The sequence below is a fragment of the Streptomyces sp. NPDC015144 genome (assembly GCF_043079735.1).
In the GTDB taxonomy this organism is placed as follows: Bacteria; Actinomycetota; Actinomycetes; order Streptomycetales; family Streptomycetaceae; genus Streptomyces.
On sequence record NZ_JBIBUU010000007.1, the window covers coordinates 227,244 to 283,657 of the forward strand.

Sequence of the window (56,414 nt, forward strand, 5' to 3'; positions counted from 1 at the left end):
AGTCCACCACGATGCCGCGCTCCCTCCCGCCCAGGGTGTCGGCGAGGATCGCCTCCGTCGCCCGCGCGGCCCGGGTCCCCGGGTCGAGAACGTCCGTCACAGCAGGTCCTCCGTGGTCACCGGGTCGGGAAGCTCGCTCTGCCCGGGGGCGCCCGGCGGGCCGCCGTGCGTCCAGGGCGTGTCCTCCGGGTCGGGCAGCTTCGGGCCGCCGCGCTGCTCGTGCTCGAAGAGCGTCCAGGCGATCCGGTCACCCGGCCCCGGCACCGAACCGGGGGCCGGCTCCTTGCCCCGGCCCATCCGGTCCAGCACCCGCAGCACCAGGCCGCCGTCGTCGTCGTACGCCACGAACTCGGCGGTCTGCGCCCGGCCGTCCAGCGAGCGGTACACCCGGGTGCGCTCACCCAGATGCGGCTGCTCGTCCGTACGGACCGTGAGCAGCGGGCGCGGGGCGGGGCGCTTGGACTCGCTGTACGCCATCACCACCTCCGTCACCTCCGCCACGAACGCCTCACCGGCCAGCCGCCGCCCGGCCAGCACCAGCGGATCGTCCAGCGCCTCCTGGGCCTCCAACTGGGCCTGCGCCGTCTCCCGCGCGGCCAGCTTCTGCGCCGCCGTCACCGCGTCGTCCCGGCGGGGCTGCGGCGGCTCACCCGAGCGCACCCGGTCCCGGTGCCCGGTGAACGACCAGCGGTCCCGCGTCCACCGCTCCTCGGCCCGGGGCCCCTCGGGCAGCTCCCGCAGCACGTCCAGCGCCCGCCACACCGCGTCCCAGGTCGGCCGCGTCACGTGGTCGAGCAGCGCCCGGATCTCCCGCTCGGCGGTGGTCAGCCCGCCCAGCAGGGCATCGGCCGCCAGGCCGTCCTCGGCCGCGGCGAGCGACGTACGCGCCCGGTCGTACCGCTCGATGGCGGGCGCCAGCAGCCGGTTGTCGAACGCCGGGTCCGTGGCCGGACCGGCCGGCGGGCACAACAACTGCCCCTCGCCGTCCCGCCCCAGCTCCGCCCGGTACGCCGCCGCCGCGCCCGACTCGCCCGCCGGCGGGTCGATCCAGGCCAGCAGCGCGCCCAGGTGCTGGTCCTCCAGGCTGCTCTGCCCGGTCGCCCAGTGCCGGTTCAGCAGATCCGTCGCGGCCAGCAGCAACGAGGAGCCGGGCACCCGGGCCCGCTCCCCGTAGTGCGTCAGCCAGCGGCCCAGCAACGGCACCCGGGCGGGCGCCGGGTACGGGGCGTCCGGATCGTCCTCCGCGGTACGCCGGAACCGCATCGAACGGCCCAGCAGCCGGACGTACTCGATGCCCGCCCGGCTCGGCACGATGAGCTGCGGCGCGTCCACGCACAGCTCGACCTCGACCTTGGCCCGCTTCCCCGTCTCCGGATCGGTCTCGTTCCGCTCGGCGGGCTCGACCACGTCCTCGTACGAGCCGATGTGCGGCAGCACCGCCTCGGCCAGCTCGGCGAGGAAGGCGAACCGCAGATCACGGTCGCGCGGCTGCGCCACCGTGAGCAGCCGGGGCGCCTCCCGGTCCGTGCCGACGAGGGCACCCAACGGGGCGCCCGCCTCGCCCGCCGTGGTCAACGGGACCAGGACCAGCGGCCGGTCGGTGAGATGGCGGTGGCAGACCGTGGCCAGCGGCCGCGCCCGGCCGCTCTCCACCGCCTCCAGCCGGGCCAGGGTGCCGATCAGCGACATGCCGCACCGCCCGCCAGCGCCTCGGCCCGCAACGCCGCCGCCCGGCGCAGCGCGGCGACCGTCGGGTCCGCCGGATCGCCCTCCTTGCCGGAGGCGGCCGCCAGCACCTCGCCCACCGTGGTCAGCCCGCCCAGCTCCCCGCGCACGCTCCGCCCCAGCGCCTCCACCGCACCGGCCGCCCGCGCCTTCGCCCGGCAGTGGAAGGCCAGCTCGCAGGCGGCCAGGCACTCCGGGGCGTACGCCGCGTCGACCGATTCCACCGCGGCGTCCAACCGCTCCCGGGGGCACGCCGGATCGAAGGTGGTGCCCTCGGGCAGGGCCGCCGCGATGTCCTCGATCCGGGCCAGCCGGCCGAGCTGGCGGCGGGTGACCGCGCGCTGCTTGCGCACGTCCACCACCGAGGCGGTCGGCAGGTTGGAGAAGTCCTTCGGGCAGACCAGCAGCACCCGGTGGTCCACCTCGGCGCCCTCGATCCGCTCCGCGACCCGCTCCAGCGCCAGCACGTAGACGGCGGACTGCCGGGCCGCCGCACCGACCTTCGCCGCGTCGGCCGAGCCGTCGATCATCGGGAACGACTTGATCTCGACGACCGTCCACGTCCCGTCCGGGCGCACCGCCACCGCGTCCGGCTCCAGATAGGCGGGGGAGCCCGCCACCTCCAGCGCCAGCATCGGATGGTCCAGCAGCGCCCAGCCGCCCGCCTCCGTCGCCTCCCGCAGCGCCAGCGCGGTACGGGCCGCGCGGCCCTCGGGGCCCGCCGCCGACAGGTCCGGCACCGCGACCTCGCGCGGCGGCTCGCCGCCGGGGCCGAGCCGCTCGTGCAGCAGCCGGATCAGCTCCGCGCCGCCGTCTGCCTTGACCTTGGCCTCGAAGGCGTTGCCCCGGACGAAGGCGAACTGCGACTGGCCGAACGGCGCCGGTGAGCCGAGCGCCGCCGCCAGCGCGGCCTTGTCGACCCCGGCCCCGTCCAGCAGGGCGCGGCGGCGGCAGCCGGGGTTGGCGGCGAGGGCGGCCAGCGCGCGGGCGTCCAGCGGACGCGGCGGGACGGCCGGTCCGCGCAGCTCAGCGAGTTGCCGCCGGAGCGCCGTCGCCGGACGCTCCTGTCCCCGCTGGGGTGGTGGAACCGGGCCGGGAGGTGCCGCCGGTCGCGGCGACGACGGCGTCTGCGGAGGTGGTTCGCTGGCCAGGGATGCGCTCACCCGCCGAAGTCTCGCACCCGGCACTGACATTCGCGGATTCCGCACCGGCGGCCGGGGCCTCCGTCTTCGGGGCGAGCCCCGGGAACCGTACGGAGAACCGCTCCGCGATCCGGTCCGCGAGCCGCATCAGCGGCCGGGCCAGCAGCGCCCCGACCCCCATCACGGCGGCGCCCGCCACCGCGTCGAGGAAGTAGTGGTTGGCCGTGCCCATCACCACGAGCACGGTGATCACGGGGTAGGCGACGCCCGCGGCCCGGACATAGGGGTTCCTGCTGTGGCGCCAGAGCAGGATGCCGCACCAGATCGCCCAGCCGACGTGCAGGCTCGGCATCGCCGCGTACTGGTTGGTCATGCCGCCCATGCCGCGCGGGGCGCTGGCCTCGTTGCCCCACCAGCCGTACGAGCTGTACTGGGCCATGGTGTCGACGAAGCCGTGCCGGGCCTCCAGCAGCCGGGGCGGGCAGGTCGGCAGCAGCGTGAAGCCGATCAGGCCGAGCATCGTGGAGGTCATCAGCCAGGCGCGGGCCCTGCGGTAGATCTCCTGGCGGCGGCGGAAGAGCCAGACCAGCACGACGGGCGTGACGAGGTAGTGCAGGGACGCGTACGCGAAGTCGGCGGGTATGCCTATGGAGGGGCGGGCGGTGAACAGCCGGTTCAGCGGATGCTCGAAGTTGATGTGGAGCGTCTGCTCCAGCCGCAGGATCGCCAGGCCGTGGTCGACGGCGGTCGACACGTCCCCACGCGCCACCAGACGGCCCGCCGAGTAGGCTCCGTACACCAGGGCCAGCAGCGGCAGCTCGGTCCACCAACGGGGCCGCGGGCGCGGCGCGGGCGCGGTGCTGGCATCCTGCATCCGGTAGCTCTCCATCATGATTTCATGCGACCGACGACGGGCGTTCAACCGTACGGTGCGGTGCGTCAGCGGTTCCCCCGGGGTCCGTATGGGCCCGGTGCGTGCGGATTCCTCCGCGCAGTGGGACGTCGCACCGGCCCGTGAGGTTGCCTCCCGATCATGTGCGGGATGATGGTACGACCGGATGATCCGTGTCGTCCCGGTTCCGGACCGCCGGCTTTCCGGTCCGGCCGGTTCCAGCGGGTCGGGCCAGCTCCGGCCGGAGCCTGCCCTCGGCGCGGTCGGCACGGATCCCGGGACAGACCTCATCAGTACAGACTTCGGCACAGTCAGCACAGGGAGAGCCGTCATGGCACCGCGTATCCTGCTCGCCCGGCACGGCCAGACGGAATGGTCCGTCAACGGCAACCACACCGGCAGGACGGACATCCCGCTGCTCGACTCCGGCCGGGCGGGCGCGAAGCTCCTCGGCGAGCGGCTGCGGCGGGCGCCGTGGAACGGGCTGCCCGACGTGGAGGTGCGCACCAGCCCGCTGCTGCGGGCCAGCGAGACCTGCGAGATCGCCGGCTTCGGCGACCGGGCCGAGCCGTGGGACGCGCTCCTGGAGTGGGACTACGGCGCCTACGAGGGGATGACCCCGGCCGAGATCAAGGCGATCCGGCCGGACTGGTTCATCTGGCGCGACGGGGTGCCGGACGGGGAGACCACGGCCGAGCTCTCCGCCCGCGCCGACGAGATCGTGGCGTGGGCCCGCTCGGCCGACAGCGACGTACTGGTCTTCGCCCACGGCCACATCCTGCGGGCCCTGGGCGCGCGCTGGCTCGGCGAGGACCTGTCGTTCGGGGCGCGCGTCCGGCTCGACCCGACCTCACTCTCCGTACTGGGCTGGGCCTACGGCGCCCCCGCGATCCACCGCTGGAACGACACCGGACACCTGGAGGGCTGAACGCCACCCGCGAGGCGGTCCCGGCCGCGAAGGGCCCGGGGCCGCCTGCCGGGAATCCGGGCCGGACGCCGCTCCCCGGGGGCCCCTACGCCGGGGCCACCGCCTCGTACCGGTCCAGGAACTCCCGCACCTCGGCCGTGGCCCGCTGCGGCCGGAGCGCCTCCACCGCCGCCGCGAGCATCCCCCGGATCCGGGTGGACCGGACGTTCTCCAGCAGGTCGAGCACCTGGTGGCCGGTGGCCGCCGCCTCCTCGGCCCGGCCCGCGCGGGCCAGGTCCCAGGTCAGTTCGGTGCGGTACAGGGCCAGGTTCCGGGTGAAGTGCGGGTCCTGGAGCCGGGTGGCGCGCCGGGCGTGCCGGGCCGCCCGCGACCAGTCGCCCAGCGCCGACCAGCACTGCGCCTCCAGCATCTCCAGCTCCGCCTCCCGGAAGAAGCTCATCCACTCCGGGTCGGAGTCGCCCGGCCCCCGGCCGAAGGCGGTCAGTGCCCGGCCGATGGCCCGCTCGCACCCCGTACGGTCACCGAGCCCGGCCCGGCCGCCCGCCTCCCGCAGCGCCAGCAGCGCCTGGAGTCGGTGCGAGCCCAGCGGCTGCGCCACCCGCTGCCCGGCCTCCGCCGCGCGCACCGCCTCGCGGTGCCGCCCGATGTCCCGGGCCAGGAAGGACGTGTTGCAGAACGCGTGCGCCTCCAGCGCCGGATCACCGGAGACCCGCGCCGTGGCCAGCGCCTCCGCGTAGTGCGAGCGGGCGTCCTCCCACCGGCCGGAGTCGTGGGCCAGCCAGCCCACCGAGATGGCCAGCTCGCCCGCTCCGGCGTGCAGCCGGTCGGCGGTGGAGCGCCGGGCGCTGGGCCCGGCGTCCAGCAGGGCGTACGCCATCCGCAGGGGGCGGGAGGCCTTGCGGTACAGGCCGTCGGCGCCGTGCCGGTCGTCGAGCAGCCGGATCTGCCGCACCGCCTTCTCGACGGCGCTCACCTCTCTCTCGCCGACCCGGCGGGGGTGGGGGAGAGAGGCCTCGGCGGCGGACGCGCCGTTGAGACTCAGGCCCAGGGTTGCGGCCAAGGTGGTGCCGCTCGTCATGAATACGCGACGCAGCACGTCGCTCTCCTCGTCGGGGTTGCTGGGGGGAGTGGGGGGTGGTGGGGAGGGGGCGGTGGACCGCGCCGCCCGGCCGCGCACGGATTCGCGCGGTGAGAAGCCCAGGTCCACCAGGGTCGTGCCGGGGAACATGTGCAGGAAGACCCGTTCGTACGCGTAGTTGGGGCAGCGGATCTCGCCGGACTCCACGCGACCGATGTACCGGGCGTCGCACGCGACCTGCTCGCCGATCTCACGAGCCGATCTGCGTACGGCGGCAGCGAACTCCCCGGCGGAACGCTGTCCGCGCAGCCGCCGGAAGGCGAGGTTGGGCACTGCCCCTGACGACACCATGCGCGGGACCTCTCTTCTGCAGCACCTCTGCAGCCGGGCCCAAAGCGTCCGGTGTCCCGGCGGATGACCCGACGGAGCTAAAACGTACCGGGAGTTGTGGATCTCCACACACGACGTTTCTTGACAAAGAGGGCATTACGGGCGGGATCCGCCATGAACTGCCACCCTTTGCGGCGGCGTGCCACCGTAGCCCTTGACGCGGTCGGCGCGTTGGTCCATGTGACCACGGAATCCGGCTCCGCCCGGCGATGAGAGGAGAGGTCCCTTGTTGCATCTCGGCACGGAGACCGAACCACCGACCACTGCGACGACCCCGGCCGCCGCCGACCCCCCGGCGTCCGCCGCGCTCCCCGAGGAGTACGGCGCCACGCCCGACGAGTACGGCGCGGTCCCCTGCGATCTGGTGACAGTCCCGGCCCGGCAGGGGCTGGAGGCCGTGGACATCCTGCGCCGCGAGGCCGAGCAGCGGGTCGGCCCCGTCCTGCACGACGGCGCCTGCGACACCCTCGGGTTCCTGGTGCCGCCGGGCACCGCCGACGCGTGGGACGTACCCGGCAGCGCCTGCACCCGGACCGCCGGACGGGGGCTGCGGATCCCCGCCGAGCCGCCCGTCCTCGGCAGCGGCTGGCTGCTGCCCGAGGCCGACGCCCCGGTCACCGACCCGGCGGACCTGCGGGTCGCGCTCGACCGGGCGGCCCGGCTCATCGAGGCCGCCGACAGCTGTCGCTGACCGCCCGCCCCGCCCATGCGCCCATAATTGAGCGGGTGGGCGGGTCCTTCCGCCACGGCCGGTCCCGTACCGGCCCGGAACGAAGAGCAGTGAGCGGGCACGAGCAGCGGTGGCACGTCGAGGTACGTCGTCGGACGGGGGCGCGGGCGCCCGCAAGCGGTCCGACCGGAAGACCGGGAAGGCCGGCGGCACGGCCGGTGGCCGGGGCGGGCGCGGGACGGAGCCCGTCGCCGAACCGGTGGACGGCGGTCTCGCCGAACTCGTACCCGACCGGGAGCGGCCCCGGGCCTGGACGCTGACGCTGGACGGGGCCCCGCAGTCCCATGTGGACCTCGACGACCCGACGTTCCTGTCCTTCGAGTACCAGCGCAGGATCGGCCATGTCGTCGACCTCCTCGCCCCGCCCGGACAGCCGCTGCACGTCGTCCACCTGGGCGGCGGGGCCTTCACGCTCGCCCGCTACATCGCCGCGACCCGGCCCCGCTCCACCCAGCAGATCGTCGAGGTGGACGCCGCCCTCGTCCAGTTGGTGCGCCGGGAACTCCCGCTGGACCCGCAGGCAAGGATCCGGGTCCGGGCCACCGACGCCCGCGCCGGCCTCGGGAAGATCCAGGACGGCTGGGCGGACCTGGTCATCGCCGACGTCTTCAGCGGGGCCCGCACCCCCGCCCATCTCACCAGCACCGAATTCCTCGCCGAGGTCCGCCGCGTCCTGAAGACCGGCGGGAGCTACGTCGCCAACCTCGCCGACGGGCCCCCGCTGACCCATCTGCGCGGCCAGATCGCCACCGCCGCCACGGTCTTCCCGGAACTCGCGCTCGCCGCCGACCCGGCCGTGTGGCGCGGCAAGCGCTTCGGCAACGCCGTACTGCTCGCCTCCGACCTGCCGCCGAGGCTCGCGGAGCTGACCCGCAAGGTGGCCACCGACCCGCACCCCGGCCGCGTCGAACACGGGCGGGCCCTGGCCGATTTCACCGGCGGCGCCGCACCCGTCCACGACGCCGCCGCCCGCCCCTCCCCGGCGCCGCCGCCCACCGCCTTCGGCTGAGCGCGGAGCCGGAGCCGGGGGTCGGGGGCCGGGGGCTGGGCCCGGGGCGGCTGCGCCCTACGCCGGGTCACGCCCTACGCCGGGCGGTCGTACGCCCCCTCCGCCCGGTTCACCGCCGACAGCACCGCCAGGATCGAGGCGGTGAGGACCGAGGTGTCCCGTCCCGCACCCCAGCACCGCCGGCCGCCCACCCGGCACTCCGCGTACGCCATCGCCGGGCTGCCCCGGCCGGCGCCCGTCGCGTGCTCCGTGAAGTCGAGGACGTCCACCTCGATGCCGGCGGCGGCCAGCGCGCGGGTGAACGCGGAGACCGGGCCGTTGCCCGTGCCCTCGTAGTCGCCCTCCCGGTCGTCCACCCGCAGGGTGCAGACGAACCGGTGCTCGCCCGCCGGATTCCGGTCCGTCGACCAGGAGGTCAGCGCCACCTGCCCGTCCCGCCCCGGCCGCAGGTACGCCGCCTCGAACAGCTCCCACAGATCCTTCGCGGTGGCCTCCCGGCCGCTGTCGTCGGTCGCGGTCTGCACCGTACGGGAGAAGTCCGCGCGCAGCCGGGGCGGCAGGTCCACCCCGTGGACGCTGCGCAGCAGATGGGCGATGCCGCCCTTCCCCGACTGGCTGTTGACCCGGATGACCGCCTCGTACGTGCGCCCCACGTCCGCCGGGTCGATCGGCAGGTACGGCACCGACCACGGCTCGTCGGACCCGTCCGCCAGCCGGGCGAGCCCCTTGCTGATGGCGTCCTGGTGGGTGCCGGAGAAGGCGGTGTACACCAGGTCGCCGCCGTAGGGGTGGCGCGGCGGCACCGGCAGCCGGTTGCAGTACTCCACCGTGCGGCGGATCTCGTCGATGTCGGAGAAGTCGATCATCGGATCGACGCCCTGGGCGTGCAGGTTGAGCGCCAGGTTGACCAGGTCCACGTTGCCGGTGCGCTCCCCGTTGCCGAACAGACAGCCCTCCACCCGCTGCGCCCCCGCCAGAACGGCGAGTTCGGCGCACGCGGTGCCGGTGCCCCGGTCGTTGTGCGGGTGGACGGAGAGGATCACCGAGTCCCGCCGGTCCAGATGGCGGTGCATGTACTCGATCTGGTCGGCGTACACGTTCGGCGTCGCGATCTCCACCGTGGCGGGCAGGTTGTGGATCACCGGCCGGTCCGGTGAGGCGTCCCACAGCGAGGTGAGGCCGTTGCAGATCTCCAGGACGAAGTCCGGCTCGGTGAGTACGAAGACCTCGGGGGAGAACTCGAACCGGATGTCCGTGCCGGGCCGCGCCCGCGCCAGCCGTTCCATCAGCCGGGCGGACTCCATGACCACGGAGAGCAGTTCGGCCCGGTCGCGGCCGAGCACCACCTCGCGCCAGACCGGCGCGGTCGGGATGTACAGATGGACGACCGCCCGCGCCAGCCCCGCGACGGACTCGAAGGTCCGCTCGATCAGCTCCGCCCTGGCCGGGGTGAAGACGACCACGGTCACGTCGTCCGGTACCGCGCCGGTGTCGGCCAGGTGGCGGACGAAGTCGAAGTCGGTGCGGCTCGCGGACGGGTAGCCGACCTCGATCTCCTTGAACCCCATCGCCACCAGCAGGTCGAACATCAGGCGCTTGCGCGGGGTGTCCATCGGCTCGGCCAGTGCCTGGTTGCCGTCGCGCAGGTCCACCGGCACCCAGAGCGGGGCGCGTTCGATGCGGGCCTGCGGCCAGGTGCGGCCGGTCAGCGGGACCGCCACCCGCTCGAAGGCGGAGCGGTAGCGGTGGGAGGGCATGGAGCCGGCGCGCTGCGGGTTCCAGCGCGGGGCGTCGGCGGGCACGGGCCCGCGCGGGGTGCAGATCGTGGGGAAGCCGTGCATCGGTGACGGCCGGTCGGACGCGGTGCCGGGTACGGGGCCGGGCGTGGTGTCGGACGCGGAGCCGGGCATGGGGTCGGACATGAGGACGGTCTCTTCTCGCATCGCCGGAGGCGACCGGCACAGCACGGCGACCCGCGGCGGGGTGCCGGTCGCTTCAGGCCCCGCCGCGGCAGCCGAGAAGAAGGAGACCGCTGAGCGTCATGCCGGTACAGTAGCCACGGATCAAGTCCTCAGACAACCTGACAGGTGAACCCCGGTGTCCTCCCTCGGTCCGCTCCGCCCCAGCCCCCTGGTCGAACAGGCCACGCACCATCTGCGCGAGCAGATCACCGAGGGGCACTGGCCGGTCGGCACCCGCATCCCCGGGGAGACCACCCTGGCCAGGACGCTCGGTGTGGGCCGCTCCACGGTCCGCGAGGCGGTGCGGACCCTGGCCACGCTCGGGCTGCTCCAGTCCCGGCAGGGCGCGGGCGTCTTCGTCATCGCCGACCGGCCGACGGAGGACTGGCCGACCCGGCTGCGCCGCGCCGCGGTCACGGACGTCTACGAGGTCCGCATGCTGATCGAGGTCCAGGCGGCCCGGCTCGCCGCCCGCCGCCGCACGGACGAGGACCTGACCGCCCTGGACGAGGCGCTGGCCGCGCGCCGGGCGGCGGGGGCCGCGGGGGACGCGGAGTTCGTCGACGCGGACATCGCGCTGCACCGGGCGGTGGTGGCCGCCGCGCACAACCCCGTACTGACCGACGTCTTCGGCGAGTTCGCACCCGCGCTGCGCCAGGGGCTGATCGACCTCGTGGAGCTCTTCGGCCTCCGCCGCGAGGACCCGGGCCACGGCGACGCCACCCACGACGCGCTGGTACGGGCGGTCGTTGCCGGGGACGCGGAGGCGGCGGGCCGCGCCGCGCAGACCGAACTCGAATCCACCCTGGCCCGGCTGCGGGAGGCGTAGGCGGAGGGCGGAGGGCGGACGGCTTCGAGGCGTCCCGGGCGCGCGACTCCGGGGCTTCCCAGGTCCGCGTGACTTCGGGGCCCGCGAACCCCTCCGGGCCGACTCCCCGCGTCGGAGCCGCCGGCTCCACACCGCCTTCGAAGCCTCGAACGGGGAAGGCGGGCGAGCCGCCCCCGCCCGCCCCGCCAGGCCGTACCCCGTTCACCTTCCGGCGGGCGCCCCGTCCGGGCGGGCCGGCCGGCGCCCGCTCCGGCCCGGACGCGCCCCGTCGCGGCGCCCATCCCCGTACCGCCCCCGCCAACCCGTCCTGACCAGCGCGTTCCCGCCGAGGGGGTGAAGTCGCCCGGCCCGTATACGGATCGCGGCAAGACCCGGGCGGGACACGGTCCCATGACTTACCGGACACACTCGGGCAACGGAAGCGTCTTCAACTCTTGACACCCACCCCTTCAAGGCAGGAACCTTCCGACATCGACGCGTGGGAGCGCTCCCACGTCGGACGGGTCCCCCACCGCCCGCTCCCGTTCCCGCCGCCGGCCGTGCCGCGCGACCGGAACACCGAGCCCCACCCCCGGCACGTCCCACCCGGAACAAGGAGTAGTGGAATGCGCATCACCCGCACCGTCGCCGGTCCGAGCCGCAGAGCCGCGGTTCTGGCCACCACGGGCCTGACGGTCTCGGCCCTGCTGCTGACGGGCTGCAGCAGCGACTCGGACACGTCGGGCAGCAAGGGGCCCGACAAGGACGGGAACGTCACGCTGACGATCGCCGACTTCGGACAGTTCGGCTACAAGGAGGCCGGGCTCTTCGCCAAGTACCACGAACTCCACCCGAACGTCACGATCAAGGAAGACGTCACCGCCGACGAGAAGGTCTACTACCCCAAGCTGCTCCAGCAGCTGAACTCGGGCAGCGGGCTCGCCGACATCCAGGGCATCGAGGTCGGCCGGATCAAGGAGATCGTCGACACCAAGGCGGACTCCTTCGCCGACCTGAGCAAGGTCATCGACGTCAACGAGTGGGTCTCGTGGAAGGCGAAGCAGGCCACCGCCGCCAACGGCGCGGTGATCGGCGCCGGGACCGACATCGGCCCGATGTCGCTCTGCTACAACGCCGACCTGTTCAAGAAGGCCGGGCTGCCGACCGACCGCGAGGAGGTCGCCAAGCGGATCGCGGGCGGCTGGGAGGACTACCTCAAGCTCGGCGAGGAGTACAAGAAGAAGGCGCCCGCGGGCACGTACTTCATGGACTCCGCCAGCGCCATGTTCAACGCGGTGGTCAGCTCCAACGCCGAGCAGTACTACGACAAGAGCGGCAAGCCGGTCTACAAGGAGAGCCCCAGCGTCCAGCAGGGCTGGAAGCTCGCCTCCGAGGTCGCCGCGAAGAAGCTCTCCCAGGGGCTCGCCCAGTTCGACACCAACACCTGGGTCCCCGCCCTGCGCAAGGGCACCGTCGCCACCGTGACCTGCCCCGCGTGGATGGCCGGACAGATCTCCGTCAACGCCGGTGAGGGCAACAAGGGCAAGTGGGACATCACCACCGCGCCCGGCGCCACCGCCGCCAACTGGGGCGGCTCCTTCCTCGCCGTGCCCAAGTCGGGCAAGAACGTCGAGGAGGCCGGCAAGCTCGTGAAGTGGCTGACCGCCCCCGAGCAGCAGGCCGCCGTCTTCAAGGCGATCGGGGTCTTCCCGTCCAACAAGGGCGCCTACGAACTGCCCGACGTGAAGAACGCGAAGCTCCCGTACTTCAACGACGCCCCGATCGGGCAGATCTACGCCGACGAGGCCAAGACCATCCCCGAGGCGGTGCTCGGCCCGAAGGACGCCACCATCAAGGACACCATCTCCACCCAGATCACCAACATGGAGCAGCGGGGCACCGACCCCGACAAGGCGTGGAAGGCCGCGACCGACGCGATCGACAAGGCGATCGGCTGACCGTCACCGGTGCGGGCGCCGCCCCTTCCGGGCGAGCCCGCACCGGCCCGTGCTCCCTCACCCCACAGCCCGTCCGTCGCCCGCGCACCGGTACGCCCGTCCGCCGGTACGCACCCGCATCCCAGGGAAGGACTCCCGCCCGTGGCCCCCTCGACTCCCACCCGGGACGCACACGTCCCGCCACCCGGCGGATCTCCGCACGCCCCGGCAGCCGCCTCCCGGCGGGCCTGGCGGAGCCGGCTGTGGCGCTTCGACGACAAGGCATCGCCGTACGCCTACATCGCCCCGTTCTTCCTGGTCTTCGGCGCGTTCGGGCTCTACCCGCTGATCTACACCGGCTGGATAGCCCTGCACCGGGTGGAGATGACCGGGCTCGACCAGATGGAGTGGGTCGGCTGGGGCAACTTCGACGCGATCCTGCACGACTCCGAGTTCTGGACGGCCGTCGCCAACACCTTCCTGATCGGCGTCATGTCGACGGTCCCGCAGCTGCTGGTCGCCCTGGGCCTGGCCCATCTGCTCAACTACCGGCTCCGCGCCAGCACCTTCTGGCGGACCGTCGTCCTCACCCCGTACGCCACCTCGGTGGCCTCCGCCGCGCTCGTCTTCGCCCTGGTCTTCCGGGCCGACGGCGGCCTGCTCAACTGGGTGCTGCAATTCGTCGGCCTCGGCGACACCAACTGGGCCAACGGGCACTGGACTTCGAAGATCGCCATCTCCGTCATCGTGATCTGGCGCTGGACCGGCTACAACGCCCTGATCTACCTGGCCGCCATGCAGGCCGTACCGACCGACCTGTACGAGGCGGCCTCGCTGGACGGCGCCTCGCGCTGGCAGCAGTTCCGCAAGGTGACCATCCCCTCGCTGCGGCCCACGATCCTCTTCACGATCGTCATCTCCACCATCGGTTCCATGCAGCTCTTCGGTGAACCGCTGCTGCTGGAGGGCGGCCGCCTCGGCGCCATCGGCGGCAACGAGAATCAGTACGAGACGCTCAGCGTCTACCTCTACAACTACGGCTGGAACCTCGGGCACCTCGGCCCGGCCGCCGCCGTCGCCTGGGCGATGCTCGCCCTGCTGCTGATCATCGCCGCGGCCAACTGGCTCGTCGGCCGCTTCGTACGCACATCCGCGGTCTGACCGGGAGCGACTCTCATGACCACGACCAGCCCCACGAAGACCCCGGACCCCACCGCCGGGGCCGCCGCCCCGACCGCCCCGGCCGCCCGCCGGGAGGCCCGGCGCCCGATCCGCTTCCGGCCCGGCGCGGGACAGCAGCTGAAGGGCGGCCCGTTCGCGTACATCGCCCTGGCCGTCGTCGGCATCGGCTCGCTGCTGCCGCTCTACTGGACGCTGGTGGCCGCGTCCCACACCCAGGACGAAGTCCTCGCCACCACCCCGCCGTTCCTGCCCGGCGGGCGGCTCCTGCACAACCTCGACGCGGCCTGGAACGACGCCAACCTCGGCAAGGCCATCGTCAACAGCGTCATCGTCTCCAGCTGCATCACCGCCGCGACGCTCTTCTTCTGCACCCTGGCCGGCTACGCCTTCGCCAAGATGCGCTTCCGGGGCCGGGGCGCGCTGATGACCGGCGTCATCGCCACGCTCACCATCCCGCCGCAGCTCAGCGTCGTACCGCTGTTCATGATGATGTCCGACATCGGCTGGGGCGGCCGGCTGGAGTCGGTGATCTTCCCGACCCTGGTCAGCGCGTTCGGCGTGTTCTTCATGCGGCAGTACCTGAGCGAGGCGCTGCCCTACGAACTCGTCGAGGCCGCCAAGATCGACGGCGCGAACAACTTCCGCATCGTGCTCAGCGTCGTCCTGCCGGTCGCCCGCCCCGCGATGATGGTGCTCGGCATGCTCACCTTCGTCCAGGCGTGGAACGACTTCTTCTGGCCCTACCTCGCGCTCAACCAGCAGAACCCCACGCTCCAGGTGGCCCTCGGCCAGCTGAGCGCCTCCTACACCCCCGATCAGAGCATCGTCATGGCCGGTGCCCTGATCAGCACGCTGCCGCTGCTCGTGGTGTTCGTGATCTTCGGCAAGCGGATCGTCGGCGGCATCATGTCCGGCGCCGTCAAGGGGTGACACCGGGCCCGCCCCGGCCACCCCGCCGTCATCAGGGGTGACCCCGGGCCCGCCCCGGCCCGCTTCTCCGCCAGAGGTGACACCGGCCCGTCCGGCCACCCCGCCGTCAAGGGGTGGCCGGGCCCCTCCCCGGCCGGCCGCCCCTCCGCCTGCCCGTCCTGCCCCCCATCCCCTCCGCACACCCTGGGAGCGCTCCCGCATGACTGCCGTACGACCCGAAACCGCCCCGAAGTCCGCCACCGCCCCGCAGCCCGCCGCCGGCCAGGCGGCGCAGTTCCCGCCCGGCTTCGTCTGGGGGGCGGCCACCGCCGCCTACCAGATCGAGGGCGCCGCCGCCGAGGACGGCCGCACCCCCTCCATCTGGGACACCTTCAGCCGCACCCCGGGCAAGGTCCGCAACGGCGACACCGGGGACATCGCCGCCGACCACTACCACCGCTACCGCGACGACGTGGCCCTGATGAAGCGGCTCGGCCTCACCGCCTACCGCTTCTCGATCTCCTGGCCCCGGGTGCAGCCCACCGGCCGCGGCCCGGCCGTCGAACGCGGCCTGGACTTCTACCGTCGGCTCGTCGACGAGCTCCTCGAAGCGGGCATCGCCCCCGTCGCCACCCTCTACCACTGGGACCTGCCCCAGGACCTGGAGGACGCGGGCGGCTGGCCCCAGCGGATCACCGCCGACCGCTTCGCCGACTACGCCGACATCATGGGCCGCGCGCTCGGCGACCGCGTCACCACCTGGACCACCCTGAACGAGCCCTGGTGCTCGGCCTTCCTCGGATACGGCTCCGGCGTGCACGCCCCGGGCCGCACCGAGCCCGCCGCCGCCCTGAGCGCCGCCCACCACCTCAACCTCGCCCACGGCCGGGCGACCGGGATCCTGCGCGACCACCTCCCCGCTGCCGCGCAGATCTCGGTCACCCTCAACCTCCACCACGTCCGCCCGCTGACCGGCAGCGCCGCCGACGCGGACGCCGCCCGCCGGATCGACGCGGTCGGCAACCGGATCTTCACCGGCCCGATGCTGCGCGGCGCGTACCCGGAGGACCTGCTCGCCGACACCGGCCACCTGGTCGACTGGCCGGAGCTGATCCGGGACGGCGACCTGGCCGCCATCTCCACCCCGGTCGACATCCTGGGCGTCAACTACTACACCCCCACCGTGGTCTCCACCCCCGCCGACGGCGCAGGCGACTCCCGCGACGACGGGCACGGCAACAGCGACCACTCCCCGTGGCCCGGCTCCGAGCATGTCGCCTTCCACCTCGCCGAGGGCCGCGAGCGCACCGCGATGAACTGGGCGATCGACCCGGACGGCCTGCACGACCTGCTGCTCGACGTGGCCCGCGAGAACCCCGAACTGCCTCTGATGGTCACCGAGAACGGCGCCGCCTTCGACGACTACATCGCACCCGAGGGCCATGTCGCCGACCCCGAACGCATCGCCTACCTCCACGGCCACCTCGACGCCGTCCGCCGCGCGATCGCCGACGGAGCCGACGTCCGCGGCTACTTCCTCTGGTCCCTGATGGACAACTTCGAGTGGGCGTACGGCTACTCCAAGCGCTTCGGCACGGTGTACGTCGACTACTCCACCCAGCGCCGCATCCCCAAGGCGAGCGCCCACTGGTACTCCGACGTCATCCGCCGCAACGCCCTCCCGCCCACGACCCCCTGACCCCGACCCCTCGCCTCCAGGAGACCCGGCCACCCCGGTCCGGGTCTCCGCCACTCTCCCGCGCCTAGAATTGGGAGCGCTCCCAGAAAGGCGGTGCGGAGCTGCCGCCCGACCCGTACGGGTGCTGCGGGGCCCGATGCCCGGACTTTGGTCCGGGCGTCCGGCTATGAGAAATTGACCGCGAACGGGAGGCAGCCATGGCGGCAGCGCGAGTACGGAGCGGTGGCCGGCCCACGCTCGAAGAGGTCGCGGCACGGGCGGGGGTGGGACGCGGCACGGCCTCGCGCGTCATCAACGGCTCGCCCCGGGTCAGCGCACGGACCCGCGAGGCGGTGGAGGCGGCCGTCGCCGAACTGGGCTACGTACCCAACCGCGCGGCCCGCGCCCTCGCCGGGAACCGCACGGACGCCATCGCCCTGGTGGTGCCCGAGCCGGAGACCCGCTTCTTCGCCGAGCCGTTCTTCTCCGACATCGTCCGAGGGGTCGGCGCGGCCCTCGCCGACACCGACATGCAGCTGCTGCTCACCCTCGTCGGCAACGACCGCGAGCGCCGCCGCCTGGTCCAGTACCTGACCGCACACCGCGTGGACGGAGTGCTGCTGGTCTCCGTACACGCCGACGACCCCCTGCCCGACCTGCTGGAACAGCTCGGCATGCCGGCCGTGATGAGCGGCCGCAGGTCGGCCTCCGAGAAGCTCGCCTCCGTAGACTCCGACAACTTCGCCGGCGCCCGCGCCGCCGTGGACCACCTGCACGTCCGAGGCCGCCGCGCCATCGCCACGATCACCGGCCCCCTGGACGTGTACGGCGCCCGCCGCCGCCTCGACGGCTACCGGGACGCGATCACGGCCACCGGCCTCGCCCCCGACGAACAACTGATCGCCCCCGCCGACTTCACCGAGGAGGGCGGCGCCCACGCCATGCGGGAACTCCTCGCCCGCCGCCCCGACGTCGACGCGGTCTTCGCCGCCTCCGACGTCATGGCCGCGGGCGCCCGCCAGGTCCTCCGCGAGTCCGGCCGCCGCGTCCCGGACGACGTGGCCCTCATCGGCTTCGACGACTCGGCAGTGGCCCGCCACATGGACCCACCCCTCACCAGCGTCCGCCAGCCGATCGAGGAAATGGGCCGCACCATGGCCCGGGTCCTCCTCGAAGAAATCGACCGCGACCCCCAGCAACGCCCCCAGATCGTCCTCCCCACCGAACTGATGATCCGCGACTCGTCCTGAGCCCCTCGTCGTTTCTGAGCCGCCAGGGTGTCCGGCCTCCGAGGCGTCGCCTTGGAAGTGGGACCTCCGTTTTTCACGAGTCCTTCACGTTGTTGTGAATCGTCGCTTAGAGTTTCCGCGAACGATGGATGCGTGACGCACCACACAACGTCACACGATGGGCCGCTGGGTGCGTTCCGACGCGGCTGTGCATATGGGGGGCCTCATGCACGAGATGGTCAAGGGTTCCAATGTCGGCCTGGCGGCCTTGAGCGAGGACATTGGCTCGGTGATGGTGAGCCTGGCCTGGAGCAGTGACACGGGCGAGGGCGACGCCGATGTCTCCGTGCTGCTGCTCGATTCGAACGGCAAGGTCGGAAGCGACGCGGACTTCTGCTTCTACAACAACCCGGTTGCCGGCGGAGGAAGCGTGCAGCTTCTGGGCAAGACGCCCACGGCCGACGGTAGCGAGGACCGGATCGGCTTCGATCTCGATGCGGTGCCGCCGGAGGTTGATCGAATCGTCGTAGCGGCAAGCCGTTACGACGACTCCAGGTTCGGAGACCTCAACGATCTGTGCCTCACGTTGGCGGACAGCTCGGGCGAACGCCTGATCAGGTTTGCCATCGAGGACCCGGGAGCGGTCAGCGCGCTCATCTTCGGTGAGCTGTACCGCCGGTCCGGCGTATGGAAGTTCCGGGCGATCGGGGAGGGATACGCATCCGGACTGGCCGGACTGGCCACGGACTTCGGCGTCGACATCGACGACGCGGAGGACGAAGCGGAGACGGACACGGTCGAGGAATCCGTCCCCTCGGAAGACCCCGGACAGGAGCGACGGCTCGCCGGGGCTCCGTCGACCGGGGAAGCATCCGAGGAGCGTCCGACCGTACCCGCCCAGGGACAGCCCCCAGCACTGCCGACGGCCGGAGAGGCGGCAGCGGCATCCCCGGCGCGGGAGAAGGGCCGTGCCCGTCCCCGTACGGCCAGGAAGAAGGTGACGCTTCCCAGGACCGCGAAGAAGTCCCTCGCCGAGAACGACTCATGGAGGTCGGCTCGGCTCTTCCCCGCATCGGCACTCAAGAGCGACCGGGAGCGCGAAACACGCGCCACGTCGGTCGTGCTGTCCGTGATGGCCCAGGTGCCGGAGTTCGGCCGCCGCCTCACCGTGGGGTTCGGGGCTCCCGCTGGACGCATGGAGACGTTCACCGAGGTTTCGCTCCCGCACGGCGAATCCCCGCGACGGCCGGATGGCGTCATCAGGGTCGAGCGGGCGGGCAAGCTGTGGACCGCCCTTGTCGAAACGAAGACCAACGGCAGCGCCCTCAAGTCGGACCAGGTACAGGCGTACATGGACATCGCAGCTCGACGTGGGTACGAGGCGGTGATCACCCTGTCCAACGACGTCGCCGTGGAGGGAAGTTCGCTCGTCGACGTCAAGATCGACGGCCGGCGCAAGAACAAGGTCGCCCTCAGGCACTTGTCCTGGGCAGAGGTCGCGCACCAGGCACAGATGCTGATCAGCCACGAGGGCGTGAGCAATGCCGCGCATGCCTGGCTGCTCCAAGAGCTCCTTCACTATCTGCAGCACGAGAATTCCGGCTGCCACGGGTTCCAGAACATGGGCGCGGCGTGGGTGCCGGTACGTAAGGGCATCGACGACGAGACCCTCTGCCAGGGCGATCCCCGCGCCCTGGAAGTGATCGAGAACTGGGAAAGGCTGATCCGACAGGTATGCCTGAGGCTGGGTGGAGAGTTGGGGCAGAAGGTGTTGCCCGTACAGCGGGTCAGGCGCGGAGCCGACCCCCACGTCCGCCGCACGGAGCAGGCTGATCAGCTCTGCGAGGAGGGTCGTCTCCACGCAGCCATCCGGATCGAGGGCACACCGGGCGTTCTCGCCATCACCGCCGACCTGCGTACCGGAAAGCTGCGTACGTCCATCGAGGTGGCGGCTTCCGAATCGGGCTACCCGTTGAGCAGGGCCAAGCGGCTGATCCGCCAGCTCGCGGCGGCCCCGGCGGACCTGCACATCGAAACCCTCGTCGAGGGCGGCGCACCGGGGCCACGCGGCACCCTGGAACGGCTGAGGCCCGAGCCCGCCGATCTGCTGCCCAAGGACAGTGCGCAGGTCACCGGCTTCCGGCTCTCGCTCTTCAAGGGCATGGGTAGCGGCAGGGGCAACGCGGAGTCCGGCTTCATCCGCAGCGTCGACGCGGCGGTGGACCGCTTCTACTCGGGCGTCGTCGCCCTGCTGGACGCCGAGCGCCCTCGCCGCTCCCGGGCGGAGGTGTCGCAGCCCTCGAACTGACTCGGGTCGGCTCCGCTCGGGCACTTCCTGACGGAGCGGACATCGAAACCGGCCCCGTGGCGTGCTCGGCCGACGGACGCGGGTAAGCGTCGGATCCGGGGCGCTTCGGGGGCCAGTGCCGCGAGCAGCGGGGACCAGCCTCCACGACCTGCGGCGCTGGGCGCGGAGACTCAGGCTTCGAGCAGTCTTGCCGATGTCGACGACCCTATGGGCAGGGCGGCCTCCCAGGGAGGCGAAGCCGGAGTGGCGGCAGCCCGGCGCGTGGTTGTCGAGTCCCGGTGTCCCGCGACGGTGACGGGACCGCCCCTCCCCGTGCCGTGGCGCGGGAAGGGGCGGAGGTGTTTCCGGGCACGCGATCGAGGAGGCCGGGAAAGTGAGTTGCCGGGTCGGGCGGTGCCGATCTCGGTCACTGCTCGACGGGGTTGCCCATGATCCTCATGAAGGTGTCCGGCTCCTCGTCGTACCCGCGGATCCCGGGGTTGAAGTTCCACCGCCCGGAGTCCTCGCGCACGAACTCGCCGACCGTCGCCGCCGTCGCCTCCAGGACGCCGCCGAAGTCGTCCTCGGCCAGGACGGTGTAGCCCTCGCGCAGGCGCAGGCCGCGGTCGAGTACGCCGTCGAACGTCCTGCGGCGGGCCTTCTGATGGATGACGACGCCGACGACCACACGCCCGTACCGGGCGTCGAGGCGGTCGAGTTCCAGCGTCATGACCTCGTCCCAGCCGAAACCCTTGCCGTCCTTGCTGTCCCGGTTGAGGTAGATGGTGCCGTCCGGGGAGCGGCTGTCCCAGTGCACTATGTACGAGGGGTCTCCGTGCGGGGCAGCCGTCAGGTAGGTCGCAGCGACGATGTCCAGGTGGCTGGCAGGCTCACCGGCGGGGCTCGGTTGCCATTTCAGCGACACCTCTATCTTGCGAACGTCCTTTCTGGTGCCGTTCACCAACCCTCCTCCTCTTTTGTGCGGTTAATGAGCCAACATCGCTGATAGCAAAGGGCGTTCGCTCATCATGGCACGTCAGAGGGGTTCCCACACCAGTGCCGCCGGTCAAGGGGAGGTGAAGAGGAGGCCAGGGGAATCAGCGATACCGCCGCGCGTTTTTCGGTGCCCGCAGATAGTCGCGGTACTCCGTAACGCATTCGAAGAATGTCTTCTCGGGAAGCCCGTTCGGGACGCCGAGGGCGATGGCGACCCGGTCTCGAATGTGCCGCGCCGCACCTCCTGCTCCTGCTGTACGCCGGACGGTGTCGCGCTCGCGCGGCAGGGGCAGCTCCACGCCTCCACGTCCAGGACATGCAAGCTCGTCCGGTGGCCCGGTCCCAGGTCAGCTCCTCCGGGGTGGGGAGCGTGCGACCGGTCAGGGCTGTTCGTCCGCCGGCCTGAGTCCGCGCATCTGCCTGCACGGCGCGCACGCGTACGCCGGCGGTACGCGGGGATGTGCGCGCACGCGCGCCCGGGGCGAGGGCTTTGTGGATGTGATGCGGACGACACCGGTCGATCGGCCGGTGGGGGCGTCCCTGGGGCGCAGGCGCACCAGGGGAAACGCGAAGGGCCCCGGTCCGAAGACCGGGGCCCTTCCCTCAGGGTGAGTAACGGGACTCGAACCCGCGACATCCTGGACCACAACCAGGTGCTCTACCAGCTGAGCTATACCCACCGTGTCCGGTCTTTCCGACCGGCCGAGAAAAAGTGTACAGGGTCCGAGAGGGTGCTCGCTCCCAAGTTGTTCGGCCGCTGGGCCATGTCCTCGAAATGCTCGCGGAAAGGCCATGACCAGCGGCTTCGCAGAGGGCTACGACACGCGCCCGCGACACGGGCCCGCCGCACGGGCCCACGGCGCGAACGCCACAGAACTAAGGCTGGCGGGAGCGCTACGACGCGGGGCGCGAGACGTGGGCCGCGACGGCCTTCGCGCGCTCCGAGTCCGGGCCCGGCTGCGGCACGAAGACCGCCTCGCGGTAGTAGCGCAGCTCCGTGATGGAGTCGCGGATGTCCGCGAGCGCCCGGTGGTTGCCGTTCTTCTCCGGACTGTTGAAGTACGCCCTCGGGTACCAGCGCCGGGCCAGTTCCTTGATCGAGGAGACGTCGACGATCCGGTAGTGGAGGTAGCCCTCCAGGGCGGACATGTCCCGGGCCAGGAATCCGCGGTCGGTGGCGACCGAGTTCCCGCAGAGGGGAGCCTTGCCGGGCTCCTTCACATGCTCGCGGACATAGTTCAGTACCTGGGCCTCGGCGTCGGCCAGGGTGGTACCCCCGGCCAGCTCGTCGAGGAGGCCCGAGGCGGTATGCATCTGCCGTACCACCTCGGGCATCGTCTCCAGGGCCGCGTCCGGCGGGCGGATCACGATGTCCACCCCTTCGCCGAGCACGTTCAGCTCCGAGTCGGTGACCAGTGCGGCCACCTCGATGAGTGCGTCGTCCGTCAGCGAGAGCCCGGTCATCTCGCAGTCGATCCACACCATGCGATCGTTCATGGCCCCACCCTACGGGGCGCTGCGCTGCCCCGGCAGGGTCGGGCGTCCGGTCGTGTACGCGTCGGGTCCGGGCTTCCCCGGCTCGGGCGGGACCGGGCCGGGCGGTGGCGGCGTGATCACCTGCGGGCCCGTGGCCCGCCGGAGCATCGCGCCGCCCTGGACGGGCACCACCGTCTCCGGCGCCGAGGGCACCGGATCCCCGCCCTGCGGGCGACGGGCCCGGTAGGCGGCCCGGTACGCCGCGGGGGAGGAGCCCAGCTGGCGCCGGAAATGCCCGCGCAGCGCGACCGGCGAGCGGAAGCCGCAGCGGCCCGCCACCTCGTCGACCGAGTACTCGGACGTCTCCAGCAGCCGCTGCGCCTGCAGCACCCGCTGGGTGATCAGCCACTGGAGCGGTGCGCTGCCGGTGAGCGAACGGAACCTCCGGTCGAAGGTCCGCCTGCTCATGTAGGCGCGCGCCGCCAGCGTCTCCACGTCGAACTGCTCGTGCAGATGCTCCAGGGCCCAGGCCACGACCTCGGCGAGCGGGTCGGAGCCGATCTCTTCAGGTAAAGACCTGTCGAGGTAGCGCTCCTGACCGCCACTGCGCCGGGGCGGCACGACGAGCCGACGGGCCAGTGCCCCGGCGGCCTCCGTGCCGTGGTCCGTACGGACGATGTGCAGACAGAGGTCGATCCCGGCCGCCGTTCCGGCGGAGGTGAGCACGTCGCCGTCGTCGACGAAGAGCTCGCGCGGGTCGACGTGCACCGACGGGTAGCGCTTGGCCAGCGTCGGTGCGTACATCCAGTGGGTGGTCGCGGGGCGGCCGTCGAGCAGGCCCGCGGCGGCGAGCACGAACGCGCCCGTGCACAGCCCGACGATGCGGGCGCCTTCCTCATGGGCGCGGCGGAGCGCGTCCAGTGCCTCTGCGGGCGGCGGCGAAGTGATCGAGCGCCAGGCGGGCACCACGACGGTGCCGGCCCTGCTGATCGCCTCCAGCCCGTACGGCGCGGTCAGTTCGAGCCCGCCGGTGGTACGAAGCGGTCCTTCCTCGCCACCGCACACGAGCAGGCGGTAGCGCGGAACTCCCGCGTCCTGACGGTCGATTCCGAACACGGAGAGCGGGATCGAGCTCTCGAAGATGGGGCCGCCGCTGAACAGCAGCACGGCGACGACTTCACGTCGCCGACGGCCGCTGAGCTTCCGTACAGCCTCCGTTGCGGTGGCGGAGTCCTGGCTCATGACGCTAAGCCCCCCTCGGTGTTCGCGTCTCCCTGGTCCTTACGGGCCTGTCGCTGCTGCACTTTTCCCCTCGGTCCTGCGCGGGTTCCCCAGACTTCGAAACCCAAGATCGAATCTACTGCGTCCCGTGGTGCCGAGGTGACAAGTTCGCCCACCGGCGTTATGTCGACAAGGTCACTTGGCGGGAAGCGTTCGATCACGAAGCGTTGCATCTGGAGGACGCAGAGGGAAGTGCGCTGCGCATTGATGGCCCGTCCCCGTTGGGCAGAAGCGTACCGCGCGGTCTCTTCCTGCCTGGTGCAAGGGGGTTCGTCGGCCATTTCGGCAAGGAACGGGCAGGGAGGTGAAGTTGGCTTGAAATAGATGGTTGTGCATACGTGATTCGGTCAATGAACCGGCGCACAACCCGGCTGAACAACCGCTTCTGCGCGCCCCCGGAGCAGGCAGGACGGTCGATTACGGGCGAGACGGCACCGGCGACACGCGGCGACTGGTTTCCGCCCACGCGCCAGGTGTGTGTCTTTGGCCATGTGGCTGCCGGAACGGGGTGCGCCGGGGGCCGGAGCGGGGCGGGCGGGCCGCGGCGGGCGCGGTGGGGCCTCTGGGGTGATCCACCGTCCCGGGAGGGCCGGCGGCCGGTGCCGCGGGGCGCTTCGGGGCGTACGGGGGCCGGTGGCCGAACTCCGCGTGGGCGGGGTGACGCATTCGGCTGCGCGCGATCACCGAGAGGGACCGCCGGGGGGCTCGCGGCGTCGGTGTACGACACAGGCGCCATTGCCATCCGGGACCGCCTCGGGCATGCTCCGTGACACGTCGAGCGCGCTTTGCGCGGATCTGGGCGGTGGAGGAGTGGCGCCGTACCCTTGGGGGTAAGGGGTTGGGAAGATGATTCCCGGACACCGCAACACCGCCTGCTGGCGCACCTTCCCCAGTCGCTCTCCTCACGAGGACTCTCTTCGCCGAGACACCGATGGCCGGTCACGAAATCCCTGAACCCGCCGACCGCAAGCAGGTAGCCGACCACCTGTCGGACCCGCTGGCGGTCGAAGAAGCACGTCATTCCTGCGATCCGGCCTTCCGCCACGGAGTGGTGGTCGGTTTCGACGGCTCGACCTCCAGTGAGCGGGCCCTCGCCTATGCCATCGGTATGGCCCGAAGATCGGGTTCCGGCCTGATCATCGTCCACGTCGCCAACCGGTTGCCCACCACGGTCTGGGCGGGCTGCGAACCGCCCGTCTTCGTCGATGTGCCCGATCACCGCACCGAGGTCCTCGGGCTGGAGCTCGCCTGCGCGGACTACCTCTCCGAGGTGCCCTGGGTGCTGGTCGAGCGCGGCGGGGACATCTGCCACGAGCTGGAGGAGGTCGGGCGGGAGTACTCGGCGGACGCCATCGTCGTGGGCTCCACGCACGGCGTCGTCGGCCGCATCTTCGGCTCGGTGGCCGGCCGCCTCGCACGGCGCGCGCAGCGCCCGGTCGTCGTCATCCCCTGACCGGTTTCCCGATCTGTTTTCCCGACCCGTTTCCCCGATCTGTTTCCCAAGCCGTTCCCCGAACGGGCGTCGCCCCGCCGGTCATGAGTCAACTCGTCCGTGGAAGCACGGTGTTGACGGACCGGCGGGGCGACGGTGTACGGGACGTACGGGCGCGGGGCGGGTGGACCTACTCGACCGTGACGGACTTCGCCAGGTTGCGCGGCTTGTCGATGTCCCGGCCCATGGCCAGCGCCGTGTGGTACGCGAAGAGCTGGAGCGGGATGCCCATGAGGATCGGGTCCAGCTCGTTCTCGTTCTTCGGGACGACGATGGTGTGGTCGGCCTTCTCCTGCACCTGGTGGGCGACGGCGAGGATGCGGCCGTCCCGGGCCTTGATCTCCTCCAGCGCGGCCCGGTTCTTCTCCAGCAGGTCGTCGTCCGGCACGATCGCGACCGTCGGCATCGCGGGCTCGATCAGGGCCAGCGGCCCGTGCTTCAGCTCGGAGGCCGGGTACGCCTCGGCGTGGATGTACGAGACCTCCTTGAGCTTCAGCGACGCCTCGCGGGCGACCGGGTAACCGCGCACCCGGCCGATGAACATCATCGACTTGGCGTCCGCGTACTCGGCGGCCATCCTCTTGATCTCGTCCTCGTTGGCGAGGATCTCGCTGATCTGGGCGGGGAGCTTGCGCAGCCCCTCGATGATCCGCTTGCCGTCGGCGACCGACAGGTCACGGATGCGGCCCAGGTGCAGGGCGAGCAGCGCGAAGGCGACCACCGTGTTGGTGAAGCACTTGGTGGAGACCACGCAGACCTCGGGGCCGGCGTGGACGTAGGTACCGCCGTCGGCCTCGCGGGCGATGGCCGAGCCCACCACGTTGACGACGCCGAGCACCCGGGCGCCCTTGCGCTTGAGCTCCTGGACGGCGGCCAGCACGTCGTAGGTCTCGCCGGACTGGGAGACCGCGACGTACAGCGTGTCCGGGTCGACGACCGGGTTGCGGTAGCGGAACTCGGAGGCCGGCTCGGCGTCCGCGGGGATGCGGGCCAGCTCCTCGATCAACTGGGCGCCGATCTGGCCCGCGTGGTACGAGGTGCCGCAGCCCAGGATCTTGATCCGGCGGACCCCGCGCGCCTCGCGGGCGTCCAGGTTGAGGCCGCCCAGGTGCACGGTGGCGAACCGGTCGTCGATCCGGCCGCGCAGCACCCGGTCCACGGCGTCGGCCTGCTCGGAGATCTCCTTGTGCATGTACGTGTCGTGGCCGCCCATGTCGTACGACTCGGCCTCCCACTCCACGGTGGTCGGCGTGGCCGTCGTGGACGAGCCCTCCGTGGTGTACGTACGGAAGTCGTCGGCCTTGAGGGTGGCCATCTCGCCGTCGTCCAGGGTCACGACCTGGCGGGTGTGGGCGACCAGCGCGGCGACGTCCGAGGCGACGAACATCTCCTTCTCGCCGATGCCGAGGACGACCGGGGAGCCGTTGCGGGCGACCACGATGCGGTCGTTGAAGTCGGCGTGCATGACGGCGATGCCGTACGTGCCCTCGACCGAGCGCAGCGCCTCGCGGACCTTCTCCTCCAGGGTGTCCGCCGGGGAGCGGGCGATCAGGTGGACCAGCACCTCGGTGTCGGTCTCGGAGAGGAAGACGACGCCGTCGGCGACGAGCCGGGTGCGCAGCTCGGAGGCGTTGTCGATGATCCCGTTGTGGACGACGGCGACCTTGTTGTCGGCGTCCAGGTGCGGGTGCGCGTTCTCGTCGCTCGGGGCGCCGTGGGTGGCCCAGCGGGTGTGGGCGATACCGGTGGTGCCGGTGAAGCGCTTGGGGACGCGGGCCTCCAGCTCGCGGACCCGGCCCTTCGCCTTCACCATCCGCAGCGCGGCGGGCTTGCCGGCCGTCGCCTTGCCGGTGATGACGATGCCCGCGGAGTCGTAACCCCGGTACTCCAGCCGCTGCAGCCCCTCCAGCAGCAGGGGAGCCACGTCGCGCTTCCCGATGTATCCGACGATTCCGCACATAGAGTCTCTGCCCCTCCGACGATGTGTTCCTGGTGCTCGTGCGCCTGCCCGTCCGCCCGCCCGTGGGCGGTGCGGCCGCTTCAGCCGTAGACGATGCGGCGCAGCTGGCGGAGCGAGAGCTCCGGCGGCGCCACCGCGCGGTGCGGCAGCTCGGCCGCGATCCGTTCGAAGATCTCCGCGTTGACCAGGCCGCCGGACTGCAGTTCGCGGTGGCGGCGGCGGACGAAGTCCTCGGTGGTCTCGTCGAAGTACGCCAGCACGTCGAGGACAACCCGGGCGGCCTCACCGCGCTGGAGCGCGGTGCTGCGCACCAGGTGGTCGATGAGGTCGTCGTGCGACGGTCGGCGTTCGAGCACTCGTTGATACTGCGGTCGATGAGACGCTTATGCAACAATCCTGCCCGATATCGGGCAGGGATCGGTGTGATTGCGGTCTCGGGGTGGGGTCGGTCGCCCGGTCACGCCCTACAGGCGCTTGAGCACGGCCTGCTTGGCGGCGGTGAACTCGTCGTCCGTGAGAACCCCGGCGCGGTGCAGGTCGCCGAGCTCGCGGAGCCTGCGCAGAAGAACGTCGTGGTCGTCGCTCCCGGCCGGGGGCGCGATCGCCGCGGGCTCGGCACCGGTGCCGGCACCGGGTCCGGCCTTGGGCAGGGCGTCCGGGCCGGTACCGGCACCGGTGCCGGCCGGGGTGCCGGGCAGCCGCACCAGGACCGCCGCCGCGACCAGCGCGGCCGTGTGCTCCTTCTTCGACAGCCCCCACAGGTCCAGCGAGTACGGGTCCTTCTCGGGCGGGAGCGGCGACGCCGGAACCCCGGCCCGGAAGAAGCGGAGGTGTCCGTTCTCCAGGCCGATGGCGGGCATCCAGCGCACGTCCGTCACTTCCGCCACGGGGAACGCCACCGGGCCGTGCGCGGACTTGGCCTCGGCGGCCTTCCAGTTCCAGGTGAGCCGCACCGTCTCCCCGTCGAAGGAGGCCGTGCCGTCCCCGCCGCCACCGGCGACCGGCAGCGAGGGCCCCGGCAGCAGGAAGCCGTCGACCGGGCCGGTGGGCACCTGCTCGACCAGCAGGGCGTTGCGCACCGCGTCGACGAAGTACTCCGCCACCCCGTCGCGGTCCTTCTCCACGGCCAGTTGGTACGGGTCCGCCGCGCCGGTCAGCCGGCCGTCGGCGGCGCGCAGCACCGGGCACGCCCCGTCGCGCAGCCGCAACCGCAGCCGGCCGCCCTTGCGGTCCGGCTCGAAGGAGATGCCCGCCAGGGCGTCCAGCGGGACGACCCGTTCCCCGAGCGCCTCCCGGATCGGATGGATGCCCTTGCCCCGGCCGGGCACGATCCGTACCGCCTCGCCGTCGAAGGTCCAGGTCCCGTCGCGCTGGATGATGTCCGCCATGCCGTCGATTCTGTCAGCCCGCGCGGAAGGGGCTCAGGGGGCGGCCGCCCGCTCGCGCCCCCAGGCGGCCAGCGGGCGGAGCGCTTCGTTGAGGCGGGTGCCGTCCTCGGTCAGCGAGTACTCGACGCGGGGCGGGACCTCCTCGTAGGAGACGCGGCGCACCACACCGTCCGCCTCCATCTCCCGCAGGTGGGAGGCGAGCACCTTCTCGGTGACCCCGGGCAGCTTCCGGCGCAGCTCGCCGAAGCGGAGGCGGGGGTGCTCGTGGAGCGCCCACAGGACGAGCACCTTCCACTTGCCGCCGATCACTTCCATCGCGGTGTCGATCCCGCAGACATGCCCTTCCGGCGTGCCCGGCCGGTTCAGCGTCGCCATGCCCCCACCCCTTCGACGTGCTTGCTCACCCGAGGGTAACCACCCACTCCGAAGTGCGTACTTGATCGTTTCCGCGGCGGCCAGCAGCCTCGACCCCATGACACAGCACCTGGTCGGAACGACCGAGAAGAAGACCGTGGGGACCTCCGGCGCGAAGGCTCCTCTGACCCTGCTGGGCCTCGGCGCCATGGGGACGGCCCTGGCCCGGGCCTGGCTCGCCGAGGGCCATCCGCTCACCGTCTGGAACCGCACCCTCGCCCGCGCGGCCGCGCTCGTCGGCGAGGGCGCGCGGGCCGCGGACGATGCCGCCGCGGCGGTCGCGGCGAACCGGCTGGTCGTCGTCTGCCTGCTGGACGACGCCTCCGTCGCCACCGTGCTGGACGGCGTCGACCTGGCCGGCAAGGACCTGGTCGACCTGACCACCGGCACCCCGGCCGAGGCCCGCGCCCGCGCCCGGTGGGCCCAGGAGCGAGGTGCCCGCTACCTGGACGGCGGGATCATGGCCGTACCCCCGATGATCGGTGTCCCGGGCGCGGGCGGCTACATCCTCCACAGCGGCTCCCGGGAGCTGTTCGAGGAGCACCGGGAGACCCTGAGCGTTCCGGCCGGGGCCACCTGGGTCGGTACGGACCCGGGGTTCGCGGCCCTGTACGACATGGCCCTGCTCGGTGCCATGTACGGGATGTTCGCCGGGGCCGCGCACGCCTTCGCCCTGATCCGGAAGGAGGACGTCGACCCCGTGGCGTTCGCCCCGCTGCTGGCCGACTGGCTCGTCGCGATGGCCCCGTCGGTGCACCGGACGGCCGCGAACCTGCGCAGCGGCGACTACACCGAGGGCGTGGTGTCCAACCTCGCCATGCAGGTGGCCGGTACGCCCGCCTTCCTGCGCGCCGCCGAGGAGCAGGGGGTGAGCGCGGAACTGCTCCGCCCCTACTTCGACCTGATGCGCCGCCGCCTGGCCGGGGGCGGCGGCGACGAGGACCTGACGGGGGTGGTCGACCTGCTGGTGCGCTGAGCCCGTCGCCGGTCCGGACTCACCAGACCAGGACCCCGCCGCCGACCGACCGGGCGCGCAGGGCGGCGCGGTGGATGTGGGAGAGCCGGACGGCAACGTAGTCCTCCCGGTAGCCGCTGTGCTCGGCGAGCTCGGCCGTGTGCCGGCGCAGCAGTGCGCACTCGGCGAGGAAGTCCTCGATGTCCTCCGGCTGTACGTAGAGGTTGCCGTCGGCCAGTTCCGGGAGGAACCGGGCGCCGAGGGCCCGTGCGCACTCCGAGCCCCAGAGCGCGGTCCGGGTCCGTTCGAACCCGGCCATGTCGCTGCCGTCCTCGGGGTCGTCGAGCAGCCGCTGCCGGCCGTCCTCGTCGTAGACGAAGGTGTGGACGAGCAGGCTCATGCCCCGAACTCCGCCCGGCAGTCGTCGAGCCCCTCGACGCTGACCTCGATGCTCCGGCACTCCTCCCAGCGGGCGCGGTCGATCCGCAGCCGTTGCAGGGTGCAGGGCACGTCGCCGACGGCGGTGACCGTGAGGCCGTCCGGCAGATAGCCCAGCCGGCGCGACACGCCCAGGGAGCGGGCGTTGTCGGTCATCGCGGCCGACACGGCGCTCCGGGCCCCGAGGCCGGCGAAGGCCAGATGCAGGACGGCGGCGCGCATCTCGGTACCGAGGCCCCGGCCCTGGTGGGCGAGGCCCAGCCAGGACCCGGAGGCAACCTCGCCGGTGATCGCGAAGTCCTTCCCCGTCAGGTCCTGCCGCCCGATCGCCCTGCCCTCGTGCAGCACGGCGAGGCCGAGCGTCCAGTTCCGGGGCGACCAGTCGGCGAGGGTGTGCAGCACGTGCTGGAAGGTGGCCCGGGCGCGACCGGCGGGCGGTGCGTCCGTCCAGGGCATCGTGAACGGCGTCTCGCCCGGGGCGTGCACCCCGTCGGCCGCGACCGAGGCGAGGTCGTCGAGCAGTTCCAGGTCCGGGAGGCGCAGCTCCAGGCGGGGCGTGCGGAGTCGGAGCCCGTACAGGGGCCAGTGCTGTGGCGTCATGTCCGGACTCTGCCGGGGGCGGGGCCGCGCTGTCGAACGGATTCCGGCGGGCGGCCCCGGGGGCGTCAGGGGCGCGGCCAGGGCCGGCCGGCCAGCCGCTCGATGTCGGTGTTGAAACGGCGCAGGTAGGCGGCGAAACCGGAGATGTCCTCGTCCGACCAGTCGGTCATGACCCGCTCCAGGGAGTCGACGATGCCCTTGCGCTCCGCGTCGAGCGTGCGGGCGCCCTCCTCGGTGATCCGGAACTTGCGGGCCATGCCGCCCGAGGGGTCCGGTATGCGCTCCACGAGCCCGGCGCGCATGGCCGCCGCGGTCTGCCGGTTGAGGGTGGACGCGTCGAGCCCGAAGGCGTCGCTGAGCTCGCCGATCGACATCGGCCCCTGGACGCGGATGCGGCTGAGCAGGACGTAGGCGCTGTGGTCCATCAGGCCGCCCTTGCGCCGCCCGCCCTTGTTCCGCAGCAGGCTGTGGCGGCTGAGGAGCATCTGCTCGTACTCGACCTCATGGGTGGGCCTGGTCATGGGTGCCTGCCGTCTTCCCTCGTCGTCGCGGTGTCCGGATGCCCGGGGCCCCGCTCTTCGCCGGCGCCCGATGGGTCACGGGGGCCGGCTCCCATTCTCCCACAGGCTATGTAGCGTACATATAACATGCAAGCTGCATGGAGTGTGTACGATACATAGCCTTCTTCCCGATACACACCCGAGGAGTCCCGGATGGGCGCACCCCAGCCATCAACCCGCACTGGCGGCATCGTCGCCACCCTGGCCATCGCCGGGGTCACGGCGGCGATCATGCAGACCCTGGTCACCCCGCTCATCGCCGAGCTGCCGCAGATCCTGAACACCACCCCCTCGAACGCGGCCTGGGTGATCACCGTCACCCTGCTGGTCTCCGCCGTCTGCGTGCCCGTCTCCGGCCGGCTCGGCGACATGGTCGGCAAGCGGCGCATGCTCCTCGTCTGCTCCGTGCCGTTGATAGCCGGTTCGGTGGTGTGCGCGCTCTCGTCGTCCGTCGTCCCGATGATCGTCGGCCGCGGCCTCCAGGGCATGGGCATGGGCGTCCTGCCGCTGGGCATCGCGCTGCTGCGCGACGTGGTCCCGGCGGAGAAGCTCAGCTCCTCCATCGCGCTGGTCAGCGCCTCCATGGGCATCGGCGGTGCGCTCGGCCTGCCGATCGCCGCGGCGGTCGCCCAGTACACCGACTGGCGGGTGCTCTTCTGGGGCTCGGCCGGCCTGGCCGCCGTCGTCGCGGCGCTGATCTGGTTCCTGATCCCCGACGTGCCGGCCGGGGCCAAGGGGCAGCGGTTCGACGTGCTCGGCGCGCTCGGCCTCGGGGTGGGGCTGGTCTGCCTGCTGCTCGCGGTGTCCAAGGGCGCGGACTGGGGCTGGGGCTCGGCCACCACGCTCGGCCTGTTCGTCGCCGCGGTGGTCGTGCTGCTCGCCTGGGGCCTGTGGGAGCTGCGTACCCGTGACCCGCTGGTCGACCTGCGCACCACCGCCCGCCCCCGGGTGCTGATGACCAACCTCGCCTCGGTCTTCGTCGGCTTCGGCATGTACGCCGCCATGCTGATCTCGCCGCAGCTCCTCCAGTTCCCCTCCGAGACCGGCTACGGGCTCGGCCAGTCGATGCTCGCGGCGGGTCTGTGGATGGCGCCCGGCGGCATCATGATGATGATCGTCTCCCCGCTCGGCGGAAAGCTCATCGACGCCCGCGGCCCCAAGTTCACCCTGGTCTGCGGCATCCTCGTCATCGCGGTCGGCTACGGCCTGGCGCTGGTGCTGATGGGCTCCGCGTGGGGCCTGATGGTGGTCGGCATGGTGACCAGCAGCGGCGTCGGCCTGGCGTACGGCTCGATGCCCGCGCTGATCATGGGCTCGGTCCCGCTGTCGGAGACCGCCGCCGCCAACGGCTTCAACACGCTGATGCGCTCGCTCGGCACGTCGATCGGCGCCGCGGTGGTCGGCGTCGTCCTCTCCCAGATGACCGTCACCATGGGCGGCTACACCCTCACCTCGGAGAACGGCTTCCGTACCGGGCTCATGGTCGGCTGCGGCGTCGCCCTGGTCGCGGCCGCCGTCGCCGCCCTCATCCCGGCCATGCGCCGCACCGGTGAGGACGCCGACGCCACGCCCGAGCCGGCCCCGGCCAAGGTCTGACCCGCGATTCGCGTACTGCCGCCGCCCGTTCCCCGCACAAGTGGGGGACGGGCGGTTTTCTTCGAGCGACTCGCGGAAGTGTCCCGAACCGCCTTTGAGTGGGAACGAGTTCTGCGGACCGCCACGACGCTCCGCCTTCGCCGGGCCGTCGCGCTTGATCTCGCTCGGGCAAAGGACCGTTCATGTGAGTCGCTTGGTGCCGGGGGCCGCGGCTTGGTCGTGAAGCAGTTGCAGTACGTGCCGCAGGTCGGGGCGTTTGCTGGTTCCCGCACGGCTGACGGTGAAGATGGACCGGGAGACGGGGAGGAGCAAGGGGTGGAGGCTGAGGAACCCGGTGGTGTCGGGTAGTGCCATACGAGGGATGAGGGCGGTACCCGCTCCTGCGGCGACCAGGGCTGCCAGCACGGCGAAGTCGCTGCTCCGGGCCCTGATGTCCGGGACGAAGCCGGCCGAGCCGCAGGCGCGTTGGATCATCTCGTAGCAGGAGGTCTCCGGTCCTGGGGTGAGCCAGGGCAGGTCTGCCGCGCGGGACAGGTCCACCGGCTGGCCGGGCCGCAGCCCCAGCTCGCCGGCCTGGCGGGGATGCAGGGCGAGCAGCACCGGTTCCTCCATGAGGACGGCCTGCTCGTATGCGGCGGGGAAGCTACGCGGCAGCACGGTGTAGCTGTGGACCAGGGCGAGGTCGGTGGAACGCTTGTGCAGCTCGTCGAGGGCTTGGTCGGGTTCTTGCACGGAAAGTCGCAGCGACAGTTCTGGGGCGGGATCGCTCTCGGCCAGTCGTTGCCACAGGGGCGCGACGAGGGCGCGGGCGGCGGAAGCGAAGGCGGTGATCCGTACGATGCCGCGCCGGCCGCTCTGCAGGGCGGCCAGGCCGGACTCGGCTGCCGCGAGTTCCGCAAGGATGATCTCCGCATGAGCCACCAGCAGTTCCCCGGCCGCGGTCAGCCGGAGCGTGCGTCCCTGCTTCTCCACCACTGGCGTGCCGGCCTCCTTCTGCAGGGCGGCGAGGTGCTGGGAGACCGCTGGTGGTGTCAGGTGGAGAGCCTCCGCGGTGGCCGCGACGGTCCCGTACGCGGCGAGGTGCTGGAGGATGCGCAGGCGGCGTACATCGAGCACGGTCTACTCCTTGATCGGGCCGGGGCCGGAGACGGGTTCCGCGACGCGCTGCGGACCGCGGCGGGTGTTCTCGCCGCGTGTGGGGGCGGGCTGGCCGACCGCCGGGCGGCCGGGGGCATCCGCTCGCTCTCCGCGGCGGCGCTGTACCGGGGTGCGCCGGTTGATCGTGATCACTCCCGCGATGCCGACCGCTCCGCCGACCAGCTCGACGAAGTGGGGCACCTCGCCCAGCCAGACGAAGGAGATGACCAGGGCCACCGGCGGGACCAGGTACAGGGCGGCGGTCGAGGCGGCGAGCGGTAGTCGGGCGACGGCATACGCCCAGATGACAAAGCCGAGCGCGGAGGGGAGCAGGCCCAGGTAGAGCGCGGATGCCAGGGCGCCGGGCGATGCATGCAGAGTCGCGTGCCAGGTGGCGGGAGCCAGCGGCAGAGCGAAGACCGTGCCGGCGACCATCGCGTAGGTGGCGACCTCAAGACCGGTGTGGTGACGCAGCAGGGGCTTGGTGGCGACGTGGTACACCCCTTGGACCACCGCGGCGGCCAGGACGACGAGGGCGGAGACGGTGAACCCGCCGGTGCCCCTGGCCAGGCTGACGATGGCGGCGCCGGCGAGCGCGACGACGCTGCCGAGGACGGTGTTGCGGCTCACCCGCTCTTTGAGGAACAGGCTTCCCAGCAGCACGCTGAAGGAGGGGACGATCGCGATCAACAGGCTCGCCGTACCGGCCGGCACGTTTACCTCGCCCCAGTTGAGCAGGAGCTGGTAGGCGGTGATCCCGGTCGCCCCGCACAAGGCAACCATGGGCAGATCACGGGACCGGGGCAGGCGGACCTTCGCGAACGGCGCCACCAGCAGCAGGGCAACAGCGGCGATGACGATCCGTAGGAACGACAGAGCCTGCACCCCCAGACCGTCGACCCCGACCCGGATGCAGGGGAAGGCCGAGGCCCACAGGACGACGGTGCCGGCCAGGGCGAGGAAGCGGGAGGAGATGAGGCGTTGCTGCATAAGGTCCAGCATCCTCGCCCGGAATGAAAAGTTCCATTTAGTCTTTTAGGTGGAAACCATTAGTTGCGCTTATTCGGGATTCCAGGCTCACGGTTCCGGGAGGTGGGGAGTGGGCCTCGGGCGGACCGAGTGGCCGCCGCCGCACGGGTGACGGCGGTTTCCGGCGGGATACGTCCCGGTGGTGCGGTACAAAGGGACGGAATCCATGGCGCCGCCCTCGATGCGACGAGGTGACAGCAGTGGCGAGCATGGGCCCGCGCCCCGGGTCTCCCGGGTGCGGTCGCGCTGTACGAGGGGGCGGGCGCCCCCTTCGCGGGGGCCGGTACGGGTCCGTCGCGAGCAGCCCACGAGCCTCGATCCGTCGATTCAAGCAGGAGGTTCGGTCATGCGGTCACGCGTCACCCTGGTGGCCATCGTCGGCCTGGGATGCGCCCTGGTGGGGGCGGTGTCCGTCCCGGCGTCCGCCGGTCCGCAGGTGCAGTTCAAGAACGTGGCCACGGGCAGGTGCCTGGACAGCAACGACGCGGGCAGGGTCTACACGCTCGGGTGCAACGGCGGCGGCAACCAGCACTGGACGGTGCGGCTCGACGACACCGGCGGTGGCGAGCTCAAGGACGTGGCGACGGGCAAGTGCCTGGACAGCAACGGCGCCGGTGACGTCTACGCGCTCGGCTGCAACGGTGGCGGCAACCAGCGCTGGACGCCGCGGGAATCGGGCGCCGGCGTCGTGGTGTGGAAGAACGTCGCCACCGGCAAGTGCCTGGACAGCAACGGTTCGGGCAGGGTCTACACGCTGGGCTGCAACGACGGCGGCAACCAGCGCTGGAGGTAACGGCCCCGGGAGCCGTACGCGGACGACGGGGCGGGCCTCCGCAGAGGCCCGCCCCGTCCCGTTCCGTCGCGCCTACCCGGACTCAGGCCGGGAGGCCCAGCTCCCGGGCGATCAGCATGCGCTGGACCTCGCTCGTGCCCTCGCCGATCTCCAGGATCTTGGAGTCGCGCCACATGCGGGCCACCGGGTACTCGTTCATGAACCCGTAGCCGCCGTGGACCTGGGTGGCCTCGCGGGCGTTGTCCACGGCGACCGTGGAGGAGTACAGCTTGGCGATGGCCGCCTCCTTCTTGAACGGCTCGCCCGCCAGCATCCGCGAGGCGGCGTCGCGCCAGCCGATACGGGCCATGTGGGCGCGCATCTCCATGTCGGCGATCTTGAACTGGATGGCCTGGTTGGTGCCGATCGGCTTGCCGAACGCGTGGCGCTCGGCCGCGTACTTCACCGACTCGTCCACACAGCCCTGCGCCAGCCCCGTGGAGAGCGCGGCGATGGCGATCCGGCCCTCGTCCAGGATGCGCAGGAACTGGGCGTAGCCCCGGCCCTCCTCGCCCAGCAGGTTCTCCAGCGGCACGCGGACGTCGGAGAAGGACAGCTCGCGGGTGTCCGAGGAGTTCCAGCCGACCTTGGAGTACGGGGCGGCGACGGTGAAGCCGGGGGTGCCGGACGGCACGATGATCGAGGAGATCAGCGGCCGCCCGTCGGGCTTGCGGCCGGTCACCGCCGTGACCGTGACCAGCTCTGTGATGTCCGTGCCGGAGTTGGTGATGAAGCACTTCGAGCCGTTGATCACCCACTCGCCGGCCGCCTCGTCGCGCACGGCCGTCGTGCGCGTGCCGCCCGCGTCCGAGCCGCCGTCCGGCTCGGTCAGGCCGAAGGCGCCCAGCGCCTCGCCCGAGCAGAGCCTCGGCAGCCAGCGCCGCTTCTGCTCCTCCGTACCGAAGCGGTACACCGGCATCGCGCCGAGCGAGACCCCGGCCTCCAGGGTGATCGCCACCGACGAGTCGACCCGGGCCAGCTCCTCCAGGGCGATCCCGAGGGCGAGATAGTCGCCGCCCATGCCGCCGTACTCCTCCGGGAACGGCAGCCCGAACAGGCCCATCCGCCCCATCTCCCGCACGATCTCGTACGGGAACTCGTGCCGTTCGTAGAGGTCGCCGATCTTCGGCGCGACGACGTCGTGCGCGAACTCCTCGACGGTGCGCCGCAGTTCCTCGTGTTCGGCGGTCAGCCGGTGGTCCAGGGACATGGCAGGGTCACTCCTTGTGGGACGGGGACGGGGTGCCTATCGCACCGAGAGCGCGCGGACGGTACGGGACGGGCTGGGGCGGCCCAGGCGGTCGGCGAGCCACACGCTGGTGGCGGTGAGCGCGTCGAGATCGACCCCGGTCTCGATGCCGAGGCCCTGGAGCATCCACACCAGGTCCTCGGTGGCGAGGTTCCCGGTGGCGCTCTTCGCGTACGGGCAGCCGCCGAGGCCGCCCGCGGAGGCGTCCACGGTGGTCACGCCGTGCTGGAGGGCGGCGAGGGTGTTGGACAGGGCCTGGCCGTACGTGTCGTGGAAGTGCACCCCGATGACGTCGGTGCCCACCCCCTCCTCGTTCAGCCCGGCGAGCAGGGCCCGCACGTGGCCAGGGGTGGCGACCCCGATGGTGTCGCCGAGGGACAGCTCGTCGCAGCCGAGGTCCATCAGCGCCTTGGCGACCCGCACCACCTGGTGGACCGGGACGGGCCCCTCCCAGGGGTCGCCGAAACACATCGAGAGGTAGCCGCGCACATGGACGTTGTCGGCCTTGGCGCGGGCGACGACCGGCTCGAACATCGCCAGCGACTCGTCGACCGTGCGGTTCAGGTTGCGGGAGGCGAACGTCTCCGTCGCCGAACCGAACACGGCGATCCGGCGCGCCCCGAGCGCCAGCGCCCGCTCCAGTCCCCGCTCGTTGGGGACGAGGACCGGCAGGGCGACCCCGTCGAGATCCGCGAGGCGGGGGAACAGGTCCTCCGCGTCGGCCAGTTGGGGCACCCACTTGGGGTGCACGAAGCTGGTGGCCTCGACGGTGGTGAGCCCGGCGGCGGCCAGCCGGTGGATGAACTCCGCCTTCACCTCGGTCGGTACGACGGACTTCTCGTTCTGCAGCCCGTCGCGGGCGCCGACCTCGTGGATCCGGACCCGGGCGGGCAGGTCCCGCGCCGGTACGGTCATGGGCAGGGTGCGCGCGTCGCTCGTCATGCTTCCTCCCCGGAGGGTTCGGCGGGGGCTTCGGCGGGGGCTTCGGAGGGGGTGACCACGGCCAGGACCTGGTCCATGGCGACGGTGGCGCCGGGGACGACGTCCAGTTCGGTCACCGTCCCGGCGTGCGGGGCGGAGATGACGTGCTCCATCTTCATCGCCTCCACCACCAGCAGGCTCTGCCCGGCCGCGACCGGGTCCCCGACCGCCACCTTCACCACCGTGACCGTGCCGGGCATGGGCGCGGCGAGGGTGTCCGCCCCGGAGCGGCCCGCCCCGGACAGGGACGCCTCCACCGGGTCGTGGTCCTGGACGTACCAGCTGTCGCCGTCCCGGCCGAGCCACACCCCTTCGGGGGTGGCGGCATGGGTGAACGCGTGGGTGGCGCCGGCGAGTTCGAAGGCGATCCGGCCCTCGGAGATCCGGACCGCGCGGGCCGTCTCCCGGCCGCCGGGCAGCGGGCCGAGCGGTCCGCAGCACCCGGTGTCCGGCCGCGGCGGCTCCGCGTCCTCGCCGACATGGCCGAAGCACAGCACCGTGGCGCCCGCCTCGTCGGGCCGGGAGCGCAGCGACACCTGCACCGGGTCGTGGCCCGGGAGCCGGAAGTCGAGCACCGTACGGGCCGGGGTGCCGCCGAGCCGCCAGCCGCTCGCCACCGAGAACGGGTCGACCCAGCCGGCGGCGTCGGCCGACCCGGCGGCACCGGAGCGGGCGGTACGCAGCAGCGCCGCCGCCGCGTACACCTCCTCGGGGACCCCGTCCGGGACCAGCCCGGCCGCCTCGCGCTCCACCAGGCCGGTGTCCAGCTCGCCCGCCGCGACCGCCGGGTGGGCGAGCAGCCGGCGCAGGAACCCGGCGTTGGTCGGCACGCCGAGCACCGCCGTCCCCGCGAGCGCCGCCCGCAGCCGGCGCAGGGCGGTGGCCCGGTCGGGCCCGTACGCGATGACCTTCGACAGCATCGGGTCGTAGAGGCTGCCGACCTCGCCGCCCTCGGCGAGCCCGGAGTCCGTGCGCACCCCGTGGCCCTGCGGTTCGTGCAGGGCGAGGACCGTGCCGCCGGAGGGCAGGAAGCCGCGCGCCGGGTCCTCGGCGCAGATCCGGGCCTCGACCGCGTGGCCGGTGAGCGCGATGTCGGCCTGGGCGAGGGGGAGCGGTTCGCCGGCCGCGACCCGTAGCTGCCACTCGACCAGGTCCAGGCCGGTGACCAGCTCGGTCACCGGGTGCTCGACCTGGAGACGGGTGTTCATCTCCATGAAGAAGTACGCGCCCGGGTCGTCGCCCGGGACGATGAACTCGACCGTGCCCGCGCCGACGTAGCCGCAGGAGCGGGCCGCCTGCACGGCCGCCTCGCCCATCGCCGCCCGGGTCGCCTCGTCGAGCAGGACCGACGGCGCCTCCTCGATGATCTTCTGGTGGCGGCGCTGGAGCGAGCACTCCCGCTCGCCGAGGTGGACCACATGGCCGTGGGCGTCGGCCAGCACCTGGATCTCGATGTGCCGGGGCCGGTCGATCCACCGCTCCACCAGCAGGGTGTCGTCGCCGAACGAGGCCCGTGCCTCGCGCCGGGCCGCCGCGATCTCGTCGCCGAGCAGCGCCTCGTCGCGCACCAGCCGCATGCCCTTGCCGCCGCCGCCCGCCGAGGGCTTCAGCAGCACCGGCGTACCGATCTCCCGCGCCGCGTCGACCAGTCGGGCGTCGGTGAGGCCGCTGCCCGAGGAGCCGGGCACCACCGGGACACCGGCCGCCGAGACCGTCTCCTTGGCCCGGATCTTGTCGCCCATCAGCGTGATCGCGGCGGCGGGCGGGCCGATGAAGACCAGCCCCGCCTCGGCGCACGCCCGCGCGAACGCGGCGTTCTCGGCGAGGAACCCGTAGCCGGGGTGGACGGCCTGCGCGCCGGAGCGGCGGGCCGCGTCCAGCAGCGCGGGGACGTGCAGATAGCTCTGCGCGGCCGGGGCGGGCCCGATCCGTACGGCGGTGTCGGCCTCCCGGACGTGCCGGGCGTCGGCGTCCGCGTCGCTGAAGACGGCGACCGAGCGGATGCCCAGCTCCCGCAGCGTGCGGATGACCCGTACCGCGATCTCGCCCCGGTTGGCGACCAGGACCGTGTCGAACATCGTCATCTGTTCCTCACATCCGGAAGACGCCGAAGCCGGCGTCGCCCAGGGGGGCGTTGGCGCAGGCGGTCAGGGCGAGACCCAGTACCTGCCGGGTCTCCATCGGGTCGATCACACCGTCGTCCCAGAGCCGGGCCGTGGCGTAGTAGGCGTTGCCCTGGGTCTCGTACTGCTCGCGGATCGGCGCCTTGAACGCCTCCTCGTCGGCCGCGCTCCAGTCGTCACCGAGCTGGTCGCGCTTGACCGTCGCGAGGACGGAGGCGGCCTGCTCGCCGCCCATGACGGAGATCTTCGCGTTGGGCCACATCCACAGGAAGCGGGGGGAGTAGGCCCGGCCGCACATGGAGTAGTTGCCCGCCCCGTACGAACCACCGACGACGACGGTCAGCTTGGGGACGCGGGTGCAGGCGACCGCCGTGACCATCTTGGCGCCGTGCTTGGCGATGCCGCCGGCCTCGTAGTCGCGCCCCACCATGAACCCGGAGATGTTCTGCAGGAAGACCAGCGGGATGCCGCGCTGGTCGCACAGCTCGATGAAGTGGGCGCCCTTCTGGGCGGACTCGGAGAACAGGATGCCGTTGTTGGCGACGATCCCGACCGGGTGGCCGTGGATGTGGGCGAAGCCGGTGACCAGCGTCGTGCCGTACTCGGCCTTGAACTCGGCGAACCGTGAACCGTCCACCACCCGGGCGATCACCTCCCGCACGTCGTACGGGGTCCGGGAGTCGACCGGGACGGCGCCGTACAGACCCGCCGGGTCGGCCTTCGGCTCCTCGACGGGGCGCACGGACCACGGCAGCGCGCCCCGGTCCGGCAGGGTGCCCACGATGTTCCGCACGATCCGCAGCGCGTGCGCGTCGTCCTCCGCGAGGTGGTCGGTCACCCCGGAGGTGCGGGAGTGGACCTCGCCGCCGCCGAGCTCCTCGGCCGTCACGACCTCGCCGGTCGCGGCCTTCACCAGCGGCGGGCCGCCCAGGAAGATCGTGCCCTGGTCGCGGACGATCACGGCCTCGTCGCTCATCGCGGGGACGTACGCCCCGCCGGCCGTGCACGAGCCCATGACCGCGGCGATCTGCGGGATGCCGGCCCCGGACATCCGGGCCTGGTTGTAGAAGATCCGCCCGAAGTGCTCCCGGTCGGGGAAGACCTCGTCCTGCATCGGCAGGAAGGCCCCGCCGGAGTCGACGAGGTAGAGGCAGGGGAGACGGTTCTCCAGCGCCACCTCCTGGGCGCGCAGGTGCTTCTTCACCGTCATCGGGTAGTACGTGCCGCCCTTGACCGTGGCGTCGTTGGCGACGATCACGCACTCGCGGCCGCTCACCCGGCCGATCCCGGAGATCACCCCGGCCGCCGGGGCGGCGCCCCCGTACAGCCCCTCGGCCGCCAGCGGAGCCAGCTCCAGGAACGGGGAGCCCGGATCGAGCAGGGTGTCGACCCGGTCCCTGGGCAGGAGCTTGCCGCGCGCCACATGCCGGGCGCGGGCCCTCTCACCTCCGCCGAGCCTGGCTCTGGCGAGCCGCTCGCGCAGCTCGTCGACGAGTGCGTGATGCGCCGCCTCGTTGGCCTTCCAGGCCTCGGAGGCGGGATCGGCCGCGCTCGCCAGCACCGGTGCCTGCTGCATCGTGTCGAGCCCCCTTGCCCGTACCGCAGTGGTTGAGGGCTGTCCCGTCGTCCCTGGCGGGCGACCGGACGGCCGTTAGTGAACGTTAACGTCCGTTCCTCAGGTTAACGTTCGCTAACCCGACTGTCTAGAATCGAATCCATGACCACCAGGACGGACGCCCCCACCCGCCGCGAGCAGATCCTCAGGGAGGCCGCCCGCCTCTTCGCCGAGCGCGGCTTCCACGGCGTCGGTGTCGACGAGATAGGCGCCGCCGTCGGCATCAGCGGTCCCGGCCTCTACCGCCACTTCCCCGGCAAGGACGCGATGCTCGCCGAGCTGCTGGTCGGCATCAGCGAGCGGCTGCTGGCGGGCGGGCGGCTGCGCGTCGCGGAGGACGCGGCGGCCGGGGCGGGTTCCCCGCGGGCGCTGCTCGACGCGCTCATCGAGGGGCACATCGACTTCGCCCTCGACGACCGCCCCCTGATCACCCTCCACGACCGCGAGCTGGACCGGCTGCGCGAGGCCGACCGCAAGCGGGTCCGCCAGCTCCAGCGGCAGTACGTCGAGGTGTGGGTGGAGGTGGTCCGCGCCATCTACCCGGACCTGCCCGAGTACGAGGCGCGCGCCGCCGTGCACGCCGTCTTCGGCCTGCTCAACTCCACCCCGCACCTGGGCCGCCCCGGCGTGCGGCCGGACCGTGCGGAGACCGCGGCGCTGCTGCACCGGCTGGCGCGCGGGGCGTTCGAGGCGGCGGCGGTCCGCCCCTGAGCGGCCTATGACCCGCCCCGCCGTGGAATGGTGAACATATGAATTGATGTGTGAACGGTGCGGGATTCCTTGAATCCTTCTCCCTTTCCCCCTTTCCTCGCCCATTTCCTCGGAGTGTCGCGGCGATCCCCGGGCTTATGGTTTGAGGCGTCTCGCCCGCGCCTGCTGGGGAAATGAAATGAAAACATGCCAGGTCTCGGTCGTCGTTCCCTGTTTCAATGAGGACGAGGTGATCGAGTCCTTTCACCGAGAGCTGATCGCCGCCCTCGAACCGACTCGGCAGACGTTCGAGATCGTGTACGTCGACGACGGCAGCGGCGACGGGACCCGCGCCCGCGTCCGCGCCTTCGCCACCGCCGACCGCCGCGTCCGCTACACCTCCTTCAGCCGCAACTTCGGCAAGGAGGCCGCCATGCTCGCCGGGCTGGGCATGTCCCGCGGCGACGCCGTCGTCCTCATGGACGCCGACCTCCAGCACCCGCCGGAACTCCTGCCCCGCATGCTGGAGCTGCGCCGGCACGGCTACGACCAGGTCGTGGCCCGCCGGGACCGCAGCGGCGAGGGCGCCCTGCGCACCCTCCTCTCCACCGCCTACTACCGCGCCATGGGCCGCTGCATGGACGTGGCCGTCGTCGACGGCGAGGGCGACTTCCGGCTGCTCTCGCGGCGGGCCGTGGACGCCGTACTCGCCCTGCCCGAGACCAACCGGTTCTCCAAGGGGATCTTCTCCTGGATCGGCTTCGACACCGTGGCCTTCACCTACCGCAACGTCCGGCGCGCGGCCGGCAGCTCGAAATGGGGCGGCAGGCGGCTGCTGAACTACGGGATCGACGGACTGATCTCCTTCAACAGCCGCCCCCTGCGCCTCGCCATCCACGCCGGACTCGCCCTCGCCCTGGCGGCCCTCGGATACGCCCTGTGGATCATCGCCGGCGTCGCGCTGCACGGGGTCGGCGTACCCGGCTACACCACGCTGCTCACCGCCGTCGTGGCGCTCGGTGGAATCCAGCTCGCCACCCTGGGCGTGATCGGCGAATACGTGGGCCGTATCTACTGCGAGTCGAAACGGAGACCGCATTACCTGGTGCGGGAGACGAGCGAATCCCTGGAAACCGCCCTGATGCGCGGCATTCCGGCGGAGCTGGTCACGGTGAATTCGGCGCCGGTGCATTCGGCCCCTTCTCCTTGTTCACCCTCCTCTTTCTCCTCCCCGTCCGGCTCCGTACCGTCCGCCCCGGGCGACCGGGTCGAGGTGGCGCGGGTACGGGAGGAATCGGCGCACGGCGACGCCGGAGCCCGCACCACCGGCTCCCGGACCGGGAGGCAGTTCCTGACGTTCGCCGCGATCGGCGTCGTCAACACGGCGGTGTACCTCGCCGTGTACGCCTCCCTGAACGACTGGATGCCCTATCTGGCCGCCCATGCCATCGGATACGCGGTCAGCGTCGTGGGCTCCTTCCTGCTCAACTCGTACCTGACCTGCCGTACCCGGCCGACCTGGCAGGCGTTCGCCCGCTACCCCCTGTCGAGCGCGGTCAACCTCGTGCTCAGCGGCGCCCTGCTCACCCTCGGGGTGAGCGGGCTGGACATGGACAAGACCCTCGCCGGCCTGACCGCGGGGCTGCTGGCCACCCCGTTCTCCTTCCTGCTGGCCCGCTGGGCGATCGACTCCGGAACTCCCCGGGCCCCGCACGAAGGAGAGACCCGCGCATGACCACGGACACCCTCGAAACCCCGCGGGCCCCGGAGCGGGAACGGGAACGGCGGGACGCACGCCGCCGGGCCACCGGCTGGACGGCGGCGCTCGGCCTCTTCCCGTTCACCCTGCTCGCCGCGGTCTTCTGGATCGGCCGCCTGGTCCGCCCCGGGGCGGACGACTGGTGCTTCCTCCCCGTCGTCCGCGACGAGGGCGCCTCCGGGATGATCGCGAAGTTCTACTACGAGGACAACGGGCGCGTCGCCAACGCCCTGATGGTCGTCGCGTACGGAGTCTTCGGCACCTCCGGACACCGCTGGTACGCGCTGGTCAGCGGGGTGGCCATGGTCGGCATCCTGTGGGCGCTGGCCGTCACCGTCCTTGGCCGTACGGGGCTGACCGCGCCGCGCGGGACGCCGCTGGTCGCGGCCGCGATGGTCGCGGTGGTCTTCTTCCTCGCGACGCCCGAGACGTACAAGGTGTTCTACTGGCCCGCCAACTCCGTCTCGCACACCCTCGCCCCGGTGCTGGTCTGCGCCGCCGTGATCCCGCTGCTGCGGGCCCGGACCCGGCGGGGCAGAGCGGCCGCCCTCGGCGTCGCGCTCCTGGGCGGGTTCTTCTTCGGAACGCTCTCCGAGGAGACCGCGGTCGTGGCCTGCGTCCTCCTCGCCACGGTGCTGCTGCTCGGACCGCTCGCCCACCCCGGGCCCGGCCGGACCCTGGTCCGCCGCTGGTGCGTGCTGGCCCTGGCCGGGATCGTCGCCGGGGTGGCCGTGCTCTACACCTCGCCCGGCGCGCACGCCCGGCGCTCGCGCTTCGGCGCCGACGCCGGTTCCATGCTCGACGCGGGACGGCTCGCCACCGCGCTGCGGGCCTTCGGCGAGATCCTCGGCACCGTCCTCACCACCTGGCAGTACCTGGGGGCGCTCGCCGCCGGGCTGCTCCTCGGACTGCTGGCCCGGGACGCCGGGCGGACGGCCGGCACGGGCGGGCCGGACGGGGGCGCGGAGCCCGGACCGCTCCGGAGCAGGCCGCTGCTCCTGGCCGCCGCCGGGGCCCTCGCCTTCCTGGTCTCCGGCTTCCTCTGCACCGTCATCACGTACCCGGCCTTCGGCGCGACGGTGGTGATCGCGGCCCGCGTCTGGGGCGACTTCCTGCTGGTGTACGTCCTGCTGCTGGCCGCTCTCGGCGCCCTGCTGGGGCGCGCGGTGCGGGCCGGGCGGGGGGCGCGCACGGCGGTGGCCGCCGTCGCCGCCGCCGTCTGCGCGCTGAGCTGCGTCGGACTCGCCGCGCCCCTGCTCCGGCTCGGCACGCAGATGGAGGTCCGGGCCGAGCGCTGGGACCGCCAGGACCGGGCACTGCGGGAAGGGGCGGCGCGCGGCGCCCGGGTGCTCCCGTACACCCCGGTGTCGGTCGGCCGAATGGTCGAACCGTTCGGCAGGCACGGGCAACGGCCCTGGCCCGCGCAGTGCGTCGCCCAGTACTACGGTCTGGACAAGGTCACGTACTCCCGGCACGGAGCGCACCCCTGACGGCACAATGGGTTCATGCCGATACCGAGCCGTGCCGCCCTCGTCGAACACCTCGTCCGTACGCGTATCGCCGGGGATGTCGCCACACCGCGCGACAACAACCTCTCCCACTACCGGCAGCTCGCCAACGGCGACCGCCACTACTGGCTGGGCCTGGAGCTCGGGGACCGGTGGCGTGACGAGCAGGACGTGCTGGCGGTGATGGCCGAGCGCTGCGGCGTCAGCGACGACCCGGAGCACCGGTACGGCCAGGACACCATCGACCCGGAGCTGACGGTCGACGCGCTGGAGCGGATGGCGGCCCGGCTGCGGAAGGCGGCGGCGGGCGCGGAACGGGTGCTGTTCGCGACCGGCCACCCGGGCGGGCTGCTGGACGTGCACCGGCAGACCGCGCAGGCGCTGCGGGCGGCCGGCTGCGAGATCGTCCGGATCCCCTCGGGGCTGGTCGCCGACGAGGGCATGGTCTTCCAGTTCGCGGACGTCGCCGTGCAGGAGCGGGGCGCGACGCTCTGGCACACCCACTCGCCCGCCCCGATGGCCGCCATCCTGGACGGCCTGGAGCGCGAGGGCCGCCCGCTCCCGGACCTGGTCGTCGCCGACCACGGCTGGGCCGGCTGCGCCGCGCAGCGCGGCCTGGACGCGGTCGGGTACGCGGACTGCAACGACCCGGCGCTCTTCCTCGGCGAGGCGGAAGGCACCCTCCAGGTCGCCGTCCCGCTGGACGACCACGTGATCGACCCGCGCTTCTACGACCCGATGACGGCCTACCTGCTGAACGCGGCGGGGCTGGACGCCGACTGATCCCGGCCGGGATCGGCCGTGTCCGGCCGGGGGTGGCGGGCGCCGGTGACCGCCGGATGCCCCTTCCGCGCCCGGTCCGGCGGGCGGGGGGCGGGGGGGCGCCGGACGTCCCTTCGTCGGTCGGCCCGGCGGGCGCCCGTGATCGTCGGATGCCCCTTCCGTGCCGGGTCCGGGCCTGTCCCGTGGCGCGTGCCGCAACTCCGCCGCGCACGCGCGCCGTTGCTACTCTGTGCCGCGAATGTCCAGTGCCGTGGGGGGCCCATGTTCACATCGGGGCGTCGATCGCGCGGGCGCGGGCAGAAGCCGGTTCTCACCGGGCTGCTCGTCCTGCTCGCCCTGTTCCTTCTCCAGGAGCTCGCCGCCGGGCTGCTGCCCGACATCTACAAGGGCTTCGCGGGCGAGAGCCGGAAGGCGCTCGTCATCGGCGCGGCCGTCGCCTTCGCCGTGGTGGGCCTGCTCCTCTACATCGTGCACCTGCGCGGCCTCGTCCCGCCGGAGCCGGACTTCGCGCTCGGTGCCGAGGAGCGGGCCAGGGTCCGCGCGGCCCTGCTGCACGCGGTGCGCCGCAGCTGGACGGAGGGCGCGGACCGGGCCCGGGAGCGCGCCGTACGGATCGAGCTGGGCCTCGCCGAGCACCGGACGGCCGTGCACGACCCCTGGGGCGCCCCCCGGCTCGCGGCAGGGGGCCCGGAGGGAGGCGTGCTGCTGCCCGCGGGAACCCGGATCGGCGAGGTCTTCGACCGTCACCACGCGCAGCTCCTCGTCCTGGGCGACCCCGGCGCGGGCAAGACCTCGCGGATGCTCGAACTGACCGAGTACCTTGCCGCGGCGGCCGAGCGGGACGACGCCGCTCCCGTTCCGGTGGTCCTGCTGCTGACGGACTGGCACGGCGGACCGATGGTCCCCTGGGTCCTCGACGAGTTGCACAGCCGCTACCGGGTCCCCCGGGAAACCGGGCTCGCCCTCCTCCGGGACAACGGCCTCGCCCTCGTCCTGGACGGGCTCGACGAGGTCGCTCCGGGCCTGCGCGCCGACTGCGTCCGCGCGGTCAACGCACTGATCGGCGCCGAGGGACACCCGCACTGCCCGATCGCCGTCTCCTGCCGCTCGGCCGACTACGAGGAGCTGGAGGAACGGCTCACCGTCAACGGCGCGGTCCGCGTGCGGCCCATGGACGTCGCGGCCGTGCACGCGCTGCTCGACAGCGCGGGCGAAGGGCTGCGCGGCCTGGCCGTCGCCGCTGCCGCCGATCCGGTACTGGCCCGGCTGCTGACCACACCGCTGATGCTGGGCGTCGCCGCGCTCGCCTACGAGGGCGTGGACGAGGAGGAGGTCACCGCCCTCGGCGACACGGAGGAGCGCAGGGGCCGCATCTTCGACGCCTACATCGAGCGCATGATCCACCGGGACCGGACGCTGCAGGGGCGGCCGGTCACACCGCAGCGCCCGGCCGGCCAGGTGCGGGCCGGTCTGCTGCGGCTCGCCCGGGTCCTTGGGGAGTCGCACGCGACGGTGTACTACGCCAACGACTTCACGCGCGTCATCCTCCAGGCCCCGGACGACGTGGTCAGGCAGCAGGTGCCGGCCGGGCTGTACCCGGTGTTCCGGGCCATGCGCCGGCTGAGCGGATACGAGGCCGGGAACCCCGCCAGCCGGCCGAACCCGGTCTACCGGCTCTTCGTCGGCTTCTACCAGGTGCCCCTCCCGCTGCTGGGGTCGCCGTTGGCGGACTACCTCCAGCGGGGCTTCCTCGACTACGCGACCGACCGGGCGATCATGCGCCGCGTGGGCGACGGCCACGCCTTCCTGCACAAGACCATCCAGGACCATCTCGCGGCGCGGGCGGCCCGCATGACCCCGGAGGAGATGCGGGCGCTGGAACGGTCGGCCTGAGCGGGCGGCCCAGGATCAGGTCCGGGGCACCCGGACCACGCCCTCCTGGATGACGGTGATCGCCAACCGGCCGTCCTGGGTGTAGATCCGGGCCTGGCCCAGGCCCCGCCCGCCGGACGCGGACGGTGACTCCTGGTCGTACAGCAGCCATTCGTCGGCCCGGAACGGCCGGTGGAACCACATCGCGTGGTCCAGGCTCGCCCCGACCACGTCGCCGACCGTCCAGCCGCCGCGCCCGTGGGCGAGGAGCACCGAGTCGAGCAGCGTCATGTCGGAGACGTACGTCGCCAGGCAGACGTGGAGCAGCGGGTCGTCCGCCAGCTTGCCGTTGGTGCGGAACCACACCTGGGAGCGGGGCTCGCGGGGCTCGCCGACGGTGGCGAAGGGCGGTTCGTCCACGTACCGCAGATCGACCGCGGCCCGCGCCTCGATCAGCCGGTCCACCACGCCCGGGTCGCGGAAGCGGTCCGCGTGGCGGGGCAGCATCTGCGCGGCGGTGGGCAGGGTCTCCGGGTCCGGGGCGGGCGGCATCGGCGCCTGGTGCTCCAGGCCCTCCTCGTACGTCTGGAAGGACGCCGAGAGGTGGAAGACCGGCTGGCCGTGCTGGACGGCGACGACCCGGCGGGTGGTGAAGGAGCGGCCGTCGCGGATGCGGTCGACGCTGTAGACGATCGGCGCGCCCGGATCGCCCGCCCGCAGGAAGTACGCGTGCAGGGAGTGGGCACCCCGCTCGGCGGGGACGGTGCGGCCCGCGGCGACCAGCGCCTGGGCCGCGACCTGGCCGCCGAAGACGCGGGGGACGAGCGAGGAACGGCTCGTGCCCCGGAAGATGTCCTGCTCGATCTGCTCCAGGTCGAGCAGATCGAGCAGGGAATCGAGTGCGGTGCTCATGGGACGGACGGAGTCGTTCCTCAGAGGCCCATGGACTTGGCGATGATCGACTTCATGACCTCGCTGGTGCCGCCGTAGATGCGGTTGACCCGGTTGTCCGCGTACAGGCGGGCGATCGGGTACTCGTTCATGTAGCCGTAGCCGCCGTGCAGCTGGAGGCAGCGGTCGATGACGCGGTGCGCGACCTCGGTGCAGAACAGCTTGGCGGAGGCGGCCTCGGCGGGGCTCAGCTCACCGGCGTCCAGCGCCTCCAGGGCGCGGTCGGCGACGGCCTCGGCGGCGTCCACCTCGGCCTGGCAGGCGGCCAGTTCGAACTTGGTGTTCTGGAAGGACGCCACCGTCTTGCCGAAGACCGTGCGCTCCTGGACGTAGCTCTTGGCGAACTCCACGGCGGCCTTGGCCTGCGCGTACGCGCCGTGGGCGATGCCCCAGCGCTCGGACGGCAGGTTCTGGCCGAGGTAGTGGAAGCCCTTGTTCTCCTCGCCGAGCAGGTCGGCGACGGGCACCTTCACGTCGACGAACGCCAGCTCGGCGGTGTCGGACGTGCGCAGGCCGAGCTTGTCGAGCTTGCGGCCGATCGAGTAGCCCTCGGACTTGGTGTCGACGGCGAACAGCGAGATGCCGAAGCGGCGGTCCTCGGCGGTCGGCGCGGAGGTGCGGGCGCAGACGATCACCCGGTCGGCGTGGACGCCGCCGGTGATGAAGGTCTTGGAACCGTTGAGCACGTAGTGGGTGCCGTCGTCCGAGAGCTTGGCGGTGGTCTTCATCCCCGCGAGGTCGGAGCCGGTGCCCGGCTCGGTCATCGCGAGCGCCCACATCTCCTCGGCGGAGACGAACTTCGGCAGGTAGCGCTTCTTCTGGTCGTCCGTGGCGAGCATCTTGATGTACGGGAGGGCGAGCAGCACATGCACGTTGGACCCGCCGAAGTTGACGCCCGCGCGGGCCGTCTCCTCGTACTGGACGGCCTCGAACTTGTGCGTCTCCAGCCCGGCGCCGCCGAACTCCTCGGGCACGTTGATGCCGAACAGGCCCAGGTCGGCGAGCTTGCCGTAGAACTCGCGCGGCACGATGCCCTGCTGGAACCACTCGTCGTAGTGCGGGACGACCTCGGCCTCGATGAAGGCGCGGATGGTCTCCCGGAACGCCTCGTGGTCCTCGTTGTATACCGTACGGCGCACGGGATGCCTCCTTGGTCGGCTGCGGTCGGGCTTCGGCCGGACTGGCTAAGCGCTTGCTCAGACCGTTAGAAGTTACCCAAGGGTCACCGGCACTGTCCAGGTGATGCGCAGCACGCCGCGCCGGGCCGGACCCGGGGGCCCGACCCGGCACCCGGCCGGACTACTGGGGCTTGAACGAGCGGATCTGGTAGCTGCCCTGGAGGTTGCCGCCGCTGCCGGCGGCGGTGGAGCCGACCCGGTCGTTGTAGTTGGTCTTGGTGTAGTACTGCACGCGGTGGCCGGTGCCGTTCCACACCGAGAGGACGTTCTTGCCCTTCTGGATGAAGGAGCAGTCGTCGGCGGTGTTGGCCCGCTGGCTGTCGGACCACTGACAGCGCGTGCCGCCCCCGTTCCAGTCGCTGTAGATGCAGAAGTACCCGGGGCTGCAGCTGTAGGCGGCCCGGGCGGTCGTGGCGTGCGCGGTGGCGGCGGTGTGCGAAGGGGGCGCGGCGGTGGCGGTGGTGGCCGCCACCGGGCCGGTGCCGAGTCCGAGGGCCAAGGCGAGCGAGGCGACGGTGAGCGCGCTGATGCGGTGCATGGCGGAAACCTCTTCTCCTGACGGCTGCTTCTCCTGACGGCGGCTGCTGCTCCAGCCGGGGCCGGCGCACGGGGGTGCCCGGCCCGCCCAGCAGCGTGGCACGGCCGCGACCTGCGCGGACAGGCGGACGCGGGGGCGCTCGGAGCCCGCTTTGGGACCGGGGCGTCCCGGGGTGCACCGGCGCGGCCGCTCGCGCTCGCGTCCCGTCGGTCACGCCAAGCGCACACCCATCCAAGATATGACTAATGCCCCCATCTCTTTCAGTCGGTGCTTCCCCGGGAAAAGTGAGTGACGAAGGGCCTGAACCAGGCCGACACAGGCGAGAAGGACGGTCCCGCATCCGTCCGGCGCAGCCGGTCCCCACCGCGAAGCTCCGCGGACACCGTGCGCACCCGGGCCGGCCCCACGGCCCCGCGGACTCACCGGGCGGCCCCGAACCGCCCCCGCGCCCCGCACCGTCACGGCCCACGCACCGGTGGCCGCGCACGGCCCACGCACCACGACGCAACGCACCGCACCGCATCACAGCGCACGCCGTGTACCGCGTCGCACCGCATCACCCCGCATCGCCCTGCACCGCACCGCACCCGTACGACACACGGAGGTCCCATGCTGGGGGTGAATCACCCGGAAGCGAGCTGGGTCCAGGTCAACCTGACCCCGAGGCCGACGGCCTGGCCGCGGCTGTACGCATGGCTCGCCGGCACCGCACGCGACCTCCTCGCCGCCGACACCGCGCGCGCCTTCTTCTTCATGCACAAGCCACCGGGGATGCGGCTGCGCTTCCAGGCGTACGGGGCGGGCGGAACCGTACCGCTGCGGACCGAACTCCTCGGCAGACTGGGGGAGTTCGACGGGCTGGCCGGGCCCCCGGTGTGCGCGGTCTACGAACCGGAGTCCTATCTCTTCGGCGGCCCCGCCTCCATGCCCTGGGTGCACGAACTGTTCACCGCCGACTCCCTGGCCTGGCTCGACCACCACACCCGCTGCCCGGCCACCGGCACCGGAACCGACGCCGGGGTCGTGGCCGCCGCGGACTGGCGGCTCTCCCTCTTCCTGCTCCGCGACATGTTCGACGGACTCCGGATCGTCGGCTGGGAGCACCGGGGCGTCTGGGACGCGGTCCGCACCGACACCGGGCGCGGCCTGCCCGACGGGCTGCGCGACGCCGCGCTCCGCCGTGCCGCCGAGGGGATCCGCGCCCACTGGCGGCAGCCCCGCGACCGACTGCTCGCCGCCCTGCCCGGGGAGTGCCGGGCGGTGGCCGAGGGCCACGGCGACGCGGTGCGCCGGGCCGCCGACCACTGGCGCACCGGCTACTTCGAGTCCGGGGACGCGGTGCGCGGGCCGCGCCGTGCCGCCGCCTACGCCGTGATCTTCCACTGGAACCGGGGCCGGTTCTCGTTCGCCCGGCAGAGCCTGCTCACCGAGGCGCTGGCCGACGACGGGGCGGTGGACTGACATGACCGGATTCCGCACCGCCGCCCCCGTCCCGGGTCCCGCCCGCTCCGACGCGGCCCGGGGACCGCTGCTCGGCGCCACCGCGCTGGTGCGGGCGGCCGGCGTCCCCTGTTCGACGTGGACGGCCGCGGGCGGCTCCGGGCTGTTCGGCCGGGTCCTCGCGTACGCCGACGACGCCGGGCGGCGGGCCGCGCGCGCCCGAAGACTGGCCGAGGAGCTGGGCGGCCTCGTCCCCGACCCGCGTCTGACGGCCGCCGAGCGCCGCCGGGTGCTCGCCCTGCGCCGGCGGCTGCACGCGGGAGCGGCGCCCACCGGGACGGACCACGACTTCCTCCTGGGGCTGCCCGGGGCCGCCGGGCCGGCCCGGGAGGCGGCCGGGCTGTCCGGGGCGGCCGACCGGGCCCGCCGGGAGCGGGCGGCCCTGGAGCGGGAGACCGCGGCGGAGCGCGAGCGGGTGGCGGGGCTCGGCTGGACGCTGGTCCGCGCCGACCCGGTGCTGCGGGAGTTCCTGGACGCGGCGCATCCCGGGCTGGTGGCGGAGGTGGCCGCCCGGCTGGCCGCGGGGGAGCGGTGGACCGGGAAGCGGCTGCGCAAACGATCCGCCCATCTGTGGCGGGTGCTGGGCCGGTCGGCGGTGAAGACCACGCCGCGCGGCTGGGTGGGGCAGGTGGCCCCGGTCCCGGTCGGCGGTCCGGCGGCGGGCGGGCGGCTCCTCACCCCCGGCGCCGAACTCGCCGCGCTGGCCGCCGAGGTGGTGGAGAACGTCCACACGGTACGGGTCCGGGCCGCCGCCCAGGACCTGCGCACCGCCGACCCGGCGACCGCGCTGGCCCTCGCCCCGCTGCATCTCACCGAGGACGGCGCCGACGGCACCGGGACGGGCGGCACCCTGCGTGCGTACGCGGTCGACCCGGCCGACCCCGGGCGGCTGCGGCAGACCGCCCTGCGGCGCACCGCCCTCCTCGACCGCGTCCTCGTTGTGTTCGCCGAAGGGCCGCTCACCCTCGCGGAGTTGGAGCACGCGCTGCCGGTCTCCGATCCCGCCGTCCTGCGCGGCTTCCTCGCCCACCTCGTCGGTCTGGGCGTGCTCCAGCCCTGCGCGGCCCCCCGCCGCCACCACACCCCATGGTTCCCGGCCGCCCGGGTCACCGCCTCCGGCACGCTGCCCCGCCCCGAGGACCGGGGCGCGGAGCCCGGGACGGACGACGACCGCTTCCTCGACTCGTACCGCGCCGTGGGCGCCCGCGTCCCCGGACCGGCCGCCGCCCGCGTCCAGCGCGCCCTCGGTACCGCCCACCGGATCGCCGCCCTGCGCCGCGCCGACCGGGCCGCCGGCACCGGCGCGCCGCCCCCCGTCCCCGGCACCGAGGGGCTCGACGAGCACCCCCGCCCGCTCGGCGCGGTCCTCGCCGCGCTCCTGGCGCCGGACGCGCCCGCGCCCCCCGCCCGGGGCCCGAACCGCCACCACGGCTGGCACCCGGCGCACGACCCCGCGTCCGGATACGCCCGGCTCCTCGCCCACCTCGCCGACCGCGCGGCCGAGCCCTGCGTGGACGTGGACGACGCCCTGCTGGACGCCCTCGGTGCGCCGCCGGCCGACGACGTCGTACCGCCCTGGCCGCTGGACTGCCTGCTGCGCCCGCTGGCCGGGCCGGGACCGCTCGCGGTCCTGGAGACGGCCTCGCCCGCCGGGATCATCGACGCCCGGTTCACCGAGGCGCTCCGGGAACTCCACGGCGGCTACGACACCGCCGACGCCTACCGGGAGTTCCTGGCCGCCGTGGAACGGCACGCGGGGGTGCGGTTCGTGGAACTGCTGGTGCCCCCGGTCGACGGCCACGCCGCCAACACCGTCCGGCGCCCCGTCCTCACCCGCTGGTGGACGGGCGACCCCAACCCGGCCGCGTACTTCGCGCCCGGCGGCCCCGACCAGCGCTACCTGCCGCTGGACCGCATCACCCTGCGCCGGTCGGGCGCCCGGATCGTCGCCGAGGCGGACGGGGTGCGCCTCCTGCCCGTCCACCACGCCACCCGCAACCCGATGCCGCCCTACGACCGCCTGGTACGGCTGCTGCTCGCCGCCGGCCACCCCTGGTCGGGCACCGTGACCGGCCTGGACGGCCTCGCCGAAGCCCTGCCCCCGGGCCCCGTCGGCCCCGCGGCCCCCGCCGTCACCCGCGCGCCCCGGGTGACGGCCGGCCCCGACCTGGTGGTCTGCCCGGCCACCTGGCGGGTGGAGCGCGCCCTGCTGTGGCGGCGGGAGGACGACGACCTCGACCGGGTCCGGATCCTCGGCACGCTCCGACGCACCGCGGGGCTGCCGCGCTTCGTCTTCGTACGGCCGGCGTTCGGGGCGAAGCCGGTACCGGCCGACCTCGACGCGCTGACCGCCCTCGACGTCATCGACCGGGTCCGTGCCGCCCCCGGTGACGAACTGGTCCTGGAGGAGATGCTGCCCGGCCCGCAGGCCGGGGAGCGGGGACCGGTGCTGCGCGACGCGCTGCACCGGGGCGAACCGGTGGCCGCCGGTCTGCTGCTCAGGCTCCCCTTCGACCGGACCCCCCAGGAGGCGGCGGCCGGGGCCGCCGCCCTCCTCCCCGACGTCCCCGGCCCGCCCGCACCCGATGCGAGCGGCCCGGGGCGGCCAACACCCACAGGAAACACCGGAGAGAACCAAGGAGAAACGCCATGCCCATCATGGAGCTCACCGACCTCGACCACCTGATCGACGAGCTGGACGAGCGGATCACCAGCGCCGACCTGCCCGCCGTGGAGGCCAGCGACAGCCTCGTCTGTGCCACGGTCGTCATCTGTGGCAACTCGACCATCTGCGGATCCGCCATCAACTGCTGACCGTCCCCCGACGGCTACCGGCCCGCGCCACCGCCGGCAGCCGGATCCCCCGCGGACCCCGTGTCCGTCGTCGAGCCGAACGGAGCCACCCGGACCGGTACGGGTGGCTCCCCGACGAGGAGCTCCGATGCACCCAGGTAACCAGGCTCCGCCCCGCCGGGCCGCCCTCGACCTCGCCGTCCGGTTCCTCGACGACTTCGCCCGGGGCCCCCACGTCGCCCCCGACCCCGGCGTCCCCGTACTGGCCGCCCTCGTCGCGGAGACCCACGGGACGGGCGCGGCCGACACCGTCCGGCGCGCGGTGTCGGCCTGGGCGCGGACGGTCGGCCGGGGCCCCTCCCACGACGGCCTGTACGACGGCGGCCTGGCCGGCACGTTCACCGGGCTGCGCATGGCCGCCCGTATCCACCCGCCGCTGCACCGCGCCGCCGACCGGCTCCGCGACCACCTCCTCGACCGGGCCGCCGCGCACCCCTGGCGCACGACCGACGTCGGCCTGCCCGACTACGACCTCATCGGCGGCCCCTCCGGCACCCTGCTCGCCCTCTGCGCCGGGGAACCCGAACCGACCAGCCGTCAACTCCTCCCGTACGCAGCCCACTTGGCGCTGCTCTGCGACGACGGGGAGCTGCGCCGACTGCGCATCGGCCAGTACGCCGGCCACCCGCATCTGGGCTGGCTCCACGGCCGGGTCAACACCGGAATGGGCCACGGTGTGGCCGGGCTCGCCGCCGCGCTCACCGCCGCCGTCCGCCGCACCGGCCCGCGCCCCCGGCTGACCAACGCCCTGCGCCGCGCCGTCCGCTGGCTGATC

The 56,414-nt window shown here is 72.8% G+C and carries 49 protein-coding genes and 1 tRNA gene (2 of these 50 cut by a window edge); 23 read left to right on the plus strand and 27 right to left on the minus strand.

The annotated features are described in order from the left end of the window. The 4 genes in view from ACF08W_RS15160 to ACF08W_RS15175 are tightly spaced (at most 1 nt apart) and all read right to left on the minus strand, a layout consistent with a single transcriptional unit that may run on beyond the window. On the minus strand, positions 1-100 hold the beginning of the coding sequence (locus ACF08W_RS15160; RefSeq protein ID WP_392279470.1) for an AAA domain-containing protein. Its footprint begins 1,235 nt before the window's first position; only the first 100 of its 1,335 coding nucleotides appear in the window; its start codon is at positions 98-100; its stop codon lies beyond the left edge, outside the window. After that, positions 97-1,689, minus strand: coding sequence for a hypothetical protein (locus ACF08W_RS15165; protein WP_392279471.1), 1,593 nt, complete (start codon positions 1,687-1,689; stop codon positions 97-99). The genes ACF08W_RS15160 and ACF08W_RS15165 overlap by 4 nt, the downstream gene beginning before the upstream one ends. After that, a complete protein-coding gene (locus tag ACF08W_RS15170) occupies positions 1,680-2,750 on the minus strand; it encodes a hypothetical protein (protein ID WP_385210374.1) in 1,071 nt (356 codons plus the stop codon). The genes ACF08W_RS15165 and ACF08W_RS15170 overlap by 10 nt, the downstream gene beginning before the upstream one ends. 1 nt (position 2,751) lies before the next feature. After that, positions 2,752-3,741: a phosphatase PAP2 family protein gene (locus ACF08W_RS15175; protein ID WP_385210377.1), complete on the minus strand. Its 990-nt coding sequence runs from the start codon at positions 3,739-3,741 to the stop codon at positions 2,752-2,754. Between the two features lie 349 nt (positions 3,742-4,090). Here ACF08W_RS15175 and ACF08W_RS15180 point away from each other — a divergent pair, with 349 nt between their 5' ends. Beyond that, positions 4,091-4,687 (plus strand): histidine phosphatase family protein, encoded by a 597-nt coding sequence (locus tag ACF08W_RS15180; RefSeq protein ID WP_392279472.1) that lies wholly within the window; start codon positions 4,091-4,093, stop codon positions 4,685-4,687. Between the two features lie 85 nt (positions 4,688-4,772). On the opposite strand, the gene ACF08W_RS15185 is transcribed toward ACF08W_RS15180, so the two are convergent. After that, positions 4,773-6,116 (minus strand): tetratricopeptide repeat protein, encoded by a 1,344-nt coding sequence (locus ACF08W_RS15185; protein ID WP_352273814.1) that lies wholly within the window; start codon positions 6,114-6,116, stop codon positions 4,773-4,775. Between the two features lie 268 nt (positions 6,117-6,384). Here ACF08W_RS15185 and ACF08W_RS15190 point away from each other — a divergent pair, with 268 nt between their 5' ends. Both ACF08W_RS15190 and ACF08W_RS15195 read left to right on the plus strand, forming a co-directional pair. Next, positions 6,385-6,846: a hypothetical protein gene (locus ACF08W_RS15190; protein WP_392279536.1), complete on the plus strand. Its 462-nt coding sequence runs from the start codon at positions 6,385-6,387 to the stop codon at positions 6,844-6,846. A gap of 109 nt (positions 6,847-6,955) precedes the next feature. Then, on the plus strand, positions 6,956-7,894 hold the full coding sequence (locus ACF08W_RS15195; RefSeq protein WP_392279473.1) for a spermidine synthase: 939 nt from the start codon (positions 6,956-6,958) through the stop codon (positions 7,892-7,894). 74 nt (positions 7,895-7,968) lie between these two features. Here ACF08W_RS15195 and leuA read toward each other — a convergent pair whose 3' ends face one another. Then, positions 7,969-9,735, minus strand: coding sequence for a 2-isopropylmalate synthase (gene leuA / locus ACF08W_RS15200; RefSeq protein WP_392279537.1), 1,767 nt, complete (start codon positions 9,733-9,735; stop codon positions 7,969-7,971). 256 nt (positions 9,736-9,991) lie between these two features. On the opposite strand from leuA, the gene ACF08W_RS15205 reads away from it, so the two are divergent. The 7 genes from ACF08W_RS15205 (at position 9,992) to ACF08W_RS15235 (ending at position 19,906) form a co-directional block, all read left to right on the plus strand. After that, complete coding sequence (locus tag ACF08W_RS15205; protein ID WP_352273817.1) at positions 9,992-10,684, plus strand: FCD domain-containing protein; 693 nt, start codon at positions 9,992-9,994, stop codon at positions 10,682-10,684. Positions 10,685-11,289: 605 nt separating this feature from the next. Further along, the gene (locus ACF08W_RS15210) at positions 11,290-12,621 is read left to right on the plus strand and encodes an extracellular solute-binding protein (RefSeq protein ID WP_352273818.1); all 1,332 of its coding nucleotides are present in this window, start codon (positions 11,290-11,292) and stop codon (positions 12,619-12,621) included. A gap of 141 nt (positions 12,622-12,762) precedes the next feature. Continuing rightward, complete coding sequence (locus ACF08W_RS15215; RefSeq protein WP_385210048.1) at positions 12,763-13,761, plus strand: carbohydrate ABC transporter permease; 999 nt, start codon at positions 12,763-12,765, stop codon at positions 13,759-13,761. Positions 13,762-13,776: 15 nt separating this feature from the next. Continuing rightward, entirely contained in the window at positions 13,777-14,712 is a 936-nt protein-coding gene (locus tag ACF08W_RS15220; RefSeq protein ID WP_352273820.1) for a carbohydrate ABC transporter permease, read from the plus strand. A 199-nt stretch (positions 14,713-14,911) separates the two neighbouring features. Beyond that, positions 14,912-16,390, plus strand: a complete 1,479-nt coding sequence (locus ACF08W_RS15225) for a GH1 family beta-glucosidase (RefSeq protein WP_392279474.1) — start codon at positions 14,912-14,914, stop codon at positions 16,388-16,390. Positions 16,391-16,587: 197 nt separating this feature from the next. Continuing rightward, positions 16,588-17,619 carry a LacI family DNA-binding transcriptional regulator gene (locus ACF08W_RS15230; RefSeq protein WP_392279475.1) on the plus strand — a complete coding sequence of 344 codons (1,032 nt, stop codon included), beginning with the start codon at positions 16,588-16,590 and terminating at the stop codon, positions 17,617-17,619. A 157-nt stretch (positions 17,620-17,776) separates the two neighbouring features. Beyond that, on the plus strand, positions 17,777-19,906 hold the full coding sequence (locus tag ACF08W_RS15235; RefSeq protein WP_392279476.1) for a TerD family protein: 2,130 nt from the start codon (positions 17,777-17,779) through the stop codon (positions 19,904-19,906). Positions 19,907-20,312: 406 nt separating this feature from the next. Here ACF08W_RS15235 and ACF08W_RS15240 read toward each other — a convergent pair whose 3' ends face one another. The 5 genes from ACF08W_RS15240 to ACF08W_RS15260 all read right to left on the minus strand — a co-directional run bounded on the left by ACF08W_RS15240 (position 20,313) and on the right by ACF08W_RS15260 (position 23,599). Beyond that, entirely contained in the window at positions 20,313-20,846 is a 534-nt protein-coding gene (locus ACF08W_RS15240; RefSeq protein WP_352273823.1) for a TerD family protein, read from the minus strand. Between the two features lie 136 nt (positions 20,847-20,982). Next, positions 20,983-21,180, minus strand: a complete 198-nt coding sequence (locus ACF08W_RS15245) for a hypothetical protein (protein ID WP_385210062.1) — start codon at positions 21,178-21,180, stop codon at positions 20,983-20,985. Positions 21,181-21,488: 308 nt separating this feature from the next. After that, positions 21,489-21,561: transfer RNA gene (locus ACF08W_RS15250), tRNA-His, on the minus strand. Positions 21,562-21,775: 214 nt separating this feature from the next. After that, positions 21,776-22,378 carry an oligoribonuclease gene (gene orn / locus ACF08W_RS15255; protein WP_352273824.1) on the minus strand — a complete coding sequence of 201 codons (603 nt, stop codon included), beginning with the start codon at positions 22,376-22,378 and terminating at the stop codon, positions 21,776-21,778. A 9-nt stretch (positions 22,379-22,387) separates the two neighbouring features. Beyond that, positions 22,388-23,599, minus strand: coding sequence for a helix-turn-helix domain-containing protein (locus ACF08W_RS15260; protein WP_392279477.1), 1,212 nt, complete (start codon positions 23,597-23,599; stop codon positions 22,388-22,390). 970 nt (positions 23,600-24,569) lie between these two features. Between ACF08W_RS15260 and ACF08W_RS15265 the strand changes: the two genes are divergently transcribed. Then, positions 24,570-25,091 carry a universal stress protein gene (locus ACF08W_RS15265; protein ID WP_352273826.1) on the plus strand — a complete coding sequence of 174 codons (522 nt, stop codon included), beginning with the start codon at positions 24,570-24,572 and terminating at the stop codon, positions 25,089-25,091. A gap of 169 nt (positions 25,092-25,260) precedes the next feature. Here ACF08W_RS15265 and glmS read toward each other — a convergent pair whose 3' ends face one another. The 4 genes from glmS to ACF08W_RS15285 form a co-directional block, all read right to left on the minus strand. Further along, entirely contained in the window at positions 25,261-27,090 is a 1,830-nt protein-coding gene (gene glmS, locus ACF08W_RS15270) for a glutamine--fructose-6-phosphate transaminase (isomerizing) (RefSeq protein ID WP_352273827.1), read from the minus strand. A gap of 80 nt (positions 27,091-27,170) precedes the next feature. Next, positions 27,171-27,446: a hypothetical protein gene (locus tag ACF08W_RS15275; RefSeq protein ID WP_352273828.1), complete on the minus strand. Its 276-nt coding sequence runs from the start codon at positions 27,444-27,446 to the stop codon at positions 27,171-27,173. Between the two features lie 108 nt (positions 27,447-27,554). Continuing rightward, complete coding sequence (locus ACF08W_RS15280) at positions 27,555-28,478, minus strand: DUF4429 domain-containing protein (RefSeq protein WP_392279478.1); 924 nt, start codon at positions 28,476-28,478, stop codon at positions 27,555-27,557. Between the two features lie 33 nt (positions 28,479-28,511). Next, positions 28,512-28,853, minus strand: coding sequence for a helix-turn-helix domain-containing protein (locus tag ACF08W_RS15285; RefSeq protein ID WP_352273830.1), 342 nt, complete (start codon positions 28,851-28,853; stop codon positions 28,512-28,514). A 97-nt stretch (positions 28,854-28,950) separates the two neighbouring features. Between ACF08W_RS15285 and ACF08W_RS15290 the strand changes: the two genes are divergently transcribed. Beyond that, entirely contained in the window at positions 28,951-29,868 is a 918-nt protein-coding gene (locus ACF08W_RS15290; RefSeq protein ID WP_392279479.1) for an NAD(P)-dependent oxidoreductase, read from the plus strand. Positions 29,869-29,887: 19 nt separating this feature from the next. On the opposite strand, the gene ACF08W_RS15295 is transcribed toward ACF08W_RS15290, so the two are convergent. From ACF08W_RS15295 to ACF08W_RS15305, 3 genes are all read right to left on the minus strand, one after another. Then, on the minus strand, positions 29,888-30,247 hold the full coding sequence (locus tag ACF08W_RS15295) for a hypothetical protein (protein ID WP_392279480.1): 360 nt from the start codon (positions 30,245-30,247) through the stop codon (positions 29,888-29,890). Then, the gene (locus tag ACF08W_RS15300) at positions 30,244-30,885 is read right to left on the minus strand and encodes a GNAT family N-acetyltransferase (protein ID WP_392279481.1); all 642 of its coding nucleotides are present in this window, start codon (positions 30,883-30,885) and stop codon (positions 30,244-30,246) included. Before ACF08W_RS15300 ends, ACF08W_RS15295 begins: the two co-directional genes overlap by 4 nt. Before the next feature lie 65 nt (positions 30,886-30,950). After that, positions 30,951-31,406 carry a MarR family winged helix-turn-helix transcriptional regulator gene (locus ACF08W_RS15305; RefSeq protein WP_392279482.1) on the minus strand — a complete coding sequence of 152 codons (456 nt, stop codon included), beginning with the start codon at positions 31,404-31,406 and terminating at the stop codon, positions 30,951-30,953. A gap of 192 nt (positions 31,407-31,598) precedes the next feature. On the opposite strand from ACF08W_RS15305, the gene ACF08W_RS15310 reads away from it, so the two are divergent. After that, entirely contained in the window at positions 31,599-33,041 is a 1,443-nt protein-coding gene (locus ACF08W_RS15310) for an MFS transporter (RefSeq protein ID WP_392279483.1), read from the plus strand. 180 nt (positions 33,042-33,221) lie between these two features. On the opposite strand, the gene ACF08W_RS15315 is transcribed toward ACF08W_RS15310, so the two are convergent. Next, positions 33,222-34,157 (minus strand): LysR family transcriptional regulator, encoded by a 936-nt coding sequence (locus ACF08W_RS15315; protein WP_392279484.1) that lies wholly within the window; start codon positions 34,155-34,157, stop codon positions 33,222-33,224. A 3-nt stretch (positions 34,158-34,160) separates the two neighbouring features. Then, a complete protein-coding gene (locus ACF08W_RS15320; RefSeq protein WP_392279485.1) occupies positions 34,161-35,168 on the minus strand; it encodes a DMT family transporter in 1,008 nt (335 codons plus the stop codon). Between the two features lie 385 nt (positions 35,169-35,553). Here ACF08W_RS15320 and ACF08W_RS15325 point away from each other — a divergent pair, with 385 nt between their 5' ends. Then, positions 35,554-36,000, plus strand: a complete 447-nt coding sequence (locus ACF08W_RS15325) for an RICIN domain-containing protein (RefSeq protein WP_352273838.1) — start codon at positions 35,554-35,556, stop codon at positions 35,998-36,000. Between the two features lie 82 nt (positions 36,001-36,082). Here ACF08W_RS15325 and ACF08W_RS15330 read toward each other — a convergent pair whose 3' ends face one another. From ACF08W_RS15330 to ACF08W_RS15345, 4 genes are read right to left on the minus strand one after another with little or no spacing between them, the layout of a single operon-like run. Next, positions 36,083-37,249: an acyl-CoA dehydrogenase family protein gene (locus ACF08W_RS15330; protein ID WP_352273839.1), complete on the minus strand. Its 1,167-nt coding sequence runs from the start codon at positions 37,247-37,249 to the stop codon at positions 36,083-36,085. A 36-nt stretch (positions 37,250-37,285) separates the two neighbouring features. Further along, a complete protein-coding gene (locus tag ACF08W_RS15335; RefSeq protein ID WP_392279486.1) occupies positions 37,286-38,230 on the minus strand; it encodes a hydroxymethylglutaryl-CoA lyase in 945 nt (314 codons plus the stop codon). Then, positions 38,227-40,347, minus strand: coding sequence for an acetyl/propionyl/methylcrotonyl-CoA carboxylase subunit alpha (locus tag ACF08W_RS15340; protein WP_392279538.1), 2,121 nt, complete (start codon positions 40,345-40,347; stop codon positions 38,227-38,229). The genes ACF08W_RS15335 and ACF08W_RS15340 overlap by 4 nt, the downstream gene beginning before the upstream one ends. Positions 40,348-40,360: 13 nt before the next feature. Continuing rightward, positions 40,361-41,968, minus strand: a complete 1,608-nt coding sequence (locus ACF08W_RS15345) for a carboxyl transferase domain-containing protein (protein WP_352273841.1) — start codon at positions 41,966-41,968, stop codon at positions 40,361-40,363. 141 nt (positions 41,969-42,109) lie between these two features. On the opposite strand from ACF08W_RS15345, the gene ACF08W_RS15350 reads away from it, so the two are divergent. The 5 genes from ACF08W_RS15350 to ACF08W_RS15370 all read left to right on the plus strand — a co-directional run bounded on the left by ACF08W_RS15350 (position 42,110) and on the right by ACF08W_RS15370 (position 48,640). Next, on the plus strand, positions 42,110-42,718 hold the full coding sequence (locus ACF08W_RS15350; protein WP_352273842.1) for a TetR/AcrR family transcriptional regulator: 609 nt from the start codon (positions 42,110-42,112) through the stop codon (positions 42,716-42,718). A 178-nt stretch (positions 42,719-42,896) separates the two neighbouring features. Continuing rightward, complete coding sequence (locus ACF08W_RS15355; RefSeq protein ID WP_352273843.1) at positions 42,897-44,432, plus strand: glycosyltransferase; 1,536 nt, start codon at positions 42,897-42,899, stop codon at positions 44,430-44,432. Then, entirely contained in the window at positions 44,429-45,946 is a 1,518-nt protein-coding gene (locus tag ACF08W_RS15360) for a DUF6056 family protein (RefSeq protein ID WP_392279487.1), read from the plus strand. Before ACF08W_RS15355 ends, ACF08W_RS15360 begins: the two co-directional genes overlap by 4 nt. Positions 45,947-45,961: 15 nt before the next feature. Further along, positions 45,962-46,747: a phosphatase gene (locus tag ACF08W_RS15365; RefSeq protein ID WP_352273845.1), complete on the plus strand. Its 786-nt coding sequence runs from the start codon at positions 45,962-45,964 to the stop codon at positions 46,745-46,747. 261 nt (positions 46,748-47,008) lie between these two features. Further along, on the plus strand, positions 47,009-48,640 hold the full coding sequence (locus tag ACF08W_RS15370) for an NACHT domain-containing protein (protein ID WP_392279488.1): 1,632 nt from the start codon (positions 47,009-47,011) through the stop codon (positions 48,638-48,640). Positions 48,641-48,655: 15 nt separating this feature from the next. Here the strand turns inward: ACF08W_RS15370 and ACF08W_RS15375 are convergent, their stop codons facing one another. From ACF08W_RS15375 to ACF08W_RS15385, 3 genes are all read right to left on the minus strand, one after another. After that, positions 48,656-49,531: an acyl-CoA thioesterase II gene (locus tag ACF08W_RS15375; RefSeq protein WP_366296931.1), complete on the minus strand. Its 876-nt coding sequence runs from the start codon at positions 49,529-49,531 to the stop codon at positions 48,656-48,658. Positions 49,532-49,551: 20 nt separating this feature from the next. Beyond that, entirely contained in the window at positions 49,552-50,709 is a 1,158-nt protein-coding gene (locus tag ACF08W_RS15380) for an acyl-CoA dehydrogenase family protein (RefSeq protein WP_352273848.1), read from the minus strand. Positions 50,710-50,869: 160 nt separating this feature from the next. Further along, entirely contained in the window at positions 50,870-51,286 is a 417-nt protein-coding gene (locus tag ACF08W_RS15385; protein WP_352273849.1) for a peptidase inhibitor family I36 protein, read from the minus strand. A 609-nt stretch (positions 51,287-51,895) separates the two neighbouring features. Here ACF08W_RS15385 and ACF08W_RS15390 point away from each other — a divergent pair. The 4 genes from ACF08W_RS15390 to ACF08W_RS15405 all read left to right on the plus strand — a co-directional run. Next, positions 51,896-52,747 carry a thiopeptide-type bacteriocin biosynthesis protein gene (locus ACF08W_RS15390; RefSeq protein ID WP_392279489.1) on the plus strand — a complete coding sequence of 284 codons (852 nt, stop codon included), beginning with the start codon at positions 51,896-51,898 and terminating at the stop codon, positions 52,745-52,747. A gap of 1 nt (position 52,748) precedes the next feature. Next, the gene (locus tag ACF08W_RS15395) at positions 52,749-55,472 is read left to right on the plus strand and encodes a lantibiotic dehydratase (RefSeq protein ID WP_392279490.1); all 2,724 of its coding nucleotides are present in this window, start codon (positions 52,749-52,751) and stop codon (positions 55,470-55,472) included. Continuing rightward, entirely contained in the window at positions 55,436-55,600 is a 165-nt protein-coding gene (locus ACF08W_RS15400) for a hypothetical protein (protein WP_392279491.1), read from the plus strand. Before ACF08W_RS15395 ends, ACF08W_RS15400 begins: the two co-directional genes overlap by 37 nt. A 127-nt stretch (positions 55,601-55,727) precedes the next feature. After that, positions 55,728-56,414: the 5' portion of a lanthionine synthetase LanC family protein gene (locus tag ACF08W_RS15405; protein ID WP_385210118.1), read on the plus strand. The gene runs 504 nt beyond the window's last position; only the first 687 of its 1,191 coding nucleotides appear in the window; the start codon lies at positions 55,728-55,730; its stop codon lies beyond the right edge, outside the window.

What these genes read in the sequence shown, in the direction of transcription:
- ACF08W_RS15345 (WP_352273841.1), bottom strand. Translation starts at nt 41,968, where the DNA reads ATGCAGCAGGCACCGGTGCTGGCGAGCGCGGCCGATCCCGCCTCCGAG.
- ACF08W_RS15355 (WP_352273843.1), top strand. Translation starts at nt 42,897, where the DNA reads ATGAAAACATGCCAGGTCTCGGTCGTCGTTCCCTGTTTCAATGAGGAC.
- ACF08W_RS15210 (WP_352273818.1), top strand. Translation starts at nt 11,290, where the DNA reads ATGCGCATCACCCGCACCGTCGCCGGTCCGAGCCGCAGAGCCGCGGTT.
- ACF08W_RS15350 (WP_352273842.1), top strand. Translation starts at nt 42,110, where the DNA reads ATGACCACCAGGACGGACGCCCCCACCCGCCGCGAGCAGATCCTCAGG.
- ACF08W_RS15260 (WP_392279477.1), bottom strand. Translation starts at nt 23,599, where the DNA reads ATGAGCCAGGACTCCGCCACCGCAACGGAGGCTGTACGGAAGCTCAGC.
- ACF08W_RS15320 (WP_392279485.1), bottom strand. Translation starts at nt 35,168, where the DNA reads ATGCAGCAACGCCTCATCTCCTCCCGCTTCCTCGCCCTGGCCGGCACC.
- ACF08W_RS15330 (WP_352273839.1), bottom strand. Translation starts at nt 37,249, where the DNA reads ATGTCCCTGGACCACCGGCTGACCGCCGAACACGAGGAACTGCGGCGC.
- ACF08W_RS15395 (WP_392279490.1), top strand. Translation starts at nt 52,749, where the DNA reads ATGACCGGATTCCGCACCGCCGCCCCCGTCCCGGGTCCCGCCCGCTCC.
- ACF08W_RS15235 (WP_392279476.1), top strand. Translation starts at nt 17,777, where the DNA reads ATGGGCCGCTGGGTGCGTTCCGACGCGGCTGTGCATATGGGGGGCCTC.
- ACF08W_RS15360 (WP_392279487.1), top strand. Translation starts at nt 44,429, where the DNA reads ATGACCACGGACACCCTCGAAACCCCGCGGGCCCCGGAGCGGGAACGG.
- ACF08W_RS15365 (WP_352273845.1), top strand. Translation starts at nt 45,962, where the DNA reads ATGCCGATACCGAGCCGTGCCGCCCTCGTCGAACACCTCGTCCGTACG.
- ACF08W_RS15375 (WP_366296931.1), bottom strand. Translation starts at nt 49,531, where the DNA reads ATGAGCACCGCACTCGATTCCCTGCTCGATCTGCTCGACCTGGAGCAG.
- ACF08W_RS15305 (WP_392279482.1), bottom strand. Translation starts at nt 31,406, where the DNA reads ATGACCAGGCCCACCCATGAGGTCGAGTACGAGCAGATGCTCCTCAGC.
- ACF08W_RS15325 (WP_352273838.1), top strand. Translation starts at nt 35,554, where the DNA reads ATGCGGTCACGCGTCACCCTGGTGGCCATCGTCGGCCTGGGATGCGCC.
- ACF08W_RS15300 (WP_392279481.1), bottom strand. Translation starts at nt 30,885, where the DNA reads ATGACGCCACAGCACTGGCCCCTGTACGGGCTCCGACTCCGCACGCCC.
- ACF08W_RS15175 (WP_385210377.1), bottom strand. Translation starts at nt 3,741, where the DNA reads ATGCAGGATGCCAGCACCGCGCCCGCGCCGCGCCCGCGGCCCCGTTGG.
- orn (WP_352273824.1), bottom strand. Translation starts at nt 22,378, where the DNA reads ATGAACGATCGCATGGTGTGGATCGACTGCGAGATGACCGGGCTCTCG.
- ACF08W_RS15295 (WP_392279480.1), bottom strand. Translation starts at nt 30,247, where the DNA reads ATGAGCCTGCTCGTCCACACCTTCGTCTACGACGAGGACGGCCGGCAG.
- ACF08W_RS15225 (WP_392279474.1), top strand. Translation starts at nt 14,912, where the DNA reads ATGACTGCCGTACGACCCGAAACCGCCCCGAAGTCCGCCACCGCCCCG.
- ACF08W_RS15165 (WP_392279471.1), bottom strand. Translation starts at nt 1,689, where the DNA reads ATGTCGCTGATCGGCACCCTGGCCCGGCTGGAGGCGGTGGAGAGCGGC.
- leuA (WP_392279537.1), bottom strand. Translation starts at nt 9,735, where the DNA reads ATGCACGGCTTCCCCACGATCTGCACCCCGCGCGGGCCCGTGCCCGCC.
- ACF08W_RS15285 (WP_352273830.1), bottom strand. Translation starts at nt 28,853, where the DNA reads ATGGCGACGCTGAACCGGCCGGGCACGCCGGAAGGGCATGTCTGCGGG.
- ACF08W_RS15335 (WP_392279486.1), bottom strand. Translation starts at nt 38,230, where the DNA reads ATGACGAGCGACGCGCGCACCCTGCCCATGACCGTACCGGCGCGGGAC.
- ACF08W_RS15340 (WP_392279538.1), bottom strand. Translation starts at nt 40,347, where the DNA reads ATGTTCGACACGGTCCTGGTCGCCAACCGGGGCGAGATCGCGGTACGG.
- ACF08W_RS15185 (WP_352273814.1), bottom strand. Translation starts at nt 6,116, where the DNA reads ATGGTGTCGTCAGGGGCAGTGCCCAACCTCGCCTTCCGGCGGCTGCGC.
- ACF08W_RS15290 (WP_392279479.1), top strand. Translation starts at nt 28,951, where the DNA reads ATGACACAGCACCTGGTCGGAACGACCGAGAAGAAGACCGTGGGGACC.
- ACF08W_RS15265 (WP_352273826.1), top strand. Translation starts at nt 24,570, where the DNA reads ATGGCCGGTCACGAAATCCCTGAACCCGCCGACCGCAAGCAGGTAGCC.
- ACF08W_RS15370 (WP_392279488.1), top strand. Translation starts at nt 47,009, where the DNA reads ATGTTCACATCGGGGCGTCGATCGCGCGGGCGCGGGCAGAAGCCGGTT.
- ACF08W_RS15220 (WP_352273820.1), top strand. Translation starts at nt 13,777, where the DNA reads ATGACCACGACCAGCCCCACGAAGACCCCGGACCCCACCGCCGGGGCC.
- ACF08W_RS15390 (WP_392279489.1), top strand. Translation starts at nt 51,896, where the DNA reads ATGCTGGGGGTGAATCACCCGGAAGCGAGCTGGGTCCAGGTCAACCTG.
- ACF08W_RS15310 (WP_392279483.1), top strand. Translation starts at nt 31,599, where the DNA reads ATGGGCGCACCCCAGCCATCAACCCGCACTGGCGGCATCGTCGCCACC.
- ACF08W_RS15385 (WP_352273849.1), bottom strand. Translation starts at nt 51,286, where the DNA reads ATGCACCGCATCAGCGCGCTCACCGTCGCCTCGCTCGCCTTGGCCCTC.
- ACF08W_RS15180 (WP_392279472.1), top strand. Translation starts at nt 4,091, where the DNA reads ATGGCACCGCGTATCCTGCTCGCCCGGCACGGCCAGACGGAATGGTCC.
- glmS (WP_352273827.1), bottom strand. Translation starts at nt 27,090, where the DNA reads ATGTGCGGAATCGTCGGATACATCGGGAAGCGCGACGTGGCTCCCCTG.
- ACF08W_RS15230 (WP_392279475.1), top strand. Translation starts at nt 16,588, where the DNA reads ATGGCGGCAGCGCGAGTACGGAGCGGTGGCCGGCCCACGCTCGAAGAG.
- ACF08W_RS15400 (WP_392279491.1), top strand. Translation starts at nt 55,436, where the DNA reads ATGCCCATCATGGAGCTCACCGACCTCGACCACCTGATCGACGAGCTG.
- ACF08W_RS15280 (WP_392279478.1), bottom strand. Translation starts at nt 28,478, where the DNA reads ATGGCGGACATCATCCAGCGCGACGGGACCTGGACCTTCGACGGCGAG.